We start from the raw sequence: 57671 nt of genomic DNA, 5'->3' as shown, positions 1-57671 counted from the left end.
CAGTAGGTCTCGGCCTCGGCGCGGTCGCCGTCGATGGCCACGAGCTGGTTGGCCACCACGTGCATGGTCGCGATGTAGCGGTCCAGGCCGGTCATCGCCTTGGCGATCTGCGCGGGGCCGGTGCGGACGATCGGCTCGGCGCCCGGGTCGCGTTCGACCACCAGGCGCCCTTCGGGGAGGAAGAGGGACGCGACCTGCTCGGGGCGGCGCCGGTCCGCGCCCTGCGCGTACGTCTCGACCAGGTCGCGCAGTGCGAGCCGGTCCGCGATGTACCCCGGTTCCGCGCCCGTCGCCGTGCCCATGTGCATCCGTCCCCTCGTACGTCGCCCTTTCATCGCATGCTGACATGAGTTAGAGGACTCACACAAGTTTTCCCTGACGGATAGTCAGCATATGAAATGCAGTCCTGACCTGCGCAAACGAGGGGAAACAAGATCGTCACCAGGTGGCAACAAGCAAGGTGTCGTTCGCCACCCCGGACAACAGGACGGGTGGCTGACGCGGGGTCAGGACGCCCGGGGTCAGGACGCCCGGGGTCAGGACGCCAGGTAGACGACGTCGGGCACGCCGCGCGGGACGCGTACCGGGATCTCCTCCACTTGCACGCGTGCGAACACCGTGCCGAGCCGCTTCTCGAACTCCGGGCTGGCCGCGGCACTCCAGACCGCGAGCACGCCGCCGGGCGCCAGGCGGCGGCGCAGGGCGCGCAGGCCGGCCTCGCCGTAGAGGGAGCGGTTGGAGTCGGTGACGGTCCAATCGGGGCCGTTGTCGATGTCCAGGCACAGCGCGTCGAACGTCTCCACGGCCTCATGGCCTCCGGACGCCCCGGAATCGTGCGCCCAGGCGACCAGATCCGCCTGCCGCACCTCGACCTTGGGGTCGTACAGCGCATGCCCGGAGAAGGGCGCCAGCGGCCCGCGCTGCCAGGCGATGACCGGGGCCTCGCGCTCCACCACCGTGACGTGCCCGACCGCGGGGTGCGCGGCCGCCTCGCCGAGCGAGAAACCCACGCCGAGCCCGCCGACGAGCACCCGCAGGCCGGTTCCCGGCAGCGCCGCGACGGCCGCCCGGACGAGCAGCCGCTCGGACGTCCCGTCCCGCGTGTCCATCAGGAAGGTGCCGTTGCTGATGATCTCGAAGTGCGCGCCGTCGCGGCGCAGGACCAGCTCGCCGTTCGCGGTCGCGACACGGTCGACGACGGTGCTCGTCAAATTGTCGCCTTCTCGCTTCACCGGCATGTCGTCGCCCTTCCGCCAAGCGTTATCCGACCGGCACTTTTTGCCGGTGGGACGGCTCTTGCACCCTCGTCAGCTCGCCGTTAGTGTCCCGGCCATCGCTCCATGGTCCATTGTCTGATGGCATCTCCGGACCCTATCGCCGCTCCCGACACCTCCTAGTCGTCGACACACGACTCGATCGTGTTCCGGGCGGTGCACAAGCACGTGCGCACTTGGGCAAGTCGAGCAACTTGAGCACCTCAGCACCAACAGCTGTCGAGCACAAAAGCACCGAGCACCAAAGCACTTCAGTACTTGAGCACCAAAGCACCGCAGCACGACGAATGCCGACCAGGACAACTTGCGTCCGGTCAGCGGACACAAGTGTCGGGAGGGCCGATGGCGTCAATTTTCGCTGGGCGTATGGCGCGGCGATGGGCAGTGGGCATGGTGGTGCCGTTGCTGTTCGTCGCGGCCTGCAGCCGATCCGGGGACATGCGGGTGGCCGAGGGCGGCGGTGGGGGCGGCGGCGTCCTGCCGGGGAACAACCCCAAGCCCACCAACACGCAGTTGGCCGCGGGCGACTTCGGTGACCTGAAGGGCCTGTGCAGCGCCAAGCCGGCCGACCAGAAGCCGGCCTCGCAGCAGGTGCGCGGCGTCTCCGAGACGGAGATCAAGGTCGCCACCATGGCCGACGCCAACAACCCGGCGCAGCCCGGCCTCGGCCAGGAGTTCTGGGACATGGGCGAGGCGTTCGCCGACTGGTGCAACGGCCAGGGCGGCATCAACGGCCGCAAGATCAAGGTCGACAAGCGCGACGGAAAGCTCTTCGAAGCTGCGGCGGCGACGGCAGCGGCGTGCCAGGAAGACTTCATGTCGGTCGGCGGCGGCAACCCGCTGGACGACGCCTCCGTCGAGCCGCGACTGGGCTGCAACCTCGGCCAGATCCCCGGCTACCTGGTCACCACCAAGGCGATCAACGCCCCGCTGCAGGTGCAACCCGGCGGCATCCCGGCGAACCGCGGCCCGGTCGGCCCGTACAAGGCGCTCTTCGAGAAGTACCCCGACCTCAAGGGCAAGGTCGGCATCCTCGGCCAGGAGTTGGACTCCCTCAAGCCGGTCGCGGACCGCTACGAGGACGCCATCCAGAAGGCCGGCGGGACCATCGTCTCCAAGCAGCTCTCCCCGCCCATCGGCGCCACCTGGCGCGCGTTCGTCGAGTCCATGAAGGCCGCGGACGTCCAGATCCTGGTCAGCGCCGGTGTGTTCGCGGTCAACGCGACCCCGCTGTTCCAGGAGATGCAGAACGCCGGCTGGGCGCCGAAGGTGATTCTCTCCGACCAGTCGGCCTACCACGCGGCGAACGTGCAGGCTGCCGCCGACGGGCTCGTGGACAGCGACTTCTTCGTCTACACCACCTTCTGGCCGCAGGAAGCCGCCAAGGACAAGCCGGTCGCCGACCTCGCGGTGCAGCTCTTCCACACCAAGAAGAAGGACGCCCGCCTCGTCTACTTCCACTACTCCGGGCTGAACGCCTGGCTGCTGTGGGCCCAGGCCGTGAAGGCCTGCGGTGCGGACGTCACGGTGGAGTGCGTGCTGGAGAAGTCCAAGGTCAAGGACTGGACGGCGGGCGGCCTCTTCGCGCCCAACACCGTCGGACCGCTGACCGAGATGGACGCCAACCCCTGCTTCTCGCTGCTGAAGCTCGGCAAGGACGGGTTCCAGGTGGACAAGGAAGTCACCAAGCCCAGTACCGACGCGATCTTCAACTGCTCGTCGGACAACACCGTCACGCTCGACCAGACCTACTCCTGACGCCACCCGATCCGCGGTGACATCCGCTCGGACGTCCACCTGATCCGCCCACGGAGGGGTGCGTGAAAGAGTTCCTGACGTTCACCATCAGCGGTCTGGCCACCGGCGGGATCTACGCGATCACCGCCGGCGGCCTGACCCTGACGTACACCACCACGGGCATCTTCAACATGGCGCACGGCGCCACCGGAATGTTCGCGGCCTTCACCTACTGGCAGCTGCACTACGGCTGGGGCTGGCCGGTCCTGCTGGCCCTGGCCGTGGTCCTGCTGCTGCTCGCCCCGCTGTTCGGGGCGCTGATGCACCTGGTGATCATGCGGCGCCTGGAAGGCACCTCGCAGGCCACCAAGCTGATGGTCACCGTGGCCATCCTCTTGTCCCTGGTCGCGGCGGTGCTGTGGATCTGGGACCCCAACAAGAACCGCACGATCACACCGTTCTTCCAAGGCCACGTCGTCGAAGTGCTCGGCGTACGCGTGCCGTACAGCGACGTCACCACACTCGCGGTGGCACTCCTGGTCGCCATCGGGCTGTGGATCCTGCTCACCCGCACCCGGTCCGGCGTCGCCATGCGCGCCACCGTGGACGACCGCTCGCTGGCCGTCCTCAACGGCTCGCGCCCCGAAGTGCCGGGCATGATGGCCTGGGCCATCGGCACCATGCTCGCCGCGGTGGCGGGCATCCTGGTGGCCCCCAAGCTGTCGCTCAGCCCGCTGCCGCTCACCCTGCTGATCATCAACGCGTACGCGGCGGCGGTCATCGGACGGCTGCGCAGCCTGCCGATGACCTTCGTCGGCGCGCTCGTCATCGGCCTCGCCAACGACTACGCCATCGGCTACGTGCCCAAGTGGGAGACGGCCCAGCCGTACCTGAGCGGCTTCGTCGCCGTGGTCCCGGTCGCGGTGCTGTTCGTGGCGCTGCTGCTCATGCCGCAGTCGCAACTGCGCGGCCACGCGGCCTCCCGCACCCGCGAGATCGCCAAGCGGCCGACCTGGTCCGGCAGTCTGATCTTCGCGGCCGCCGTCGTGTTCGGATCGGTCGTCGCAGCCCGCACGATGGACCCGATCGACCTGTTCAGCAGCACCAAGATGTGGGGCATGGGCATCATCGCGCTGTCGATGATCCCGCTGGTCGGCTACGCCGGCCAACTCTCCCTGGCGCAGCTGAGCTTCGCCGGCATCGGCGCCATCGCGGTGGCGCACTGGGGCGGCGACGGCAGCCTCATGGGCCTGGTCTACGCGGCCCTGCTGTGCGCCTTCATCGGGGCGATCGTCGCACTGCCCGCACTGCGCCTGTCCGGCATCTATCTCGCCTTGGCCACCGCCGCATTCGCGGTCGCCTTGGACAGATGGATCTACCTGCTGCCCAAGTGGACGTGGGGCGACACCACGTTCCACATCTTCAAGGGCGGCACCCTGAACGTCGAGCGCTACGACCTGCCCTGGGTGAGCATCGACAGCGACCGCGCGTACTTCATCTTCGGCGGCGTCGCTTTCGCCCTGTGCAGCCTGCTGGTGGTGGCCATCCGGCGCGGCGAGTTCGGCAAGCGCCTGCTCGCCCTCAAGGACAGCCCGGCCGCCTGCGCCACGCTCGGCATGAACCACAAGCTCACCACCCTCGCGGTGTTCGCCACGTCGGCGGCCATCGCAGGCGTCGGCGGCGGCATCCTGGCAGGGGCCACCAAGTCGGTCAGCGCCACCCAGTTCGAGTTCTTCGCGGGCCTTTCCATCCTCATGTCGATGGTCATCGCCGGCCTCAACTCGCCCGGCGGCGCCCTGTTCACCGCCATGCTGCTGGGCACCCCGCTGATGACGAACCTCTTCCCGGACTACGTGCAGCTGACCACGATCCTCATCGGCCTCAACGGAATCGCGCTCGGCCGCAACCCGAACGGCATGATCGCCGCGCAACTCCGGCCCAAGTGGGATCCGGCGCTCAAATACCCGGCGGTCATGGCGGCGGGCAGCGCGCTGGTGGTGCTTGCGTTCGTGGCCCGCGAAGCCGATCTGGTGGGCAACTACGCCATGGTCATCGCCATCGGCGTGGCCCTGGCCGCCATCTCGTCGGTGGCCCGCGGCCTGGAATCGGAGAAGGTCGGCAAGCAGACCGGCAGCGACGTCCTGCCCGAGGGCATGACCGCGCCGCCCGAGCAACTCGGCCTCAGCAAGCCGTTCACCCCTGCCGACATCGAGGCGCTGGACCGTACCCTCGGACTTCCGCCGCTCACCGCCGTCGCCGTGAACGGCGCAGGTGCAACCGCCGTCTCGGGAGGCCGCCATGGGGCTTGAGGTCAGGGACGTCACGGTCCGGTTCGGCGGCCACACCGCCCTCGACAACATCAGCCTCCGGGCCCTCAACGGGCAGATCACCGGACTGATCGGACCCAACGGCGCCGGCAAGACCACGATGTTCAACGTCATCACCGGCCTGCAGGCCCCGCACGCCGGCAAGGTCGAACTGGACGGCCGCGACATCAGCAAGCTGGCCCCGTACAAGCGGGCCAGGCGCGGCATGGCGCGCACCTTCCAGCGGCTGGAGCTCTTCGGATCGCTCACGGTCCGCGAGAACATCCACGTCGCGGCAGCCCAGTTCAAGCGCCGGCACCGCACCGCGGAGCGCGCCGCACCGACCACCGAGAAGCTCATCGAGCGCCTCAACCTCGGGGCCATCGCCGAAGTCCGCGCGGACTCGCTGCCCACCGGGCAGGGCCGCATGGTCGAACTGGCCCGCTCGCTGGCCTGCCGGCCGCGCGTCCTGCTGCTCGACGAACCGGCGTCCGGGCAGGACGAGTCCGAGACCGCCGACTTCTCCCGCGTGCTGCGCGAAGTCGCCGACGAGGGCGTCGCGGTGCTGCTCGTCGAGCACGACATGGACCTGGTCATGTCGGTGTGCGACGAACTCCACGTGCTCGACTTCGGCAAGAAGCTCGCGCAGGGCACCTGCGCGCAGATCCAGGCGGACCCGGCCGTGCGGGCGGCCTACCTGGGCGAAGTCGACGACGACCTCGACCCCGCCGTCCTGGCCGATCCCGACGACGCGCTGGGGGTGTCGCGATGACACTGACGCTCGAACTCCCCGTCCCCGGCCCGGCCGCCGCCCCGCCGCTGCTCGAACTGCGCGGCATCAAGGCAGCGTACGAGCAGGTCGAAGTGCTGCACGGCGTCGACCTCGCGGTGCCGGCCGGCTCGGTGCTGGCGGTCCTGGGGCCCAACGGGGCCGGCAAGACCACCATGCTCAAGGTCGCGTCCGGCCTGCACGCCCCCAGCGGCGGCGACATCTGGCTCGCCGGGCGCTGCGTCACCGGCGCCGCACCGGTCGACCTGGCCCGGCTGGGGCTGTGCAGCATTCCGGAAGGGCGCGGGGTCTTCCCCAATCTCACCGTCTCCGAGAACCTGTGGATGGCCAGCTACCGGGGGGTGTCGCGCTCCGAGATCGAGGAACGCGTCTTCCCGATCTTCCCCAGGCTCAAGGAACGGCGCCGCCAGGCGGCCGGCACGATGTCCGGCGGCGAGCAGCAGATGCTCGCCATGGCCCGGGCCATCGCCACCGATCCGGCGGTGCTGCTCATCGACGAACTGTCCATGGGCCTGGCACCGCTGGTCGTCGAGCAGCTCTTCGAGATCGTCGCCCGCATCGCCGGCACCGGGGTGACGGTGCTCCTCGTCGAGCAGTTCGCGCAGACCGCACTCGGGGTCGCCGACCTCGCGGCGGTCATGACCGGCGGGCGCATCACCGCGGTGGGGACGCCGCAGCAGATCGCGTCCGGGCTGCACAGCGCGTACCTGGGCGGCGGCGGTGGCGGCGGCGAGGACCCCGAGTCGGAGCCGCCTCCGCAGTCCGCGGGCACTGCGGCGACGCTGCTCCTGCCCGCGGTCCCGGCGCAGAGCAGCGGCGGCGCGGACGGCAGCAGCGACAGCACGGTCGTCCTGCCGGCGGTCGGTTCGGGATCCGGCTCCGGGTCCGACCGGGTCACCGCGTACCTGGGCGGCGAGCAGGCGGCCGCGTCCTCCGACGGGGAGTCGGCGGAAGGCGCGGCGGGCACGGCCGGCCAGATCAGCATGGCGAAAGAAGCAGGCACCGAAGGCACGTCAGGTACGGCAGGCACGTCAGGTACGTCACGAGGCGAGACACGAGGTGAACCCATGAGCACGAACACCGCCGGTGTTCCGCCCACCGTTCCGGCGGGCACCCCGGTCGCCCTTGAGGGCAGCACGCCCCCGCCGCCCGCACTGCCGCCGGCCGGCGGACCGCGGTCGGGCGAGCTGGCCCAGGAGGTCGCGGGCCTGCGCATCAAGGCGCCCAACACGGCGATCGACAAGCAGCTCATGTGGCTGGGCGTCGCGCTGCTGGTGGCGGGCATCGGTACCGCCCTCGGGGCGTACATCATGGCGCACACCACGCGCCTCGAACTGACCCAGAACGACGCCATCGTGGTCGGCTTGGTCGGCATCACGATCTCGATCGCGGGCATGGCGCTGTTCATCCGCTACTCGCTGTCGAACTTCCTGCGCTTCTGGCTGGCCCGGCTCATCGCCACGAGCCAGCAGCAGGGCGGCGGGCAGCCGCCGACGGTCTGACCGTCGCCGCAGCGGCACGCACAGCGCGACAACGGCCGGCCGCGACCCTGCTGACAGGGTCGCGGCCGGCCGCCGCTGCTCTCGGCCGCGACTGCGCGCACGGACGTGTGGGTGCGTGCGTACGCGCGTGCCACGGGCACGACACGGGCGGGCCGGGTGGGTGCCGGCCGCCGCAGGCCGGGTGGGCGCCGGCTGCGGATCCTCCGCTGATCTTCGGCCGATCTTCCGCTGGACCCGTCAACCGGTTCTGGACGGGAGGAGGCGGGGGAGCGCCGATGCGTTCCGGGTGGGACTCCGGGACAAGCACCGGTATTTCCCCGATTCCTCCGCAGGACCGATGCACGGCGGCCCGCCCGGGTGACAGGCTGGGTGGGCATTGCCGTTGTGGGGACCTATGCGGGGAGGACGTCCGTGTCACAAGACCCGGTGGCCGAGGGGCCCGAGTACGCGCAGGGCTCCGGCGGCACGGTGGAAGCGGCGGGACCGCGCCGCAATCCGATGCCGTGGCTGCTGGTGACCGTGCTGGCCGTACTCGCCGGTGTGCTGCTCTTCGCCGTGGTGATGGTCGTCGCCATGCTGGCCTGACCACCGGCCGCGGCGCGAAGGCCGGCAGCTACCGGAATACCGCTGACACGCCTCAGGGGATCTGTTCGCCCAGGGTGACTCCGTTCTCCTGCGGGTGCCGCGGCGGGTGCGGCAGACACCTGGACAAACCGCGCAAATCGTCGTGGGGTAGCGCCGATGGGGCCGCCCGGGTGAGGGGATTCGCTCGGGCGGCGGCAGGTTGTCACCGGCTTGGTCCAGGGGTCGGCGTCCTGGTACGGCTCGGGGTTCATGGGTACGCGGGTACGGCCCTGCCCCTGGGCTGCCGCTACGCGTGCACGGCCCCTGCCCCTGGGGTGCCGGTACGCGTGCGCGGCTCTGGGTGTCAGTGCGCGACGAACCGTCCGGAGCCGCTGCCTCCGGGCCTGTTCCGGCGTGCTTCCATCCGATGCCGGATCACGCCGAGGTCGACGGCCGCCACGATGGCCGTGGCCGCCGACATCACCGCCGCGAAGATCCACACCCCTTGATGCGCCTCGGACACCGCCGCCGCCCACGAGCAGCCGACCGCTGCCACCACACCCGCGACCAGGGCCAGCCGCGACAGGATCCGCCGCAACGGCAGGTCCGTCACGGCGTCGTCGGGTTCGGTCCCACGCCTCTGGTCCCGAGGTATCCGGGTCATACCAGGCCCCTACCCGATGATCGCCGCGGGACACGCCGCGCCGGCCGCGGAGGCCCTGGTCGCGGCACATTACGGATGCCGATTCCGGGGTACACGGTGCCGACCGTCCCTGTCCCAGAGGAGCCGTGCCGTGCCCAAGGCCACCTACAGCCGCGACAAGATGCGCAGCCTCGCAGCCCTGAGCCCTTTCGAGCTGAAGGCCGAGTTCATCAAGCTCGCCGAGGCGCATGCGGCCGCGGCAGGTGCCGAGGACAAGCAGAAGCACCAGGCGGCGCAGCAGATGCTCAACGCGGGCCGGGGCAATCCGAACTGGATCGCCACCGGGCCGCGCGAGGCGTTCCTCGCGCTCGGGCACTTCGCGCTGGGGGAGAGCCGGCGGGTGTGGACGGCCGACGACCTGGGCGGGATGCCCGCGGTGCCGGGGGCCGCGGCGCGGTTCGAGGCGTTCCGTACCGCGAACCCCGGGCTCGTCGGGGTCGAGATGCTGCACAAGTGCATCCGCTACGGCATCGACACGCTCGGCTTCGACCCGGACACGTGGGTGCACGAGCTGGTGGACGCGTACATCGGCGACAACTACCCGGTGCCGGACCGCATCCTGACCTGCACCGAGCAGGTCATCCGGACCTACCTCCACCAGGAGGTCTTCGACGGCAAGGCGGCGGCCGGCAACCACCTCAGCCTGTTCGCGACCGAGGGCGGCACGGCGGCGATGTGCTACGTCTTCGACTCGCTGATGAAGAACGGGATCCTGGCGCGCGGCGACCGGATCGCGCTGATGGTGCCGGTGTTCACCCCGTACATCGAGATCCCCGAACTCGACACGTACGCCTTCGACGTGGTGGAGATCAAGGCCGACCTCTTTGCCGAGGACGGCGTGCGCGAGTGGCGGTATCCGGAGTCGGAGGTCGCCAAGCTGGCCGACCCGTCGATCAAGATGGTGTGCCTGGTCAACCCGAGCAACCCGCCCTCGCTCGCGCTGTCCGAGCGGGTTGCGGCGCAGATGGCCGGGATCGTCCGGGACCAGAACCCGAACCTGATTGTGGTGACGGACGACGTGTACGGGACGTTCGTGGACGGCTTCCGGACCATCGCCGCGGACCTGCCGCGCAACACCATCCTGGTCTACTCGTACTCCAAGCACTTCGGTGCGACGGGCTGGCGGGTCGGCGTCATCGGCATCCACGACGACAACGTCATCGACGAGCTGATCGCGGCCCTGCCGGACGCTGAGAAGGCCCGCCTCGCGAAGCGCTACGGGACGCTGACGCTCGACCCGGGGGCCCTGAAGTTCATCGACCGCATGGTCGCCGACTCGCGGCAGGTCGCACTGAACCACACGGCCGGGCTGAGCCTGCCGCAGCAGGTGCAGATGGCGCTGTTCTCGCTGTTCGGGCTGCTGGAGGAGGGGCAGGCGTACAAGCAGCTCCTGCAGGAGACCGTGCGGCGGCGGCTCGGGCTGCTGCTCGAGGGCTCCGGGATGACGATCAACGACGACCCGAAGCGCGCCTGCTACTACATCGAACTGGACCTGATGGCCCAGGCGAAGCGCGAGTACGGCGCGGCCTTCGCCAAGTACCTGGAGGCCAACTACGAACCGGTCGACGCACTGTTCCGGCTCGCCGAGCAGACGTCGGTGGTGCTGCTCAACGGCGGCGGGTTCGACGGGCCGGAGTGGTCGATCCGCGCGTCGCTCGCGAACCTGGACGACCTCGACTACTTGAAGATCGGCCACCATGTGCGGCGGATCTTCGACGACTACCACCAGGAGTGGGTGGACGCGGGGAGGCCGGGCGGGAACGGGGGGTGAGCTTGCCCCCGCGCTCGTGACCGCGAAAGGCGCCCTGGATCCCAGGGCGCCTTTCGCCATTCCCGTACCCGGTCCGTCCTTCTTCTCCTACGTCTGCAGGCCGATGATCCCGACGAAGATCGGCCCCGTCAGCGGCAGCAGGAAGTTCGAGAGTGTGTACGTGATCGTGTAGCCCAGCATCGGCACGCTGCTGTTCGCGGTGTTGGTCACCGCGGTGATCGCCGGAGTCGAGCACTGCTGGCCGGCGATCGCGCCGATCAGGATCGGCTTGTCGATCTTGAGGAACTTCCGGCCGATCCACAGGCCGAGGAACGCCGGGATCACCACCATCGCGATGCCGGACAGCGGCAGAAGCAGCGGGTACTGCTTCAGCAGCGGACCGGCGTCCGGGCCCGCGGCCAGGCCGGTGACCGCGATGAACATCGCCAGCCCGAGATCCTTCATGGTCTGCGCGGCGACCGGCGGGTACGCGCCGAACGTCGGCTGCGTGGACCGGAACCACCCGAAGACCAGGCCCGAGATCAGGCAGCCGCCGCCCGTTCCCAACGTCAGATTCGCGTCGCCGATGTGCACGACGATCTGGCCGAGGAGTACGCCCAGGCAGATGCCGAAGCCGATGTACACCCAGTCGGCGCTCTCGGTGCGTACCTTCGCCCCGAACTTCTTCTGGAACCGGTCGACCTTGGATGCCGTACCGACCACCGTCAGAGTGTCGCCGTGGTGCAGCTCGGTCTCCCCGGAGGCGGGCAGATCCTGGCCCACCCGCTGCAGGCCGGTCAGGTAGACGCCCTCGGTCTCCACCGGGTACGCCTTGTTCACCGCGGCGACCGTCTGCCCGGCCAGCTTCTTCTCGGTGAGCACCAACTCCCTGACTGTCAGGGGGCTTTCGATGCCGGGGACGCCCGAGGTCTCCGGGCCCAGGCTCTCGCCGATGCCCATGACGCCCTCGCGCTTGCCCACCACCAGCACCCGGTCGCCGGTGCGCAGCTTCAGCTCGGGGGAGACGGTCAGCACCTTCGTGCCGCGCTTGACCCCTTCGATCGACGCGTGCAGCTGGACGGACTCTTCCAAGGTCTGGACCGTGGCCCCGTCACCGACGGCCACCTCGTACGTCCGGCCGACCAGGGCAGGCATGGACGCCTCCTGGCCTTCCTCCAGCGTTGCGTCTCCCCCGCGCATCTTGTGCCACAGCTCGCGGCTCGCGTCGGCCAGGTTGATCTTCATCAGCCGAGGGAAGAGCTGGCTGGTCAGCAGCACGATGGTGATGAGGCCGAACAGGTAACAGACCGAGTAGGCCGTGGCCACGTGCGCCTGCAACTGCGTCGCCTGCTGCTCGGTGATGCCGGACAGCTCGGTGATGGCCTCTTGCGCGGTGCCGACGACCGCGGATTCGGTGGCGGCGCCGGCCAGGATGCCGGCCCCCGTACCGACGTCCAGGCCGCCGACCTTCGTGATCACCACTGCGATGACCACCACCACGACGGCTTCCATGATGGACAGCACGCCGAAGCGCAGCCCCTTGGCATTCAGATTCGCCACGAAGCCGGGGCCGGCGATGTACCCCAGCGAGAAGATGAACAGCGCGAACGCCACGTTCTTGACGTCGGCGTTCACACTCACGTGCTGCGCGCCGATCAGCATCGACACGATCAGCGTGCCGCAGATGCCGCCGAGGGTGATCGGTCCGACGCGTAACTTGCCGACCAAATAGCCCAACGCGAGACAAGCGAACAACGCCAGGACGGCGTTCTCCCTCAGGAGATTGAGCAAGACAGGCCTCCGCAAAACGCAGCAAATCCACTGCGTCAGCATCACACTGCCCTGCGCCCGACCCCGCCCCGCGCCACCAGCCGAACGAGTGACGCCCGACTCCGATGCGGCGGCCCGGCAGCCCTGCCACGGACCACCGGACCGCCGTCCCTCCTGGGGCTTAGCTGCGGTCCTCCAGGAAGCGCAGCCGGAACGGCTCCGCCAGCGCGACGTCCAGGACCTTCTTCGCGATGAGGAAGTGCTCGGTCGTGAAGTGGTAGTCGAGGGCGGCCTGGTCGTCCCACTCCTCGATGATCGAGAAGCGGGTGGGATCGTACGGATCGACGTACTGCTGATAGCCGCGACACCCGGCTTCCGCACGACTGGGCCCGGTCAGAGCGTCCAGGGTCTCCCGAACCTGATCCGCGGCTTCCGGCAGCGCCCGCAGCTCGACGTTCAGGATCAGCGTCTTGGTGGTGGTCTTCTCCGACATGTGAGGCTCCCGTTCGAGTCCGAGTGGCTCCCGCTCTTCCGCGGTGCCCCCACCCTGACGCGAACCCCGCTCGTCACCCATCACCCGCCGGAGCCTGGGTCCACCAGACCTAGGCTCGTACCCCGACCACCAGCGTCACCCAGGCAGCCCGCGGTACCAGGACCACACCGCGCCCACGCTCTTTCGAGTCCCGGAACGCTGTCGTCCCCATCCCGAGAGCCACCTCGACGCACTGACCGCCGTGCGCGTTGCTGTAACTGCTCCCGTGCCAATTCCGTTCAGAGTCGGCTATGCGCATCAGAACTCCTTGATCGCCTTCAAAGCGATCCGGCGGGACGCGTCCGGATCGAGAGCGCGAGCGCGCAAGTAGTCGAACGCCCTTGCTTGCAGCGTGACATCATCGACGCTCCCAATGTAGGCAGCATCGGTCATGCTCGGCGATCTGAACTCCCGGGCGTCTGCCTGGGCCTCGTGAGCTGCCAGTTGTGCCCGTAACTTCGCGCATCCATAAGCCACTTCGTTTGAGATCTCCTTGCCTCCTTCGGGAGCGCCGAGACGGCTTGGACTGCGGAGCTCCTGACGTGCGAACTGCTCACCGGCGCGCCCTCGACACGCCTCCGGTCCGTGCACCGAACTGGGAATGATCCACGATCCCGACATGTCCACGGTCTGGAACGGCGTCCAGGACGAAGGCCCCACCGTCCCGGCCTCCGCTTACCCCGCCGACGCTCTCCCCGAGTCCAGCCGGGACATCGAAGCAATAGGCACCGCGTCCCCACTCGGGCACGCTGGTCCACATGGACGACGAAGTGGACGACCCCGCGGAGTTCGCGAAGCAACGGCTGTCCCTCTACGTCGAATCGCTCCGGATCCGCATGCCCGAGGCGCAGTACGAACTCCTCCGGGACGTGCTCAAACTCTGGGCGGAGAACGGCGGAGGCACCATCAAGATCCATATGGACGACGAGGAACGAGCGCTCTTCACGCCCGAAGTCCAACGGGAAGTCCTCGTCATCATGGGCCTGATGGGCGCCCTCGCCTCCGGCCACGAAGACCGCGCCGACCACGTGGTGGTCGACCTCGGCGACGGCGCCCATGTCAAGGGCGCCCAGACCCTCGTCCCGCCGGATACCGCCGCCGACCCCGAACGCCTCGCGGCGATGCGCGACAGCCTGGACCGCAAGGCCGCCGAACGCAGCCGCGACCAGGCCGAACTCGATGCCATAGCGCGAGCCAGCGGAATGCTCCCCGAGGAAGACCCCGAGTAGCCGAACGGCAGAATGGCCACACCCCACCGAACCCGCCCCACACGGGAGTACGGCATCCACGCCACCGCCACCGCCAGCAGCACGCAGCGCGATCGCCTTGCTGTCCTCTGCACCACAACCGCATGAGCGGACGCACTCATGCACCCTGACCTCGGCCGGCCCCGCGTACGCCGACGCTGGTGGCTCGCGATCGCTGCCGCAGCCCTGGTAATGCTGCCCCTCGGCCTGTACGCCTGCTCACTTGCCACACAGGGAGCAGCGAACCAAGCGGAAGAACGCCTGCCCGGCCAAAAGAAGATCGACGTACCCCTGCCGCAGGCCGCCGCACGCATCGACGTGACCATCCCTGCGAACGCCACGGACGCCACCTGGGCGTACATCGCGGGATTCCAGGACGACATCGTCCTGCTCAGCTTCCGCATGCCCGAAGCCGAGTTGGAGGCATACCTGACGGCGAACCACATCAGGCTCCCGCTCGAACCCGGCACCCAGAACTCCGGCCTCGCCGGCTTCGCCCAGTACGGCGTCGGCCCCGATCCGGAATCCGTCACCGGCGGCAAACACACCCAGCGCGAGCCGAACGGCTACATCATGATCGGCGTCAGCATCGGCCCACCCGAAAACGGCCTCGTACGAGTCTGGATCGACGGCTACAACTGACCGCCGTCCCCAACTTGGACCGCCCATCCGGCCTCGATCCGGACCGCCGGCCGGGCATCATCTGGGGTCGGTAGACGGCATGCAACTTTGCGTGTACGACTGCGGGATGGCCGAGTTCCTCTGCCGTACGGCCGACGGTGAGGTCTGGGTCGTGGCCTGTCCCTCGTCGACGCCGTCGTGTCCGCAACGGGAGGCCGCCCCGGCGTCGCTCCCGGGCGGCTCAGCGGATGTCACCGTCATCGCGTATCAAGGTGGCCGGCAAGGTCGAAGCCGGAATCCATCTCCGATGGGAGCAAGGCGAGTAGATGAACGACTGGCTGGGGCAGTTGGTTTCGCTCGTGGGAAGGGTCCCGGAGGCGCGCGGTCCGGCGGATTGGGCCGCAGTCGAAGCCGAGCTCGGCCTCGACCTCCCGCAGGACTACAAGGCCTTCGCGGACGTCTTCGGCGCCGGCGTGTTCAACAACTACTTGGCCGTCTTCGTGCCGGACACGGGAGCCGGACTCGTCCGACAAGTCGAGTCGTTCGGCAGTCTCATGGGCAACCCGATGTACCGGAGCATGTTTGCCCCGTATCCGACCTATCCGTCCGACGGTGGCATCCTGCCGATGGGCGCTTCCGAGGCCGGTGACTCGTTCTATTGGCTCCCGGGGGACCAGGGGAACTGGTCGATCCTGGGCCGCACGGAGGACGAACCGGATTGGCACCGCTTCGACATGAGCACCACCGAGTTCGTCTTCAAGATCGCTTCGGGGGCCGACATGGGGATGTTCAGTCTGAATGTCGGAGAGATGGCGCCATCCTTCATGCCGATCACCCGGTCCTGGGGTGAGGAAGTCCCGTGGGACGCGGACTGGGACGAGCAATTCCCGATGTCCGGCTGAGTCGGGCCAGTCCAGGCGGCGTACGGAGCTCTTCGGGCGAAAGAGAGTGGGCAATGCAGAGCTTGATCGGTGAACTCGAGTCGGTCGTTGCGGCGCTGCGAGCGGCGCGGAGGCCGCAGCGGGTTCAGATGGCGTGGCATGTCCTGGAATCCCAGTGGGGCACTCTCCCGGCTGACTACAAGGAGTTCGGCGAACTCTATCCGTCCGTCGAATTCGACGACCTGTTGCTCGTTCAGGTGCCTCGGCCTGGCGAGGAAGCGAAGCGCCTGGAGAGCTGCGGCCGCGATCTGGATATTCTTCGTGACTTTGTCGATGATGGCGATACGGAAGGATATGTAGCTTTTCCGGAATCGGGTGGTCTGCCGCCTTGGGGCAGCTCGAACCAAGGGGATTCCTTCTACTGGAAGACGGCGGAGTCTCCGGAAGCATGGACTGTAGTGGTCAATACCGCGAACAACGATTGGTGGGAATTCGACGGCGGACTGCTCAGCTTCCTGGTCGGCCTCTTCGACGGTTCGATCCCCGCAGTTGGCCTACCTCAGGGGTTCTCCTCAGACAGCCCTTGCGTTCTGGCGTATCCGTAGCAATGAGTCGATCAGGCGGCCTGGATTTTGATCCTGGATTCGTGGAAATCGTCGGAACCGACGAAGGGAATCGTTTCAGTGGTCGGCAAGTTGCATGAGATCGCAGCTTTGATGCCGCCGCCTTCGGCTCCGGACCTGGCGAAGGATGCTGAGTGGAGATCGGCGGAGGAGCATTTCGGATCGGTTCTTCCGCCTGATTACCGTGAATTCTTAGCGTGCTACGGTGAGGGCATTATCGACGAATACCTGATGATCCTCGGCCCTCGCTTCCGGAATGGTGTGAGCGGCATTGTGAGAAGCAATCGGGACGTGCTCTCCGCGCTGGCGTCGGTTGTCCCGGGGAGTCGGGCCGGGTTTCCGGTGGCGTTGGAGTCCAAGGTCGGAGGCGTTGTTCTTTGGGGGTGCACCGAGGATGGTGACTATTGCTTCTGGAGGTGTCTGGGGGACGATCCCCAGGGCTGGACCACTGTGGTCTACAGTCGTCATTTTGACGATTGGGAAGAGTATCCCTGCGGATTTTCCGAGTTTTTGCTGCTGTTGCTTTCGGGGAGCTTGGATCGGCCCTTCTATAGGAGCGTCTTTCCCGAGAGCACATCATACGTTTCCGCGACGCAGAACTTGGCGCGTCTCCTCGGGGAGTAGCCGTGGTGCGGTTCCCGATACTGGATCGGAGTGGGCGTATGGATGAATCGGTGGCAACTTTGCTGGCTCTGATGCCGCCGCTTGGTGGATCCCCCGAACCAATCGATTGGCATCCTGTCGACACTACGACAGGCCGCTATCTCCCCGGTGACTTTCGGGACTTCATGGACCATTTCGGCCCCGGGTCGATCGATCGATTTCTGGTGATACTTGTCCCCGATCAAATGGACCCGGGCCGGCCTTCTGGTCGGATGTCCGAAGAGACTCTGAATGCTCGCGGGAACTGGGACGAGGAAGGCGGTCCCGAGGGCCTCGGTGATGAGGACCGACAATCGCTGGTTGCCTGGGGGGTCGACGGGTTCGCCAACATCTATTGCTGGCTTACGTCGGATGACGACTTGAGTACTTGGCCTGTCGTCGTATGGCGCGAGAATGACGTCCAATGGTCTGTCTACGAAGTTGGCATGGCCGAATTTCTCCTGAAGGTTTTGAATGCGCAGCTTTCCGATGACTGCCTTGACGGTCTGCCGATTTGGGGGAAGACGACTGCGCGCTTCATCAGCCACAAGGAGCGTCTCCGTCTCCGTGGACTGGGGATAAATGCCTGGACGGGCGAAGTGCGGTCGTCGTGATTTCCGGATTCTGCGACGGGGTGTAAGCGCGTGGGCAGAGGCCGAGGAGTGAGCGGGGGCGGGGGTGCCACGGCGCCCCCCCCCGCCCCCCGCCCCCCCCGGCCCCCCCGCTCGGGGGCTTTCAGGCCGAAGGGAGGTTCACCAGACCACCGAGAGCTGCTCGGTGGTGGGTGGGGGTGCCCTGGAGGAGGCTCAGGGACATGGCTCGCTTCAGGTAGAGGTGGGCCGGGTGTTCCCAGGTGAAGCCGATGCCGCCGTGCATTTGGACGCATTCTTCGGCGGCGTGGACTGCAACGTCGCTGCAGTAGGCCTGGGCGAGGGATGCGGCGATGGGGGCGTCGTCCGAACCCTCCGCGAGGGCGGCTGCGGCGTAGCGGGCGGTGGCCCTGGCGGCGGCGATGTCGGCCCACAGGTCGGCTGCCCGGTGGCGGAGGGCCTGGTACGAGCCGATGGGGCGGCCGAATTGGTGGCGGGTCTTGAGGTAGGTGACGGTTTCTTCCAACGACCTTTCGGCTACGCCCAGTTGCTCGGAGGCGAGGAGGGCGGCGCCGGTGACGAGGGCGTGGGCGAGAGCCGCGGGGGCCTGGGTGGGGTCGGCGATTGCCGTGGCAGGGACGCCGTCCAGGGTGATGGTGCCTACCGGGCGTGTGGCGTCGAGGGTGGTGGCGCGGGTTCGGGTGAGGCCGGGGGCCGTTGCGTCGACCAGCGCGAGGTGGGGCTCGCCGTCGATGAGGACGGGGACGACGAGGAGGTCGGCCCGGTCGGCGGCCAGGACCGTGGTGGCTGCTCCGGTGAGGTGGAGTTGGCCGTTGGCGTCGAGAGACCCGGTGATCGAGGCCGGGAACTCGGCGCCGGGGGCCGTGGTTGCCGGGATGGTGAGGGTGGCGATGGCCGTGCCCGCGGCGAGGGCGGGGAGGGCGTTGTCGCGGGCCTCGGAGGCGGGGGAGGCCGTCAGGGCCGTCGTGGCCAGGATGGCGCTGGGGTAGTACGGGATGGGGGCTACCGCGCGGGCCAACTCTTCGAGGGTTACTGCCGCTTCGCGGGCGGTGGCGCCGGCGCCGCCGAGGGACTCGGGGATCAGGAGGCCGGCGAGGCCCAGGTCTTCGGCGACCGACTTCCAGAGGGACTCGTCGTAAGGCTCGTCGGTGTCGACGCGGGCCAGGACGTCGGACCACGGGCAGCGGTCGGCGAGGAGACCTCGGAGGGTGGCGCGCAGGTCGTCTTCGACGTCCGTGTAGAGCAGCGAGGGGATGTCGGTCACCGGGGGATCTCCTTCCAGGGCAGCTTCGTGTCGGTACGCGGCTCGCGCGGGAGTTCGAGTACGCGGTCGGCGATGACGCCGCGCAGGATCTCCGTTGTGCCGCCTTCGATCGAGTTGCCCTTCGCGCGCAGGTAGTAGTAGCCCGCCGAACGACCGCCGTCGGAGCCGCCCAGGTCGACGCGGCGCATCGTCCAGTCGTCGTACGTCAGGCCGTCCTCGCCGCTCAGTTCCAGCCAGAGGCGCGTGGTCTCCTGGTTGATGCGGGCGAACGAGATCTTGGCCGCGGAGCCCTCGGGGCCCGGCTTGCCCGCGGCGAGTTGCTGGCCGATGCGGGCGTTGGCGAGGCGGGCGACCTCGGCCTCGACCCAGGCCTTCATGACCTGGTCGTGGAGGGCGGGGGTGCGGACCTCGGGGCGGGAGCGCCAGAGCGCGGCGACCGGGGAGATGACCCCGCCTTCGCGAGGGGACGCTCCGCCGCCGATCGCGACGCGCTCGTTCATGAGCGTGGTGTTGGAGACCGTCCAGCCCTTGCCGACCTCGTCGGCGCGCATCGAGTCGGGGATGCGGACGTCGGTCAGGAAGACCTCGTTGAACTCGGCCTGGCCGGTCGCCTGGCGGAGCGGACGCACCTCGACGCCCGGGAGGGACATGTCGAGGAAGAAGTAGGTGAGGCCCTGGTGCTTGGGGAGGTCCGGGTCGGTACGGGCCAGCAGCATCGCCCAGCGAGCCTTGTGGGCGAAGGACGTCCACACTTTCTGGCCGTTGACGATCCAGTCGTCGCCGTCGCGTACGGCACGTGTCGCAAGGCCGGCGAGGTCGGAGCCCGCGCCCGGCTCGCTGAACAGCTGGCACCAGACCTCTTCGCCGGTCCACAGCGGACGAAGCAGACGGGAGCGCTGCTCCTCCGTTCCGTGCACGGCGACGGTCGGGGCGCCCATGCCCAGGCCGATCGGGTTGCGGTAGACGTTGGCCGGCTTCGCGCCCGCGGCGGCGAGTTCCTGCTCGGCGACCTGCTGCAGCGCGCGCGGGGCGCCGAGGCCGCCGCAGCCGACCGGGAAGTGCACCCAGGCCAAGCCGGCGTCGAAGCGGTGGCCGAGGAACTCCACGTGGTCGGTGGTCGCCGGATCGTGTGCCGCGGCCAGTTCGCGTACCCGGGTGCGAATCTCCTCGGCGGTGACGCCGGTGGCACCTGAATTCTGGGGCAAGGTGACATGCCTCCTTCGCCCGGACCGGGTCCGGACTTGGTCAAGAGTTACTGACTGCCCGTCAACAGCAATCCGCACGGCCGATGCTAGGTACACCGATCAACGAGCGGAAGGGGACGCCGTCAGCGCTGTGGGCATCCACCTTCGGGCTTGGGGACGGACGTGAAGCCGGCGTACGGGTGCGGGGTGCGGGTGGGCTCGGAGAGATGAGGCCGGGCAGGGCGGCGGCGTCCGCTCGGGTGCGAGGCCGAGCCAGCGCGCCGGTGCGGTCAGGGGCGCTCTTGTGTCGGCCCTCAAGTACGCGTCAAGTACGCGTCGTCGGTTGGTAACGGCACCAGCCCGGGTGTTTCCCGGGCGGTCCTCGGCCCATGGCACAGCGCTGCGCGGGATGCGTGCTGCGTCCCGCGAGAGCGCGAGGCCCAGGCGTACTCCCGGCCGCGCAGCCGCGCGACCCAGCACCGCAGCCCCGCCAGGCGCCACCGCCCCAAAAGAAGAACCGGTTCCTCCATGCCCTCCCCGCAAGCCCCCGCAGGGCAGCCGTCCGCGCACTTCGGCGGGCCCGCCACCACTCCCCGGCGCAACGCGATACGCTCCCCCTCCACTGCGCACGGCACCGGAACATCGATACATAGAGATCATCGATTCACGCGGCCTGGACCAACCGGGACCGCGCTCCGTGAGGACAGCAATCAGTGACGACTCCCAGCACGGGCGCCACCGGCGGAGCCGCCCTTCTCGACACGCTCGCCGCCGAACTCGCCGTCGACGGCGAGCCGGTCACCGAAGCGCTCGACGCATGGTCGGTTCGCACCCCTTTGCGGGTGTTCATCCACTACGGCGAGCACGGCCTCGACCTCAGCTACGCCGAGGCCCGCCGCGCCACCGACACCATCGCCGGAAACCTCGAGGCCCTCGGCATCGGCCGCGGCGACCGCGTCGCCGTGCACTGCCGCAGCCCGTACGCCGCCGCGCTGTGGATGTTCGGCATCTGGAAGGCCGGCGCCATCTTCTGCCCGGTCGACCCCGACCTCATCGGCCAGCCGCTGCTCGACCAGCTGACCACCATCGCCCCCGCGATCATCGTCACCGAGCGCATGGGCCTGTCGTCCCTCGAACTGGTACGCCGCCACCTCCCGTACGCCCCGCCCGTCACCGTCCACGACTCGGTCGGCGTCCTGCCCCCGCACGGCTTCCCCGAGGTGCCGTACGCGCACTTCCTCGCCCGCGCGCTGCCCCCGCAGTACGGCGCGGCCCCCGAGGACATCGCGGCGATCGTGCACACCCCCGGCAATACCGGCCGCCCCAAGGCCGTCGTGCTCTGCCACCGCTACATAGCCCAGTCGACGTTCTTGCTGCGTCGCCTCACCACGCCGGACGACGTCGTCTACAACGACCTCCCGATGCACACCATCCTCGGCGCCTTCGCGGGCGTCGCGCGCGCCGCGTGGACCGGGTCGATGGTGACGCTGTGGGACCGCTTCCACCCCGGCGAGTTCTGGTCCCGCATCACCGCCACCGGCGCCAGCACCGCCGTCCTGACCGACGCCGCCGTTCCGTGGCTCACCAGCGCCCCGGAGCGCCCCGGGGACGCCGAGAACGCCCTCGCCAAGGTGTGGCTCCACCCGCTGCCCGCCACCCACGCCGACTTCGCGCGCCGCTTCGGCATCGACTACGTGATCGCCTCGTACGGCCAGATCGAGACCGGCATGCCGGTCGCCGTCGTCATCGAGGAACTGGGCGAAGGCGCCGGCACCCCCGTCCCGCTCCAGCGCGGCCTGACGCACGAGCAGGTCACCCGGGTCTGCTCGCACTACCGCGTCCCGGTCGTCCCCGGGCAGGCCGTCCCGCGCAAGGGACTGCTCGGCGCACCGCTGCCGTTCCTCGAGGTCGCGGTGCTCGACGAGTACGACCGCCGCGTCGGCCCCGGCGTCGTCGGCGAGCTCGCGGTACGCCCGCACCTGCCCGGACTCGTCGTCCAGGAGTACCTGAACGACGCACTCAGCACCGCCGAGGCCACCCGCAACCTGTGGCTGCACACCGGCGATGCGGTCGTGCGCAGCACGGAGGACGGTCTGCTGCACTTCGTCGACCGCGTGCAGGACCGCATCCGCATGCGCGGCGAGAACATCTCGGCGTACCACATCGAAGACCTGGTCAATCAGCACCCGGACATCGCCATCTGCGCGGTCTTCGGCGTCTCGCTGGACGGCCGCCAGGACGACGACATCGTGCTGTACGTCGAACCCGACCCGGGACGCCTGCTCGACCGCGACGCCCTGCAAGCGTGGTGCGGCCAGTCCCTGCCTCCGTACATGCGCCCCGCTCACATCCGCGTCGTGGTCCGCATGCCGCGGACGCCGAACCACCGCGTGGAAAAGCACCGCCTGCGCCGCCACTTCCTGGGCCTTCCGGACCCGGTGGGCGCCATCGTGGAACAGACCCGCGCCCCGGTGGCCGTACCGCGTATGGCCCTACCGGCCGGCGGCGGCGGCTTCTTCGGCCGCGACCCGGGCAGCGGCCCGGCAGCCCTCCCCCCGGGGACGGGCAACGGGACGGGCTTCTGAGCAAAGCCGATGGGGACAGGCGACGAGACGGCCTTCTGAGCAAAGCCGATGGGGACGGGCAGCGAAACGGCCTTCTGAGCAGAGCCGACGGGGACGGACGAGCGGTGCCGTTCGTCGCGCTCGTCCGGCTTTTCAGTCGGGATGCCCCCTCCTGGGCCTGATGACGGCCGTACCCCGTCTCGGACGAGTCCGCCGCGCCGGGGGCTCGCCGTAGCGTTCGGCAGCGTGTTCGGAGTACCGGCATCGGAGCGAGAGAGGTACTGAGCGGCGGATCGGGCGGGTATCTCTTCGGCGATCGGGTACACGCAGAGCGCAGCGACCCGGGCGGGTGGAGTTGGCGCGCGCCGGGGTCACCTGACCGACGCGAGCGAGGGAGCGGCAGTCATGGCCAGCAGGAGCAGCAGCGGGCCGCGGCATCGCAGCACGGAGCCGACCGACGTACCGGTGAGCGGCAGCGGGTTCGGATTCGGCGTCCTGGTGTTCCTGGGTGTCATCCTGGTGCTCGCCGGCATCGTCGGCCTCATTTATGCCGCCACCGCGACGCTCACGACGATGATCCTGTACGCGTGGCTGCTGCTGATCGGCGGCGTCGTCGGGCTCTTCCAGGCGATCCAGTCGCGCAAGGAGGCCAGCGCCTTCTGGCTGACGGTGGCCGTGGCCGCGCTCAACATCGCGGCCGGTGTGGTGCTGATGCGGCGCCCCGAGGCGGCCGCCACGGCGCTGACGCTCTTCGTCGCATTCCTGCTGCTCACGGCCGGGCTCTTCCGGGTGGTCGGCGGTATCGCGAGCATGTCGGCGCGCATGACGTGGACGATCGTCGTCGGTGTCATCGACCTGGTCCTGGGTCTGCTGGTGCTTGCCGAATGGCCGAGCAGCAGCCGGTACGTGATCGGCACTTTCATCTCGCTCGCGCTGCTGTTCGACGGCCTGAGCATGGTCAGCCTCGGCATCACCGGACGCCGCATCGTCGACATGGTCCGTACGGCGGACGCGGGCGCGGCCGCGAGTGCGGGGGCGGCCGGCGCGGCAGCGACGGGGGCGGCTGCGGCGAAGGGGGCGGCCACGGGTGCCGCGGCGGTCAGGTCCGATTCCGGGGTACCGGTGGACCCGGCCGGCGGGCCGGTCGGTACGCGCCCGTCCGACGCGGACATCGAGGCCGAGTCCGAGGAGCTCGCGGGCGGTGCTGCATGGCGCGACGGTCCGGGCGAGACGAACGGCGGCGATCCGTCGACGGCCGAGTGGACCGCGGACAAGGGGCCGGACACGCTCCGGAAGTCCTTCGAGCGGGGGCGGCGCGGACGCGGGGACGAGGAAGGCGGGCAGGGGCGGTAGTCGGCTGGTAGTCGGCGGGAGTCGAGTGGAAGCCGATCCGTAGTCGGGCTGGAGTCGGGCTGGAGTCGGGCTGAAGTGGGGCTGAAGCCGGTCTGAAGTCGGCTCGGCACCAGGCGGGTGCAGCGGCCTGAATTCGGCTCGGGCTCGGCTCGGGGCCGATGCGTCGTCGGCTCGGAGCCGCTGCGCAAGCGGCGCGGAATCAGGCGAAATCCCTTGTCCGGCAATGCGGATGCAACAACTCGTACACATCGGTACCACCATCCGAGATGGGGTTGCCGCGCTGCGTGCCGCGTCGTCACGATGACGGCATGGCCCTTGTCCTTGTGTCGCGACTTCACGTGGATCTGATGCGTGTCGCGACGATGGCATGTCCGGCCGGAGCCGCGTCGGCCGCGTGACACCGACCGCCTCCCGGGCGAACGGTTGCCGCCGACCACACTTCTGACGAACGCCGCGAGTACGGCGTTCGCCTCTTGCTGATCCCACGCTCCTGCGTGTCCGAGTCCCTGCGCTTGTGTCCGCGTAGGCGCTACGGGATCCGCGGTCCGCCGCCGCGGCGGCAGCCTTCAGTCTTCGGCTTTGGGGTTCCTTCGCATGCCCGCTTCACCGCTCTTCCACTGGTTCCTGCCCACCGGCGGCGACGGCCGCGATCCCGGCGGCGTCACCGCCGTCCAGGGCCGCACCGGCGCCGCTGTACGCCGACCTGCCGACATCGGCTACCTCGGACAGGTCGCCCGCGCCGCCGAGCAGGCCGGCTTCGCGTCGCTGCTCACTCCGGTGGGCCTCGGCTGCGTCGACCCCTGGATCCTGTCCGCCGCGCTGACCCAGCACACCCGGTCCATCGGCTTCCTGGTGGCCTTCCGGGCCGGCTTCAGCAGCCCCACCCTGCTGGCCCAACAGGCGGACGCTTTCCGGCGCTTCGCGAACGGACGGCTGCGCCTCAACGTCGTCACCGGCGGAGACCCCGCCGAGCAGCGCGCGTACGGCGACCGGCTGCCCCACGACGCGCGGTACGCCCGGACCGACGAAGTGATGGCGGTGCTGCGCGACCTTCTCGACGGCAAGCGCGTCGACTTCGCGGGCGACCACGTCCAACTGGAGAACGCACAGCTCGTGGACCCCGCCACCGAGCACCCCGTACCGCTGTACTTCGGCGGCGCCTCCCCGGCCGCCGAGGCGGTGGCGGCCCGCCGTGCCGACGTGCAACTCCTCTGGGGCGAAACGCCGTCCGGCATCGCCGAACGCCTCGCCCGGCTGCGGGCCGGGGCCCGCGCCGAGGGGCGCACGCTGCGCTACGGGCTGCGCCTGCACATCATCGCGCGCGACACGTCCGAGCAGGCCTGGGAGGAGGCTGACCGCATCTTCGCGGGCTTCGACCCGGAGGCGGTACGCGCGAGCCAGGCGCGCTTCGCCGCGATGGACTCGACCGGCCAGGCTCGGATGGCGGCCCTGCACGGCGGTGAATTGACCGGAACGGCACGGGACTTCATCGTCGCACCGAACTTGTGGGCAGGAATCGGCCTGGTCCGTGAAGGCGCGGGCACGGCGCTGGTCGGTTCGCACGACGAGGTCGCGGCCCGGCTGGCGGAGTACCAGGCGCTGGGGATCGAGGAGTTCGTGCTGTCGGGGTACCCGCACCTGGAGGAGGCGTACCGGGTGGGGGAGGAGGTCGTCCCGCGGGTACGGGCACTGGTCGCGGCGGAGACGGCCGCGGCTCAGCCGGAATCTGGTCCGGAGCCGAAGCCGGGGTCTGGGCCGCTGCAGGCGGCATCGGAGTCGGCGCCGGAATCGGAGTCGGCGGCCCAGGCGGCGGCGCAGGAAGGCGGCCGAGCGTGAGCACGGCCGCGCCCGCGGATCCGGAACTTGCGCCAGTGGCATCGTCGACGGCCTCGGGCTCGTCCGAGGAAGTCCCGCCGCTGAAGGCCGACCCCGCGACGTCCAAGCCCCGAAACCGCAACCCCCTTCGTTTCGCGGCCCTGCGCTGGACGGCGCTCCGCCTCGTCGCCCTCGCCGTCCTGCTCGGCGCCTGGCAACTGGTCGTCGTTCTGGAGGTATGGCCGCGCGTGTTGGTGCCCTCGCCCGGCGAGGTGTGGCACCAGTTCATCCTCGCCTCGACCGTGCACGACGGCGTCCGCGGCTACGGCGACCACCTGCTCATCGAGCATCTCGCCGTGAGTCTGCGCCGGATCGGTATCGGGGTCGGGTACGCGGTCGTGTTCGGGGTCCCGCTCGGCGTCGCCATCGGTGCGGTCCGGCCCGTCGCGGTCGTCCTGGAACCCGCGGTGACGTTCCTGCGGACGCTCCCGCCGCTCGCGTACCTCAGCCTGCTCGTCATCTGGTTCGGCATCGACGAGTCGCCCAAGATCTGGCTGCTCGTGATCGCCGCGATGCCGCCCATCGCCGCGTCGACCGCAGCCGCGGTGCGTGGTGTCCCCGGTGACCTCGTCGAAGCCGCCAAGGCCTTGGGCGCCGGACGGCTGCCGCTGCTTGGCGGCGTGGTGCTCCCGTCCGCGCTCCCGGAGATCCTCACCGGCATCCGCATCGCCGTGGGCGTCGCGTACACCTCGGTCGTCGCCGCCGAGACCATCAACGGCGTACCGGGCATCGGCGGCATGATCCGCGACGCCCAGCGCTACAACCAGACCTCGGTGGTGATCGTCGGGATCATCGCCATCGGCCTTTCCGGCATCGTCCTCGACGCCCTGATGAAGGCGCTCGAACGCGTCCTGGTCCCGTGGCGCGGCCGCGCATGACGCGCACCTGTACCGCCGACGCGCCTCGCGACCGCTGCTGACCCGTCCCGCCATTCCCTTTCGCACATCTCCAGGAGTAGCCATGTCCCTTCGCCCTGCCCGTATCACCCGGCGCCGTGCCCTCGGAGTCGCCGCCGCGGCCGTCCTCGCCCTGACCGCGTCCGCGTGCGGCAGCGACGACAAGGACGGCAGTGCCGGCAACGCCGCCGGCGACGGTGGGAAGAGAACCACCGTGCGGATCGCGTACCAGGAGATACCCAACGCCGACCTCATCGTGAAGGACCAGCGCCTGCTGGAGAACGCGCTGCCGAACGCCGACGTGAAGTGGGTGAAGTTCGACTCCGGCGGCGACGTCAACACGGCCGTCATCGCGGGGGCCGTGGACTTCGGCCTGGCCGGATCCAGCCCTGTGACCAAGGGGCTCTCCGCACCGCTGAACATCCCGTACAAGGTGGTCTGGATCCACGATCTGATCGGCGACAACGAGGCGTTGGTCGCGCGCGGCGGCATCACCGACATCAAGCAGCTGGTCGGGAAGAAGGTCGCCACGCCGTTCGGGTCGACCGCGCACTACTCGCTTCTCGCGGCCTTCCAGTCCGCCGGGGTCGACGCGACCAAGGTGAACGTCATCGACCTGCAGCCGCAGGACGCCCTGGCGGCCTGGAAGCGCGGCGACATCGACGCGGCGTACACCTGGACCCCGACCCTCAGCGAACTGGAGAAGGACGGCAAGGTCCTGATCACCAGCCGGCAGCTCGCCGAGCAGGGCAAGCGCACCGCCGACCTCGGGATCGTCACCGACAAGTTCGCCAAGGCCTACCCGGACATCGTCACCGCGTGGATCAAGGTCCAAGACCAGGCCGTCAAGCTGGCCAAAAACAGCCCCGAGCAGGCCGCACAGGCGATCGGCCGGCAGCTGAACCTGACCCCGGAGCAAGCGCTCACCCAGCTCAAGCAGCTGGTACTGCTGACCGCCGCCGAGCAGACCGGGCCCGAGTACCTCGGCAAGCCCGGGGCGCCGGGCAAGCTCGCCGAGAACCTGCGCGACGCGGCCGTCTTCCTCAAGAGCCAGCAGAAGGTCGACGCGGTGCCGGACGCCTCGGTCTTCGCGCAGGCGCTCGCCGTCGAGGAACTCGCCCGTGCCGCCGGCTGACAGCAGCACGACCGCGGCCACCGAGGCCCGCGCCGCCCACGCCGTCGTCCTCGACCGGATCACCGTCCGGTACGGGGACGCCCGGCGCGGTCGGCGCGGGCGGGCACCCGTGACCGCGGTCTCCGACGTCTCCCTCACCCTCGACCGCGGCGAATTCGTCGTCCTGGTAGGCCCGTCCGGCTGCGGCAAGACGACCCTGCTGCGCATCGTGGCGGGTTTCGAGCGACCCGCCGAAGGCACCGCCACGACGCACGGCGAGGCACCGACCCCCGGGCGGGGGACCGGCGTCGTGTTCCAGCAGCCGCGGCTGTTCCCGTGGCGCACCGTCGGCGGCAACCTGGCCTTCGCCCTCGCCCGGCACGGCGTACCGCGCGACGCCCGGGCCGCCCGAACCGCCGAACTCCTCTCCCAGGTCGGCCTGTCCGGCATGGAGCACCGCCGCACCTGGGAACTCTCCGGCGGCCAGCAGCAGCGCGTCGCCATCGCCCGTGCGCTGGCGGGGGAGCCCGAACTCCTGCTCCTCGACGAGCCGTTCGCGGCCCTGGACGCACTCACCCGCGAACACCTGCAAGAAGAGGTCCGCACCCTCGCATCCCGTACCGGCACGACGGTCCTGTTCGTCACCCACTCGGCCGAGGAAGCCATCCTGCTCGGCTCCCGCGTCCTGGTCATGGCTGCCGGGCCGGGACGCATCGTGGAGGAGATCGCCGTACCCCTGCCCCGCGAACCGACCACGGACGTAGCCGCTCTCCGCGGCACAGCCGAATTCGCCCGCCTGCGCGGCGAACTCGCCGCATCCTTGCGCAACACGGCAACATCCTGAGGCGAAGGGAAGCAACTCAGGATCAATGAGGGAGACTTGGCCTTCCCCTCACATGTCGGAAATCTCCAATACCGCGCCTCGGGGTCATGGCAGGCTGCCGACAGGTCCTCCGGCCTGACGGACCGCGGAGTTCTGCCCGGCCCCGCGACGCCCGGGCTCCGCACCGAAAGTCCCCCGCCCGAGAACACGCCGGGCGGGGGACTTTCCATGTGCGGGAAGAATCCCGCACATCGAACGCCTCGGGCGGGCGTCGGACTGCGGGAATCGTCCCGCAACGCCGTTGTGGCCACGAGAAGTTCGCTCATGTTGCTCGACGAGCCGTCGCGGCGCACTGTGGAGTCGTCGCCGCGACTTGTCGATGTGCGCGCCGTTCAACCCAACTCGTTGTCCTGCTTTGGGATCCCTTGGCGAGAGTTGCGTGTGTGATTCAGTTAACTCGGCTCGCCCTGTCTCTTGTCATGTCGACAAGGTCACCGATACAACCCGACGTGATCTTCAAGAAGCTTTGATCCAACGGGGGTTGCGTCGTGCCTGTCGGCCGTCGTGGTTCGTGGTACGTGCGGTTCATGACGAGCCGCCAGGCGAAACGGCGGATCGCCGTCGCCAGCCTCGTCGCTTTCGCCTTCACCGTCACCACCGAGGGCGCCGCCCTGGCGACCTCCGCATCCGCGAACTCCGCAAGCGCACGGCCGTGGACCCCGGGCACCCCTGGTGCGCCGAAGACACCGCAGCAGCGCGCCGGTTCGGCGGACGGCCGCGGGCACGACGCCAAGTCCGACGCGACCTCCTCGGATACCGAAGGCGGCGGTCGGCCGGGTGTCGCCCCGGGCCAGCTGCCCGCGGACGAGGGCGTCAAGTCCGGGCCGCAGAACCCTGTGAAGGGTGCCGCGCCCAGGACCACCGTTCGGGCCCTGAGCGACGGCGAGGCGCCCAAGGTCGACGTCAGGGCGGGCCGGACCGGCTTCGACCCGGCGACCAGCAAGGAACTCCCGGAGCAGGCCACCGAGACCTCGGTGACGTTCGCCAACGCCGACGGCTCTTTCACCACCAAGCAGTACGAAGAGCCCGTCAACGTCAAGGTGGCGGACGGCACTTGGAAGCCGATCGACACCACCCTGGTGGCCGCGAACGCACCCGCGAACCCGTCCGGGAAAGCGAAGCCCGATGCGAAGGCCCCGGCCGCCCAGGCCCCCGCATCCGCATCCGCGCAGGCCGGCTGGCAGACCAAGCTCGGCGAGACCCCCGTCGCCTTCGGCGCCACTGCCGACGCTCCGTCCATCGCCGCACTCGGCCCCTTCGACGGCCTCGGCATCTCCTACGGCGTGGAAGGCGCCGCGGCAGCCCCCGGTCAGGTCGACGGCAACCGCATCACCTACAAGGACGTCCGCCCCGGCGCGGACATCGAGTTCCACGCCGGCAGCACCGCCATCAAGGAGACCCTGGTCCTCAACTCGGCGGCGGCGCCCACCGAATGGGTCTTCCCGCTGCACCTGGCCGGGCTCACCGCGAAGATCGCGGACGGCGACGTCGTCTTCTTCGACGCGGCCGGCACCGAGCGCGCCCGGACCCCGAAGGGCTGGATGGAGGACTCCTCCTTCGATCCCGGTTCGGGCGACGGCGCGTTCTCCGACGGCGTGCGGTTCGAAATCGTGGACCGCCCCGGCGGCGGCCAGTCCCTCAAGGTCGTCATCGACCAGGCCTGGCTGGCCGACCCCAAGCGCGTCTTCCCGGTCCGAGTCGACCCGACGGTGAACATCGACACGTCCGCTTCGACCTACGTGCGCCGGAACAGCTCGACCAACTTCTCCTCGGACACCGTCCTCAAGGTCGGCACGCACGACGGCGGTACGACACGTGCCATGTCGTACCTGGCCTTCCCGAACGTGTCCTCGCAGCTGTCCAAGCACTACATCCAGGGCGTGCAGCTCTCGCTGTTCAACACCTGGGCGTACTCGTGCAAGCCCAAGCCGGTCACCATCCACGCCGTCACCGCTCCGTGGAATGCGACCACCCTCAAGACGTACCCGGGGCCGGCGGTCGGCGGCGCGCTGGCGACGAAGAGCTTCGCGCACGGCTGGCGCCCGGAAGGCAGCACGAGCTACCCGTGCGGCGATGCGGCGTGGGAGGGCATCGACCTCGGCCTGGCCGGCCGCGACCTGGTGCAGGGCTGGGTCAACGGCGCACCGAACTACGGCCTGAGCGTGCGCGCTTCGGAGACCGACAGTTTCGGCTGGAAGCAGTTCGGGAGCAACAACTACCCGGGCGGCAAGCCGTACCTGACGATCACCCACACGCCGTACGGAGCGACGTACCAGACCGGCCAGATGGTCCGCGATGTGCTCGCGAACCAGGACGGCGCCATGCGCGTCACCGTCACGAACCGCAGCGCGTACACCTGGACGCCCACCAACAACTTCAGGCTGACGTACAGCATTTGGACCGCAGCGGGGCAGGACGTCACCAACACGTACAGCGCGTGGACGAACATGCCGCACGATGTGCCGCCCGGCGGCACGGTCACCCTGGACGCGACCATCAAGGCGCTGCCCGCGGGTTCGTATGTCATCCGGTTCGACATGGACCACTACGGCACGACCAGGTTCTCGTGGCAGGGCGTCGACCTCGGCCCGGCCGTCGGGATCGGCGCGCCGAACATCGCGCCGTGGCTGGACGCGCGCTGGCCGAACAGCGGCCAGGTGTTCACCACGCTCACCCCGGTCCTGCGGGCCGAAGGGCACGACCCGGACAACTGGCCCGGCATGGGGCTGGACTTCAAGTACGTGGTCTGCGATGTCGTCGGCGACGACACGAAGGTGAACTGCCGCGACTCGGGCTGGGGGCTCCCCACGTCCTGGCGCGTCCCGTCGTCGTGGAACCTCGAGTGGGGCGAGACGTACGCCTGGTACGCGTACGTCGGCGACCGCAACGCGGGAAGCGGCGAACCGCCGGCGCACCTGTTCTCCACCCAGCCGCCGCAGCCCGCCATTACCTCGCACCTGGCGACCGGCACCGACGGGCACGAGTTCAACGCCCAGGTCGGCAACTACACCACCGCTGCGACCGATGCCGCCGTCCAGGTGGCCGGCCCCGAGCTGGCGGTCAAGCGCACGTACAACAGCCGCGACCCGCGCGTCGACACGGCGTTCGGTGCGGGCTGGGCGTCCCGTTGGGATATGCGCATCCAGGTCCAATACCGCAATCTGTATGCCAAGTTGGGATCCAAGTCCCCGCGAGCCGACGATGTGCTGCTCACCTACGCGGATGGCCGCCAAGGCCGCTTCGGCGGGAACCCGGACGGCTCGTACACGCCGCCGCCGGGAGACCCGTCCGAGCTGAAGGTCGAGTTCAGCTACACCGAGATCGCCGGGCCGTTCGGCGCGATCTTCTACACCCGCGAGGTCGTGGCCTGGACGCTGCTCGACGCGACCGGGACGACATTCGTCTTCGACAAGGCCGGGCGCCTGGTCAAGGTCCGCGACATCGGCGGCCGCGAGCAACTCCTGACGTACACCGACGGGCGGCTCAGCAAGGCCACCGACTCGGCGTCCGGGCGCTCCCTGCACTTCACCTGGACGGGCGCGCACGTCACCCGGGCGGCGACCGACCCGGTCCAGCCGGGCAACGTGGTCTCGGCCTGGGACTACACGTACGAAGGCGACAAGCTGGTCAAGGTCTGCCCGCCGACCTCGGCCACCGCCTGCACGGTGTACGAGTACCAGTCCGGTTCGCTCTACCGGACCGCGGTCGTCGACCACAACCCGCTGTCGTACTGGCGGATGGGCGACGCGCCGACGGGCCAGGTCAAGAGCGAGGTCGTCGAGCGCGTCGGCACCGACACCGCGGTCGCCTGGAACACGGCCGGCACGGCCGCCGCGGGCCCCGGCGGCTCGACGGACGGCTCGGCGGTCTTCAACGGCACCGACTCGTACGTGAAGCTGCCGGACGACCCGCAGCGCAGCACCCCGTACTTCACCGCCGAACTGTGGTTCCGTACCACCAAGGGCGGCACCCTCTTCAGCCTCAGCACCAAGCCGCTCGAACAGCAGGAGCACACCACCAACGGCGTGCCGGTGCTCAACGTCGGCGCCGACGGCAAGCTCCGCGGCCAGTTCTGGCACGGCTCGATCGACCCGATGGTGTCCGCGCAGGCGGTCAACGACGGGCAGTGGCACCACGCGGTGATCACCGCGTCCGGCGATGCCCAGGCGCTGTTCCTGGACGGCGTCGAGGTCGGGTCGCGCAGCGGCACGATCGCGGCGTTCGACCCGGTCGCCACCATCGGGGCCGGCGGCAGCAACTCGTCGTGGCCGAGCCGCTGGGAGAACGACCCCAAGGGCTACTTCGAGGGCGAGATCGACGATGTCGCGCTGTACACCCGCGACTTCAGCACCCAGGTGGTCCAGGAGCACTGGGGTGCCGGCCGGTCCGTGTCCCAGCTGTCCAAGGTGACGCTGCCGACCGGCCGCACGTACTCGCAGATCTCGTACGACAACGCCACCGACCGCGTCTCGCAGGTCATCGACGGCAACGGCGGCGTCTGGAAGGTCGGGACGCCCGGCTACACCGGCGCGTCGACCGCGTACGAGCAGAATGTGTGGGCGGCGGCACCGCGCGGCTACTGGCGGCTCGGCGAGAAGACCTCCAACGGCACCCTGAAGAACGCCGTCGTCGGCAGCGAACTCGCCTGGCTGGGCTGGGTGGGACTGGGTGCGGAAGGCGCCTTCGCGCCCAACGACGACAAGGCCGCGAGCTTCGACGGCTTCCGGTCGCACATGTACCTGCCGGAGTACCTCTTCGCGAACCGCACGGAATTCTCCGTGGAGCTGTGGTTCCAGGCGAAGGGCGCGGGCGTCCTGGCCGGCACCTCGCCGGTCAAGGTGACCGACGGCAACTACAACAGCGCCGGCACGCCCATCCTGTACGTGGGCGGCGATGGGAAGCTGCGTGGCGAGTTCTGGCACGGCAGCATCAACCCGATCACCACCGACTTCTCGGTCCTCGACGGCAAGTGGCACCACGCCGCACTGAGCGGCGACGGCACCGGCCAGACCCTGTACGTGGACGGCCGCAAGATCGGCACCGGCGCGGCGCCGATCTCGATCCCGGACCGGTACGTCACCATCGGCGCGGGTGTCATCGCGGACTCCTGGCCGTCCCGCCTCGGCGGTCCGTACGCCTCGCTGTACGGCTCGATCGACGAGGTCGCGGTCTACCACCGGCCGCTGGACGAGGCCACGGTCGTCGAGCACTTCGCCTCCCGCAAGGCCACCGGGACGGGCGCGGGGGCAGGCTACCGGGCGCAGGTCGCGTCCTCGGGGCCGCTGTCGTACTGGCGCCTGGACGAGCCGGACGGCGGGCAGGTGCACTCGCAGCAGGCGGTGCGGGTGGGGAGCGGCGACGGCACCAGCAAGAACGTCTCCTGGGGCAGTTCGAAGGGCGCCCTCGCCAACGAGGCCGCCCCGTGGTTCACCGGGCAGAGCTACGTCGAGCTGCCCGAGGACCTCGTCCACGGCTCGTCGCAGGTATCGGTCGAAATGTGGTTCCAGACCGAGAACCCCGGTGTGCTCTTCGCCTACCAGTCGAATTCCATGGAGGATGCGGTCCAACAGGACTGGATACCCGCCCTCTACGTCGACCTGGACGGCAAACTCCGCGGGAGGTTCTACAGCTCCGTCGCGATGCCGCAGATCGTCACCGCGCAACCGGTGAACGACAATAAGTGGCACCACGTCGCCCTGACCACGGATGGCCAGACACACACGCTCTACCTGGATGGTGCCGTGGTCGGCACCGCCCAGGGCCCCGTCTTCCACGAGCGGGCGCTGCGCACGTACATCGGGGCCGGCACCACCGGGGATTGGCCCCGGGCGCAGCCCGGCAAGAGCTACTTCCTCGGCACCATCGACGAAGTCGCCGTCTACCGCAAGGCCCTCGACGCGCCGAGCATTCAGGCGCACGCCGCGGGCCTCGGCAAAGCCCCGGTCGAGTACCGCGCATTGGTCCAGAACGCCGGGCCGGTCGGGTACTGGCCGCTGGACGGGCGGGGCGGCCCGCTCGTGCACAGCCTCGTGGAACCGATCACCACCGACGAGGGCGGCGCTTGGTACACCAAGCGCAACGTCGCGGGGGCGTTCGGCCCGGGCGACAACTCGGCCATGGGCTTCGACGGCGCCAAGTCGTACATCCGCCTGCCCAAGGGACAACTGTCGGGCAAGTCGCAGTTCTCCACCGAACTGTGGTTCAAGGCCGACGGCCCTGGTGTGCTGCTCAGCTACTCGACCCAGGAATTCGAGTACACGCAGGCGAACACACCTGCCACACCCATGCTTTACGTGGGGACCGACCACAAGCTCTACGGACTCGTGTGGACCGGGCAGCCCACACCGCTCACGCGAGATCGGACTGTGGTCGACGGGCGCTGGCACCATGCCGTATTGACCTTCGACGCTCCCAACAACAAGCAGCGCCTGTACCTGGACGGCACGCTGGCCGGTGAACGCAACGCCCAGGGCTACACAGTCGACCCGTACGTGACCATCGGCGCGGGCGCGGTCAACGATGTGGCCTGGCCGGCCAAGCCGACCAACATCCGCGGCCACTTCAAGGGCGGCATCGACGAGGTCGCCTTCTACGAGCAGCCGCTGACGGCCGATACCGTCGCCGCGCACTACGCCGCGAACGTGGCACCCACGGCGTCCGCACTGGGCGCCACCGTCGAGGTCACCGACCCGGCAGGCCGCGTGGAGAGGCGCACTTACGACGTCCTCAATGGGATGCGCCTCGCGCAGCTCGACGACGTCGCGGGCGGCAGGACCAACTACGGGTACGACACGGCGGGCCTGCTGCACACCGTGACCGACCCCAACGGCCACTTCCTGATCACCGGGCACGACGAACTGGGCAATACCGTCTCGCGGACGTCGTGCCGCGACCAGGACTCGTGCTGGACCTCGTACACCGAGTACTACAACAACGACGCCAACCCGCTCGACCCGCGCAACGGCCAGCCGACCGCTGAGCGCGACGCGCGCTCGGCGACCGCCACGGACAACACGTACAAGACCGCGTACACCTACAACGACAAGGGTTTGCCGGTCACGGTCGTCGCGCCCGGCGGGCACACCACGACCCGGGCGTACACGGACGGGACCGAGGCCGCGGTCGGCGGGGGAACCGTGCCGCCCGCGCTGCTGAAGTCGATCACGGTGCCGGGTGGCGGCGTCACCTCGTACCAGTACTACGCGAACGGCGACTTGGCGGCGATGCAGGATGCCGCGGGTCTGCGGACCGAGTACCAGTACGACGCGCTGGGGCGCCGGACGACCGAGACCCAGGTCTCGACCGTTGTCGCCGGCACGCCCGGCGAGACACTGCCGGCCGGTTCCACGCGGCGCGTGACCACGACGGTCGAGTACGACCGGATGTCCCGGGTCGTGTCGGTGACCGGTCCGGGCGTCAAGAACGAGGTCACCGGAGTCACGCACACCGCGCGCGAGCGGCGTACGTACGACGAGGACGGCCGGCCGCTGACCGGGACGCAGGAAGACCTGACCGGTGGGGGAGTGCCGCGGACCTCGACCGTGGCGTACGACCCGGAAGGCCGGCCCTGGACGCTGACCGATCCCGAAGGAGCGGTCACCAAGATCCTGTACGACGCCTTCGGGCAGGTCGTCCAGCAGATCAACGCCAAGGGCACGACCACCCAACTGGCCTACACCCCGCGCGGCCAACTGGCCGAGACGAAGGTGCTCGGCTGGGACGGCGATGCGTCCGGCACCCCGCGCGACGTGGTGCTCGAATCGCGGGCGTACGACCCCGGCGGGCGCCTCGCCTCGGTGACCGATGCCATGGGCCGCACGACCGCGATGAAGTACTACGACGACGGTCTGCTGGCCGAGGCCAGGCAACTCGGGGTGCGCGACCATCTGGGCAACGCACAGGACATCGTGCTGCAGCAGAACAGCTACGACGGGGTGGGCAACCTCGTCCGGCAGGTCACCGGCGGCACCAACACCGTCGTGCGCACGTACGACGCCCGCAGCCTGCTGACGTCGGAACTGTTCGACCCCGGGAACCTCGGCCGACGCACCACGCTGACCTACGACGCCAACGGCTGGGTCACCAGCATGACGGCGGACAGCGTCGGCCGACCGAGCGAGGGCCGCGTCACCGAGTTCGCGTACGACGCAGTCGGCCGCGCGGTTCGCCAGACCGCCAAGGGCGACGCCTCCGTCGCCGACGCCGTCTCGACCATCCAGCGCGACCAGCGCGGCCTGGTGCTGCACACGACCACGCCCCGCGGCAACGCCAGCGGCGCCGACCCCTCCGCGTTCACCACCTCGTACCGGTACGACGAACTCGGCCGGGTGGTCGCCGTCGTGGCGCCGCCGGTCGCCATCTCGGCGAACTCCGAGCAGTCCGCCGCCGGCCGCCCGACCAGCGTGCTCGGCTACAACGCCTTTGGTGAGAACACCGAGTCGACCGACCCGAACGGGCGTACCAGCAAGGTGCGCATCGACAAGGCAGGCCGACCGGTCGAGGCCGAACTCCCCTCCTACACCCCGCCGGGCGGCACCACACCGATCGTGCCGATCGCCAAGACGGCGTACGACGAGCTGGGCCGCGTCTTCACCGAGACCGACCCGCTCGGCAAGGTGACCTCGTACCGCTACGACAACCTCGGCCAGGTCACCGAGCGGCACAGCCCGGCGCGGCCGAACCAGCCCGCCACCACCGAGCGCTTCTTCAGCTCTCCGGCGGGCGACCTGCTCGCCACGGTCGACGCGTCCGGTGCACGTTCGGAGATGACGTACGACGAGTTGGGCCGGCCGCTGACCTCGACGGTCATCGAGCGCTACCCGACCGTGCAGGCGCTCACGACCCGCTACACCTACGACTACGCGGGCAACTTGGTCGCGGTGACCGCCCCGGACGGCGGCACGTCGCGCGCGACGTACGACGCAGCGGGCGCCGTCCTTTCCGAGAAGGACCCGCTGGGCCGCGGCGTCGCCAGTGACTACAACGCGTTCGGCGAGGTCACACACGCCTACAACCTCGACGGAACGTGGAACGTCAACACGCGCGACCGGCTGGGCCGGACGACCCGGGTCAAGCAGTACGACAGCGACGGGATGCTGAACCGCAGCACCCTGCTGGCCTACGACGCGGACGGCAACGTCACCCAGGTCACCGACCCGCGCGGCAGCGTGAGCACCTATGCGTATGACGCGTTGGGGCAGCCGACCGAGCTGGTCGAGAAGGTCTCGGCGACCGAGCAGATCACCACCCGCTTCGGCTACGACGCCGCCGGTCAGCGCACCTTCATGCGCGACGGCCGAGGCAATCCCGTCAACTACACCTACAACCCGTGGGGGCTCCCGGAGTCCACGATCGAGCCGTCGACCACGGCCCATCCGGGCCTGGCGGACCGCACCTGGACGAACACCTACGATGCGGCGGGCCGTGTCGTACGGATGACCGCCCCTGACGGCGTCGTGCGCGACCGCACCTACACCGCGCTCGGCGAACTGCTCCAGGAGACCGGCACCGGAGGCGGGAACCCGACCGAAGCCAAGGCCTTCACCTATGACCTGGCCGGCCGGATCTCCACCGCATCCGCGCCGGGCGGGCAGTACAACTCGTACCAGTGGAACGACCGCGGCCTGATGACCGCGCAGTCCGGTGCCGGCGGGAATGCCACCTACGCCTACGACTATGCCGGGCAGCTGACCACACGGGTCGACGCCGCGGGCACGGCCACCTTCGCCTACAACCAGGCTTCCGACCTGACGCTGGCCGTCGACCCGGTGACAGGGACCGCCGCGGCGTACGAGTACAACGGCGCCGGACAGCTCAAGTCCGAGATCTACAACGGTGTTGCCGCCGACGGCCGCCGCTACACCTACGACACGTGGGGGCGCCTGGAGTCGGACCGGATCCTGTCCGGCGGGACCGAGATCGCGTCCGTCACCTACGGCTACTCCAACGACGACTTGCTCACCTCGAAGAAGACGACAGGTCTCGCGGGCGCCACGCAGAACACGTACGCCTACGACCTCGCCGACCGCATGACGTCGTGGAACGACGGCACCAACACGGTGGCTTACGGCTGGGACGCGTCCGGCAACCGCACCTCGAACGGCGGACGCGCCGCGGTCTACGATGCGCGCAACCGCCTGCTGTCGGACGGCCCGGACACGTACACCTACACGGCGCGCGGCACCCTGGCCGGGAGCACCATCGCAGGCAACACCCGCCAGCTCCGATTCGATGCGTTCGACCGCCTGGTCGGCGACGGCAGTGTCACCTACGCCTACGACGCGTTCGACCGGGTTTCCTCGCGCAGCAGCGTGGGCTTCTCGTACGCGGGCATGTCGAACAACCTGGCGTCCGACGGCACCGACACCTTCAGCCGCCTCCCGGACGGGTCGCTGCTGGGTATGACCCGCGGCGGTCAGAAGCGCTTGGCGTGGAACGACCAGCATGACGACCTGATCGCGATGCTGTCCGCGGACGGCAAGACGATCGCCGGCTCCACCGCGTACGACCCGTACGGCAACAAGCTCTCGCAGCAGGGTGATTCGTCGTCGATCGGCTACCAGGGCGCGTACACCGACCCGGCCACCGGCGAGGTGAACATGCACGCGCGCTGGTACACCCCGGGCACCGGCAACTTCGCCAGCCGTGACGACTGGCAGCTCAACCCCAACCCGTCCATCCAGTCCAACCGCTACGGCTACGCCAACGGCCAGCCGATGAACCTCACCGACCCGGACGGGCACTGCCCGCTCTGCGGGTTGGCGGTCGCGGCGCTGGTGAAGATCCTGATCAAGAAGTGCGGCAAGGACCCCAAGTGCCGGGCCCGCGTCCAGAAGGCGGCGAAAGAGGGGCTCAAGGCCCTCAAGCGCCTGAAGAAGCTGCTCGACGACGAAGAGTCGTCGTCGGGGCCGTGCTCCGGTGAATGCAGCGGCCCGCCCCCGCCGCCGTCTCCGAGGAGCCCAGGCAAGGCGTGCCTGACCAACCCCAACATTCCGGGCTGCCCGAAGCCGCAGAACCCGCCGACGCAAACCCAGGACCCGGCCCCGCCGACCGGCCCGACGGGCGGCGGCAACCCCGGCCCGAGCAACCCGGGTCCGAGCAAGCCGGGCCCCGGGAAGCCCGGCCCCGGCAAGCCCGGCCCCGGCAAGCCGAAGCCGACGGTCAAGCCGAAGCCGGTCGTCCCGCAGAACGTCTACGGCGGCAAGAACCCGCCCCGGGCGGACCCGAAGCCGCCGACCAAGCCTGTGGTCGCGCGTCCTGCCGACAACACGTGGGACCCGTCCAAGGGCACGACCGGCACCGCGCAGAACGCCAATACGGTCGCGGACAAGCACGCCCAGGACCTGTTCACGAAGGACGTGCCCACCACCAAGTCCCCCCAGAGCGACGGCTCCCCGAACCGCCGCCCCGACCAGCAAGAACCCGATCAGTGCCCGAGGCGGGGCAGTCTGCCTCCGGACAACAGCTTCACCGGTGACACCCCGGTCGTGATGGCCGACGGTTCCCGCAAGCCGATCCGTGACGTCAAGGTCGGCGACAAGGTCCTGGCCACCGACCCCGAGACCGGGATCACCCAGATCCGCGAGGTCACCGCCGCGATCGTCGGCGAAGGCCTCAAGGACCTCGTCGAGATCACCATCGACACCGACGGCGACAAGGGCTCGGCCACCGGCACCGTCACCGCCACCGCGGGACACCCCTTCTGGGTCCCGCAGCTGAACGAATGGCTCGACGCCGGCCAACTCCAGCCCGGCCAATGGCTGCGCACTTCGTCCGGCACGTGGATCCAGATCACCGCCGTCAAGGCGTGGACCGGCCAGGCCAAGGTCCACAACCTCACCGTCGACGGCATCCACACCTACTACGTCGACGTAGCCGGCACCGACACCCTCATCCACAACACGGGCGGCGCATCCGACCCGGATTGCGAAGACGACGACCCGACGAGTGCGTACCAACGTGTGGGTTTGGGGGAAGGCGATCTTGCCGAGATGGCTGTCGAGTATCGCCTGGAAAACGAACACCTCGGCGCAGGGCAGAACGTCGCCGTCTTCGAGTTCGAAACGCCTGATGGACTGTTCCACAACGTCAACGTGAACATTCCCAAGGGTAAGGACGCGGAGGTGGTCATTGCTGAAGAGCTTGCGCGTTGGGGAGTTGATCCGCTGGCTGTCACGCGGATCTACAGTGAACGGATACCATGTGGACCGATTCGCCAGAACTGCAGGGCGCTCCTCACGGTCTACAAGAATGCCAAGGTCTCGTACAGTTTGAATGGCGGCTATACCGCCGACAAGGACAGTATCTTCAAATTCATGAAGGGGCGCCGACGCTGAGGTGAGGCGGTCCCTCGTCAATGGCTCGGCGGGATCGAAGGGCGGCGAGTAGTGGGAAAATGTGAGCAAGTTCTTGACTTGCTGAAGCGACCTCTCGCCGACCTGGTTGTCCCTGCGGAGCAGACGTTGCCGGATCCGGAGGCCCTGGGTGGGTGGAAAATCCCCGAGATCGACCGCCTGTCACTCGCGCGCTGGGGGCTTCCGGTGATGGGCAGGGTGAATTTTGATGCCTGCATTTCTCGGGCTGTCGTGCCGAGGTGCAGCGATCAGGGGCGCGCATATTTCTCGCTCGGAACCTGGATCGGGCTTGAAATTGCGGTGGATGTCCCGTCCGGTGCAGTGTGGGGGCTGTCGTCCGACGGCTGGCACCGGGACAACTATTACATCAATTCATCGGTGAGCCTGCTCGTCGATTTTGCCTGGCGATGGTATTGGGTTTCGCAGATCGAGGACGACGAGCTCGGCGGCGACTACTACGAGAGTTGCCACCTGTTTCTCGATGCCGTGGCGTCCGAAGACCCGGATGTGAAAAGTCGGCGTCATTCGCTGTGGCGGGCGGTTGTACTGCCTGCCTGACTCGTCATGCTGCGGCGCCGTGCTACGTGTGCGCGACGGTTACGGCCGATCCGCTGAGGACGGGGTCCGAGCGTGACGGTCACCGTTTCAGGCAGCACTTCTGCGTGGACCTCGCGACCATTCCCGTCGGTTGGGGGAGGCAGTCCGGAATCAGGAACTCGAGCCGCGGGCCGCCGCAGCCTGCAATCGTCCTTCGCGAGGTCGGATGGGCACAGTTCGGTGCTGTGCTGGGAGTATCCGGGGGCTGCGCAGTTGGCAGTCGACTGGACACCAGAGGCGATCTACGGGAGTAGCTGCGGATGAGGGGTCCGGAATTGGTCGGCGGGGTTGTGGTTCGTCACCTGGTCGGAGCCGAGGAAGTGGCGCTCTTTTGTGGGTTGCCCTATGGGTTGAACCATGAGTTGGCGGACGACCTCGCTGCGGGGCGGCGGCGGGTTGAGTGGATGTGGGTGGCGCTCGGCGGGGATGGGCGGGTGCTGGCTCGGGTTGCCTGGTGGGCGCCTCGGGCGGGGGAAGCGCCTGTGCTGCTGGACATCTTGGATGTCGACGATGCGGCGGAGGGCGTCGACCGGGTGGGGGTTGCGGCGGCGTTGTATGACGTGGCGGCGAAGGCTGTGCTGGGGGATGGGGCGCCGGTCGGGTACGTGCGGTTCGTGGAGCCCGGGTGGCGGGCGGAGCCGGCGGTGCGGCGCGGGGTCGAGGAGCGCATGGCGGTGCTGGAGCGGGCCGGGGCTCGGTTGATGGTTGAGCGGCTGCGGCTGGATTGGACGCCGGAGGCGGGGACGCGGGAGCCCGATGGGCGGCTGGAGTTCCGTGCGGTGCGCGATGACGCCGAGTTGATCGGCATGATGACCGAGGTGCTGGACGGGACGCTGGATGCGCATAGTTTGGCGGATCTGGAGACGATGACCGCGCGGGAAGCGGCCGAGGCGCAGTTCCGGGACGAGTTCGCGGCGTACACGACTCCGCGGGAGTGGTGGCGGGTCGCGACCTTGCCGGGGAGCGGCGAGCCGGTCGGGTTCGTGGTCGCGGCGCGGAACAGCTACAACCCGATCCTGGCGTACATCGGCGTGCTGCCGGCGTTTCGGGGCCGCGGGTACGTGGACGAGGTGGTCGCGGAGGGCGTGCGCGTGCTCGCGGCGCAGGATGATGTGCCGCGGATCCGGGCGTCGACGGATTTGGGCAACGTCCCCATGGCGGCGGCCTTCGAGCGGGCCGGGTTCCGGGCGTTCGAGCATGCGCTGCACATGGCCTGGGAGTAGTGGTCAGCCGGGCCGGCGGATCAGGGTGCCGGTGCTCAGCAGCGGGGTGTGGCGGTCGGCCGACTGCGCGTCCGGGTAGCTGACGATGGTGATGGTGTCGCGGGCGGTGAGGGTCAGTACCGACCACATCCGCGCGCCGCAGGCCTGGGAGCGGGCGGGGACCACCTCGACGATGATGCGGTTGCGTTCGACCGGGTGTACGGCCGTTGCGGCGAGGATCAGGTTCGCCTCGCAGGTGCCGCGGGCCGGGGACGTGGACTGGACGTCGCCTACGGTTGCCCCGACGGGGCCGCCCTTCAGGAGCATGGCGACGGTGAAGTCGGCGCGGTTGGGGGAGCCGGCGGTACGGGTGGTGCCGTGCCAATCGCCAGTGAAGGCGGTGGGCAACTTGGCTGAGGGGAAAGCAGGTTCAGCCGATGGGGCGCGGCTTTGCGGCTTGCCGGACGCGGGCTCGATGGCGATCTCGGTGCCCGGCGTGGCCTCGATGAGGATGTAGTTCTCGGCGATCTCCTGCACGACTTTGCCGGCGACGGTGACGCGCAGCTTCTCGTCGGCCTTGATCTCGTACGCGGTGTCGGTGGGCACGCCCGAGAGGGTCTGCCGGACGACGACCACGAGACCCGGGTCCTTCTTCGACTTGCTGTAGCCGAGACCAGTGTCGAAGGAGATGGTCCCCAGCGGCGTCACGAAGTTGCGGCCGAGGGTGACGGAGACGCCGTTCGTGCCGACGGACAGCTTGATGGGGCCGATCGCGTATCCGACCTGGGCCGAGGGGGACGGAGCCGAGCCGAACGTGCAGGCGGAGAGGACGAGGGCCATGGCGAGGAGGAGTGCGGCGGCCCGGGTACGGGACGGGCGGTGGCGCGCGTGGTCGGGTGGGCGTCGCATCATGATCCTTGCTCCCCCGTTGCAGGACCGGCCCGGGCGAAACGCTCGGTGGTCGGACCCTATATCGGTAAATGCGGTTCATACCTGGGTACTTCCCTCGGATCGGATGGCGCGAGCGGACTGTTGCCCCGGGTCGCGGGGCCGTGTATTGCTTGCGTGATCAGGGTCAGGACCAGGGCCAGGAGCAGGAGCAGGATCAGGAGCAGGACCCGGGGCGGTCGGGAGGCGTAGTGGACATCGGGGCAGCGCCGACACCGGCGGACATAGAGGCGGCGCGGCGGCGCAGGCTTGCCGAGGCCTGGGGGTCGCTGGTCGGCAGCCTGGTCCTCATGGGGGCGATCAGCGCGGTCGGCGGCTCCGCGGCCTGGGTCAAGGCGGTGGGCATGGTGGTCGTGGTCGCCGGGGCGTACCGCTTCATCACGCGCTTCGGCGGGACGCGGCCGACCACGCGCGCGGTGCAGCGCATCGCGGACGAACTGGGCTGGCAGAAAGTGACGTTCGTCGAGCAGGCGGCGGACGCTGCGCGCGATGTCGACGGGGTCGGGCGGGCCCGGTTGGTGGCCGCGGACGGCTCCGTCATGCGGCTCGGCCGCAATCCCTGGTCAAGCCGGAAGCGCAGGTACTTGGCCGAGGCGCAGGGCGGGCAGGTGTGGTTCGCCGGGGACTTCCGCACTTCAGGGGTCGTCGCTTTGGCCGGCGGTGCGGAGCCGCGGCTGGTCGGGCCGCCGTCGAACGGCTACCTCGAGCTGGGCGACCGGGAGACCGACCGCGGCGCCGGGGCCGCGGGTTTGGTCGAGGCCGGGACGTGCTTCGTGGCTGTGCCGGACCACGCGGGTGCGGACTTCGTGTACGACCACGCCGGCGAGGTACCGAAGACGGGCATCGAGGCGCCGCGGCTCGACCGGGACGGCGTGGCCGGGACCTTCCACATGGATGCGGACGGTTTCCGGGTCACCGATGGCGATGATGAATTCTCGCTGGCCTGGGGCGAGTTGGCCGAGGTGGTGTTCCTCGGCAAGGGGCTCGTCGGCCTGCTCCGCGGTCCGTACGACGGGACCTGGGTGCATCCGCCGACCATGGGACGCAACGGCGCCTTCGTCGTCTCGCTGACCGCGGGAGCGGACCTGCAGGCCGGACTGGCCGGTGGTTCGGACGCAGCGGCCGCCGCACTCGTGCACTTCGCGGCGGAGTCGGGGGCGCGGGTCAAGGTGCTGCTGCCGGTGCACGCCCCGTACATCGAGACATCCGCCGGATAGTCCCAGGAAGGGGTATCCGAGAGCGGCGAAGGCGGAGAGCAGGGGACGCGGACGGCGTCCCCCTGCCCTCCGCGCTCTCGTCCCAGGCGGGGGGAGGCCGGGACGCGAGGGGGAGTCGGCGTTGTCAGGCCTTCCGCACCGGCTCCTGCAGTTCGGTGACCCATTCGTTCTCGTCCGGCGGGCACTCCAGGTACAGCTCGCGGGCGAAGCCGGTCGAGACGTACTCGCTTGCGTCCAGCCAGGACACCAGGCTGTGGATCGTGGGCATGAGGTCCTGCATCGCCCCGCGGTGCACGATCGTCGCCGCCTCGACCTCGGGGAGCGTCACCACGGTGAAGTCGGCCGTGGTCACGACCTCGGGGCCGACGGTCATCGCGGCGTGCACGATGATCTCGCTGTCACCCGGCCGGACCTCGGCACCGCCCTCGGACGCGGGTTCGTAGTATGCGATGCCGGGTCCGAAGCCCCGGATCCCGGCGGCCTCCAGGCGGCGGCACAGCTCCTGGAACAACGGCCCCACGGCCGGTCCGATGTGCTGCGGCTCGTAGCTCTCCGCGGTCGTGGTCAGTTCGGCGACGCGGACCGCGGGCAGGGTCTTCAGGACGACCTCGTCAGTGGCCATGAGGCCTTCTTCCTCGATGGTTCGGAGCCGCGCCTCGACCTGGGCGAGCCGCGCGGTCTCGGCAGCGACCGACGCGGCCAGCTCGGCACGGCGCAGCCGCAGCATGCCGCGCAGCTCCTCGGTGTCGACCTTGTCGTCGAGGATCGCCCCGACCTGCTGGAGGCTGAAGCCGAGTTCCTTGAGCGCGATGATGCGGTTGAGGCGGGCAAGTTGGGCGGCCGAGTAGTGCCGGTAGCCGGTCGACGGATCGACACGGGTCGGGCGCAGGAGGCCGAGGGCGTCGTAGTGCCGCAGCATGCGGACGGACACGCGGCCGTGCCGGGCGAAATCTCCGATGGTGAACATGACTCCTCCACTCCACTGCCTGACACCGTGTCATGGTCAAGCCGCCGGGCGATTCACCGGCACGGAGCAATGCGCCCGGCCGGGAATGTCGGGTGTGCGAACTACAGTGCGCGCATGAGCATGATCGGTCGGTACTTGCGCGTCAGCCCGGAGCAACTGGCCACAGCCATCGCCGACCCGACCGCGGCGCTCGACGAGGTGTACGCGGTCGTCGACGCCGAGGAGGAAGCCGAGCCGCCGACGCGCGAGGCCCGGCACTACTCCACGTACAAGGCGTGGGGTGCGCTGGAGTTCCTGTTCGACCGGTACGGGTTCCCGGTCAACGTCGTGCACGGCGAGATCGCGTTCGCCCCCGGCGAGGACTGGGGCTACGGCGAGCCGCACTACCTGCCCGTCGAACGGGTGCGCGAGGCGGCCGCCGAGCTGGGCGAACTGACGTACGACGCGCTCGTCCGCGGCGTGGACCCGGCCGAGCTGAAGCGCGCCGACGTCTACCCGGGCCATTGGGACCCGGACGATGGCGAGGACGATCCGCTCGCCTGGCCGCGGTCCTGGTACGACGACCTGGTGGTGTACTTCGGCGCGGCCGCGGAGTCGGGCGACGCGATGCTGCTCTGGCTCGACTGACCGGGCCGCTGCCTCAGTCGGCGACGAGGCCGCCCCAGAATTCGACCTCAGGGGCGCCTGCCGCCGCGGGAACCGGCAGTCCGGCCACATCCTGCGCCCCGAAAGCCCGTCCGAGGTAGTCGGCCAGCGAAGCGCCGCGGACCTCGACCTCGGTACGCCGCACCGCGAGCACCGGCAGCCCCCACGCGTCCGCGATGCCCGGCAGGTAGCAGTTGCCGTGCACCGGGACCAGGCGCGGGGCCTTCGCGAGATGCCAGCGGGCCGACTTCAGCGCGTGCTTGCGCTGCGCGGGCCTGGCACCCCACGCCGCGGGCCAGAAGCCGGCGTTCTCGACGTCGAACACCACCCCCTCGGCGGGCAGGCCCAGCTGCATGCGCAGCGCGGCCGGGCCGCCGTCGCGCCAATCCGGCCAACCGGGACCGAGGGGCAGCGCGGCTTCCAGCATCAACCGGTGCTCGGGGGCGAAGGCGATGCCGTACGCCTCCTCGACCGCCCGCAGTTCGTCCGGTTCGAGGCCGGGGGCGTACGCCACACCGCCCGCGTCGAGGAGCTGCCGCAGGTCGTCGGCGGAAGGACGGGCGGGGAGCGAGGAGCCCGTGGAATGCGAGGAGTGCGGGGGAGGAGCAGTGCCGGTCACAGTCGCAGACTGTAGCCCGGCGCCGCCCGCACCCCGCGGGCTCACGCGCCGTCGAACAGGATCCCGGTCAGCGGCGCATGCGTGGTCCAGCCCAGGTGCCCGTACAGCGCCTGCCCGTCGTCGGTGGCGCCGAGGACGGCGAGGCGGGAGCCGGACTCGCAGGCGGCGTTCTGCAGGCTGCGCATCACGACGCTGCCCAGGCCGCGGCGCTGGTGGCCGGGCACCGTCTCGATCTGGTCGGCGACGGCCGGCGCGCCGGGGGCGGGGACGCCGATCTGGCCGCGCGCCGCGAGTTCGCCGTCGCCGGTCGTGGTCACCACGACCTTGGTGAGACCGCCGTGCGTCCACGAGGCGACCCGGTAGCCGTCCGGCACCCGGACCTCGGCAGGGGTGAGCGGGATCGACATCAGGTACCCGGCGTCGTCGAAGCGCCAGCCGGGGGCGAGCAGCGCCCGCAGGTCGTCCTCGGCGGCGAAGACCTTCAGCCAGGTGTGCGGCGCGGCCGTCTCGACGAGCTTGCGCAGCACGGCTTCGTCGGCGAACGGCAGCACATGCCGCCGGACCTGTTTGGCGAGGCCGACCTCGACGGTGAAGCCCCAGGGTTCGACGACCGGCGGCGCGGCCGCGCGCGAGACCACCCAGCCCTCGACCCACGCGCGGACGAGCGCCGGAATGTCGTCGGTGGTCTCGGCGGATCCTGCTGCGCTGATCCGGTCGTTCATGGCACCTCCGCCTGTCGGAATGGGTTAGATCTCAGAGATCGCAATCCGCTCGCGGCCGCGAAGATTCCCGGCGGAGCAGTACGGGGGGATACAGAAGGGGTGAAACTGCCGTGACGCACCTGCCGTGGCCGGACCCGGAGAGCGGACTCCTGCCGCCCGGACGGCACACCGCATCCCTCGCCGAGATGCACGCGGTATTCGTCGCCGGGCCGTCCGACGCTGGAACCGGGGCAGGATCCGACGCCGCGTCCGGCGCGGAACGTCCGGTCCGCGAAGAGCTGTGGGACGAATGGCAGCGCCACATCCGCCTGGTGGCCGCGGAGATCGGCGGCATATCCCGAGTGTGGATCGGCGGCAGTTTCACCACGGGGGCACCCGAGCCGCACGACGTCGACGTCACGTACCTGATAGCCGCCGGCACCTTCGACCGGCTCGGCCCCGGGCAGGTCGCCGCGCTGTACGACCTGACCGACAAGGACTGGTGCGTGCACCACGGCATGCGGGTCGACGCGTACGCGATCCGCGAACCGGCACCCCGCGGCACCTGGCGCGGCCGCGACTTCCTGGCCGCACGGGCGACGCGCGAGTCGTTCATGGACCTCGGCATGTACGACGAGGTCTGGCAGGCCGCGCGCAGCAGCGGTCCGAGCGGGACGGCCCGGCCCAGGCGCGGATACGTCGAGATCCGCATCGATACCGGCTTCGATACCGTCATGGATACGGGCATCGACGCGGGCGTCGTGGCCGCTGCCGGGCCCGCGGCCGGGGGAACCGCAGAAGCCGCGGTCGGCCAGGCCGGCCCCGACAAGCACGCCGAGGAAGACCAGCACGCCATGGAAGCCGCGGAAGCCGTCCGGGCCTGGCTCCGCGAAGCCCGTGCGCGCCACGCCCCGAACACCGATCCTCCCGTCACCCCGCAGGACTTCACCGCCGCCCAGCGCCGCCGCATTCTGTCCGGTCTCGGCATCCGACGGGCCGAACCGCCGCGGAGCAGCCTGCCGCCCGCGGGCTCCTGACCATCGCTGCAGACGGTCCGCCGACGCGCGCCGGTCCGGAAGCTGCCGCGCGGTCAGGCGTCGAGGGCGGCGTACGCCGTGTTCCAGAAGTCCTCGTACAACGCTGCGCTGCCCGGGGTCTCGAACGTCGCCTGGCCCAGCAGGATCCCCGTCACGTCCTCGGCCGGGTCGCCGGCCCACGACGTGCCCATCCCGCCCTCCCAGCCGTACCGGCCCGGAGTCGCGTACAGCTGGTCCCGGGCGGTGACGACGGAGACGCCGAACCCCCAGCCGCGGGATTCCGGCGGCCCGGCCAGGTAGTGGTCGCCGGACTGCTGCGCGGGGGTGAGGTGGTTCCGGGTCATCAGCTCGACCGAGGCACGGGACAGGAGGCGCCCGCCCGGGCAGGTTCCCTTGTCCAGCAGCAGGCGGCCGAACCGGAGGAAGTCGTCGGCAGTGGAGACGAGATCGGCGCCTGCATCGGGGAACGCGGGCGGGTCGGCCCACTTGCTCGACGCGTCGGCGAGGTCGCTCGGGACGAGCACACCGCTCTCGCGGTCGAGGCGGTAGGCGGTGGCCAGCCGGTCGCGCTTGTGCGGCGGCACGTGGAACGCCGTGTCGGTCATCCCGAGCGGGCGGAACAGCCTTTCCTGGTACAGCTCTTCGAGCCCGGTCCCGGTGGCGCGGACGAGCAGGGCGCCGAGGACGGTGCTGCCCGTGTGGTACAGCCACGAAGCGCCCGGCTGGTGCAGCAGCGGCAGACCGCCCAACCGCGCGAGCCAGTCGTCGAGGCCGCTCGGCGGTGTGGTCTTCGGTGGTCCCGGGGCCAACCCCGCGTCGGCCAGCGCCTTCTGTACCGGATAGGTCCCGGGGGCCGCGAGCAGAGCGCCATAGCCGAGCCGGAACGTCAGCAAATCCCGGAGCGTGATGGGGCGTTCGGCGGCGATCAGATTGCCGGGGTCGGCGGGGTCCGCGTCGAGCGACCGGAGCACCCGCCGGTCGGCGAGCTCCGGCAGGAATGCGTCCACCGGGTCGTCAAGGCGCAGCACGGCCTCCTCGACCAGCATGAGCGCCACCACGGCGGTTACCGGCTTGGACATCGACGCGATCCGGAAGATCGTGTCGCGGGCCATCGGACGGCCGCCGTCGAAGGCCGTGCTGCCGACCGCCTCGACCCAGACGTCGTCGCCGCGCGCCACCACGCCCACCGCACCGGGCAGAGCACCCTGCTCGACGTGCTTGGCCATCGCGTCGCGCACGCGGCCCAGTCGGGACCGGGAGAGCCCGTCCGTGCTCATGCTGCCGCCTCCGGAGTGCAATGGGGGTCGTCCGAGTCGTCCGAGTCGTTCAGTCGTCCGAGTCGCGTCCTGCCGGGCTTGCGATCATTCGACCCTACTGTCCGGCGCCGACAATCGGCCGCAGCGGCAGGCGGCCACTGTCCCGGCGGTGGCCGTTGACCTCGTGCGCGCGGTCGTTCAGGCTCGGGGACCGGGAACGTCGAGAAAGGTGGCCGGGGTGGGGACCTGCGGGGCGTGCGGTGGCGGCGGATGGCTGCCGATGGACGGCATATGCAACGGCTGCGGCGGATCGGGACAGGGCGTCGGCGACCTGTCCTGCGGAGGCTGCGGGGGCGGCGGGCGCATGCAGCAGATGCAGCCGTGCCCCAGCTGCGGCGGGTCAGGCGGCTTCGCGGACCACGGCGGTTACGCGCAGCAGCAGTACTACGGGCCGCCTCAGGCTCCGATGTCACGTGGTCAGCGCATCCGCAGCAAGGTCACGAGCCTGCTCGTCTTCGCGGTGCTCGCCGGGTACGTCTACTACACGACGCGCTGAACCGGGTCGGCTGAAGCCGCCGACGCCGCCGACGCCGCCGACGGGTTGTACCAGCCGTACGGGCTCGGCAGCGCGCCGCCTCGCGTGGCCGGGGCGTAGTGACGGCCGAACAACTCGGCGACGAGATCCCGGCGCGAGGACACGTCCGCCTTGGCGAGGATCGACTTGAGATGGTCCTGCACCGTGTACGGGCTGATGTGCAGCCGCTCCGCGATGTCCTGGGTGGACCGGCCTTGCAGGACCTGTTCGGTGATCTCCCGCTCGCGCGCGGTCAGACCGTACGCCCGCACCATGACGTCGGCCAGATGCACCTGGCGGGCCGGTTCGATGACGACCGCCACACGGGACGGCGGCTCGGCGCCGGAGCCCGCTGAGTCCCCGACGCCTGGGGAGGCCGGGTCCAGCGCCGACCCGTGCAGCAGCAGCCAGCCTCCGTCCCGGCGCGGGAGCCGCGCCTGGGCAGGCTGGTCGCCCCGCCCGGCGGCCGCCGCACGGGCCGCCGCGGCGACCGAGCGGATGACCGACGGCACCACCGCCGACGCACCCGTGATCTGCGCGAGCCAGTACGCAGCCTGAGGGGTCGTCTCGGCCACGGCACCCGAGCCGTCGGCCACCAGGACGCCCGGGGCATCGGAGCCCGCCGGCAGCCCGGGAGGCTCGGCAGCCGCGTCGCGCAGCATGCCGCGGCGCAGCCCGTCGGCGATCACCGGCGACAGTGCGGCCAGCAGGTCGACGTCCGCAGGAGTGAACGGCGGACCGCCGAACCGGTATGCCGCCAACGCGCCCCAGCAGTCCTCGCGGTCCCGGAACACTGCCCGCAGCTCGTCGGTGACCCCGAGCGCGCCGAGCAGTTCGCGCCAGCGCACCGAGCGGGAGAGATCGCCGCCGGTGGCCGCATGCAGCGTCGCGGCGGGTACCCGGGCCGGGGCCAGATCGCGGATCCGGTTTACGTCGTCGGCACGGAACTCCAGCTCGAAGAGCCGCTGTTCGGCGTCGTGGTCCTCGTCCATGCCGATCAGCACGCAGCTCGTGAAGAGCAGCGTCGCCGGGTCGGTGGTCGACCACGCCGCCACGTCCCAGCCGACCAGCGGACGCAGCGCCGCATCGACGTCGGCGCGGAACTCGTCCAGTCCGGTGGCCCGGTGCGAACTGCGGAGGATCGCGCGGCGGGCGCGCTCGAGGGGCGATTCGGACATGCCCCCAAGCCTATGCGGGGCCGCGGCCGGCCAGGATCCCCGGTTTCTGGGATGGGCCGCCGCGCGTACCGCTCCTAGCGTCATCGGCATGGAAACCACGAGCACGACCGCACAGGCGGAACGCAACAAGGCGGCGATGCGCAGGGTCTATGCGGAGGCCTTCGACCAGGGCCGGACCGAGGTCCTGGACGAGCTGTTCGCCCCCGACGCCGTCAACCACACCGCACCGCCCGGGCACCGCGACGGCATCGCGCCGCTGCACGCACTCGTCGCGATGCTCCGCACGGCGTTCCCCGACGGGCGCACCGAGATCGAGGACATGGCCGCGGACGGCGACACGGTGGTCATGCGCAACTGGTACGCGGGCACCCACCTCGGACCGTTCCTCGGCCACGCGCCGACCGGCCGGGCGTTCCGCTTCCGGCAGATCCACTGGATGCGCTTCGGCGCCGACGGCCGTATCGCCGAACACTGGGGCGTCCGGGACGACGTGGCCCACCTCCAGCAGCTCGGCATCATCGCCTGAGCGACGGACCGCGGTGGAGGGGGGGACACGCCACCGCGCGGCGGGTCGGCCGGGAGGGGAGCCCGGCCGACCCGCACAGCCTCTGCCGCGCCGGATCGGCGCTCCGGATCAGCCGCCCACCTTCGCGGGCAGGTCCGAGGCCCGGATCTCGTCCGCCCACGGCTGCTGCAGGGCGTCGATCAGCCGGTAGGGCGCGTCGACGAGCACCTCGACGTCCGGCCCGTACGGCTCGGCCTCGCGCACCCGCGCGGCGACCGCCGCCTCGTCGCCCTCGACGAACACGACGTCCAGCGAAAGGCCTTCGCGTATCGCCGAGGTCAGACTCCACACCGCGTGGACGCCGTCGACGGCCACCAGCCGCTCCGCACGCCCGGCGGCTTCGGCGTCGCCGCCTCGGCGCTGCGCCACGAGCACACCGGTGTGCCCGACGAACGGCACCTCCTCGGCGGGCAGCCGGATCGCCGGGTCCCCGGCGGCCACCGCCGACACGAAGACGTCCCCGTCCCGAACGGCCTTCTTGTCGGCGGGGAACGCCATGCGGCCCGCCGCCTCGAGGCGGTCGCGCAATCCGGTCATGCCCTGGAACGCCGCAAGCGGGTCGCCGATCAACGTGTAGATGGTGAGGAAGGTCGACCGCCCGCCGGCGAACGGCGAGCCCTCGGCGGCCCGGCGCGCGGCGTGCAGGCCGGGCGGGGCGACGTAGCGGCGGCTGTGCAACACCCCGTCGAGCAGCAGGTTGGGCGGCGTGTGCTCGAGGTCGTACCAGCGGTTCCAGTCCTCGATCACGTCCGCGTCGCAGTCCAGCGCGGCGAAGATGACGCCTGTCGGTCGCATACCGGTGCCCTTCCGTCGTCCGCTCCCTCGGCCGTCGGCCGGAGCCCGAACTGTCTACCGCCGACCGGTCGCGGCCGGAAGGGGCATCCGGTCCGGCCTAGAAGGCGAAGCCGTCGCCGTCGTCCTTGAACTCGATCGGCCCGACGTCCATGGCGAAGCTTCCGTCCGGGAAGAGGACGGGCCGTGCTTCCATCCAGCCGCCGCCGTACTCCTCGATGTGCCGGATGGCCACACCCTCGGGGGCGGTGAAGTCCACCAGCGCGATGGCGACCCAGTAGGAGTCTTCGCTGTCGGAGTACAGCGGTGCGTTCACCGCATTGCCGCGTCCGTCGGACACCACCGCCCGGACGCCGAAACTGCGGAAGCTGCCGGACCCGTTGTCGAGCGCGCTGTAGGCGCAGATGAGCACGAAGCCCTGGCGGGCCGGCTGCGCGATGCGGATCGTCTCGATGCCGGGTACCGCGTGGTCCTTGTCGAGCGCGGCGTACGGCGGCTGCTGAAGGCTGCCGAGGTTGTTCCAGTAGACCGTGCCGTTGCCGGGACCGATCTCGGCCATGAGGACGCAGGCCTGTTGCGGCTCGGACAGTTCGAGGTCGTCGACGCGCCGGCCGATGGTGGCCGGGGAGGCACCGGCGACCCGGTCGGCCGGGATGAACAGCGCGTAGAGGTCGAGATCCGCGCCGAGTTCGCGCCGCCGGTCGCTGCCGCCGTCCCACTCGAGGGTGGCGGTGACGACGCATTGCGGGTCGCCCTTGTCCAGGGAGATCGAGGCGGACGCAGCCTTGTTCAGGTCGATTTTGCTCAGGACGGGCGCGGCCCCCGCCGGAGGAGCGGCCGGGGGCGCCGGGACTCGTACGGGCGCGGCAGCGGCCGCGGGCGGGGCAGTAGAGGTCGGCGACGGAAAAGCCGGGGAAGGAAAAGCCGGGGAAGAAAAGGCCGGGGCCGGAAAAGCCGGTGCCACGACCGGGGCCGGCTCCGGAGCCGCGACCGCGGCCGGCGCACTCGGCTCCTCCTCCGCCACGTCCACCCCGAAGTCCGCCGCCACCCCCGCGAGCCCGGATGCGTACCCCTGGCCCACCGCCCGCACCTTCCAGCCCGTGCCGTGCCGGTACACCTCGGCGAGCACGGCCGCGGTTTCGCCGCGGTCCAGTGGCGGCGGTGCGAACGTGAAGGAGGCCGAGCCGCCCGTGGCCGTGGTCGCGGCGCGGATGCCGCGGATCGCAGCGAGGGTCGTGCCGGCCGGTGCCGCGACGTCGACCGCGGCCACGATCGCGATGCGCTGCACGCCGTCCGGGACCGCCGCGGGGTCTATCTCGATACGCGCACCACGGGCGGCCGGCACGAACCGCACCGCGCCCGCCTCCGCCGCCGGGTTGTTGAAGAACACCATGTCCGCATCACCGCGGACCTTCCCGGCCGACCCGAGCAGCAGCGCCGAGACGTCGAGCCCCACGCCCTCGCCCCAGCTCACGTCCACCGCGACAGGGCCGTGCGGCAAGGCCGCATTGGCTCCGGGAAGAAGATCCATCTGTACTCCAGGCTCCAGGCTTCGGACGGGCACGGGGCAGCGGCACGACGCAGACCAGACGGAACCGTATCGGCCCGGATGCGCGGCCGCCGGGGAATCCGCCGAAGATCCCCGGCATGCCGAAGCGCACATCTGTTCGGTGCAGACGCCCTGGTCGGAGCGTGTTCGCTGTGAGCGATCAGATCCGCGGGGCGGGCGGGAATGTTGCGGGGCTCTTCTTACTTGAGTCAGGTCAGCGCAACGTACGGAAGAGAACCGACGACTCAAGGGGAACCCACCATGAGCGACACCACCTCCGGCATCCTGACCCTCCCGGTCCTGCCCCTCGACGACATCGTGGTGCTGCCGGGCATGGCGGTGCCGCTCGAGTTGGACGACACCGAGACCCGTGCCGCCGTGGACGCCGCCCGGGCGCTCCCCGGGATACCGGCCGGGAAGGGCAAGGCGCAGGTACTCCTCGTCCCCCGCGACGAGGGCCACTACCCGGCGATCGGCACGGTCGGCGTGATCGAGCAGATCGGCCGGCTGCCCAGCGGCGAATCGGCCGTGGTCGTGCGCGGCACCGCCCGCGCCCGCATCGGATCGGGGACCACCGGCCCCGGCGCGGCCCTGTGGGTCGAGGCCACCGTCGTCGAGGACGGCGCGGCCGACGAGCGGGCCGAGGAGCTGGCCCGCGAGTACCGCGCGCTGGTCACCACCATCCTCGGCAAGCGCGGCGCCTGGCAGGTCGTCGACTTCGTGCAGCAGATCGAGGACGCGAGCGAGCTGTCCGACAACGCCGGGTACGCGCCGTACCTGTCGCAGTCCCAGAAGATCGAGCTGCTGCAGACCACCGACCTGACCGAGCGCCTGGAGAAGGTCGTCGGCTGGACCCGCGACCACCTCGCCGAACTCGACGTCGCCGAGACGATCCGCAAGGACGTCCAGGAGGGCATGGAGAAGACGCAGCGCGAGTTCCTGCTCAAGCAGCAGCTGGCCGCGATCCGCAAGGAACTCGGCGAGCTGAACGGCACGCCGGGCAGCGAGGAGGAGGACTACCGCGCCCGCGTCGAGGCCGCCGACCTGCCGGAGAAGGTCCTGCAGGCCGCGCTCAAGGAGGTCGACAAGCTCGAACACGCCTCCGACGCCTCGCCGGAGACCGGCTGGATCCGCACCTGGCTGGACACCGTCCTGGAGATCCCCTGGAACGAGCGCACCGAGGACTCCTACGACATCGCCGCGGCACGCGCCGTCCTGGACGCCGACCACGCGGGCCTCGACGACGTGAAGGAGCGCATCGTCGAGTACCTGGCGGTCCGCAAGCGCCGCGAGGAGCGCGGCCTGGGCGTCATCGGCGGCCGCCGGTCCGGTGCCGTGCTGGCCCTGGTCGGCCCGCCCGGGGTCGGCAAGACCTCGCTGGGCGAGTCGGTCGCGAAGGCGATGGGACGCGAGTTCGTGCGCGTCGCCCTCGGCGGCGTACGCGACGAGGCGGAGATCCGCGGCCACCGGCGTACCTACGTCGGCGCGCTGCCGGGCCGCATCGTCCGCGCCATCAAGGAGGCGGGCAGCATGAACCCCGTCGTCCTGCTCGACGAGATCGACAAGGTCGGCTCCGACTACCGCGGCGACCCGACCGCGGCCCTCCTGGAGGTCCTGGACCCGGCCCAGAACCACACCTTCCGCGACCACTACCTGGAGGTCGAACTCGACCTGTCCGACGTGGTGTTCCTGGCCACCGCCAACGTCCTGGAGGCCATCCCGGAGCCGCTCCTGGACCGCATGGAGCTGGTCCGCCTGGACGGCTACACCGAGGACGAGAAGGTCACCATCGCCCGCGACCACCTGCTGCCCCGGCAGCTGGACAAGGCCGGCCTGGACGCCACCGAGGTGTCGTTCACCGAGGACGCGCTGCGGCTGCTGGCCGGCGAGTACACCCGCGAGGCGGGCGTGCGCACGCTCGAACGGGCGATCGCCCGCGTGCTCCGCAAGATCGCCGCGAAGCAGGCCCTGGACGACGTCGAATTCCCGGTCGAGGTCGGCGTCCTCGACCTGGTCGACTACCTCGGACGGCCGCGCCACACCCCCGAGGCCTCGCTGGCCAAGGAGGAGCAGCGCACCGCCGTCCCGGGCGTGGCGACCGGCCTCGCGGTGACCGGCGCGGGCGGCGACGTGCTCTACATCGAGGCGTCGCTCGCCGACCCGGAGACCGGCGCGACCGGCGTCACGCTCACCGGCCAGCTGGGCGACGTCATGAAGGAGTCCGCGCAGATCGCGCTCTCCTACCTGCGCTCGCGCGGGGTGGAGCTCGAACTCCCGGTCGGCGACCTGAAGGACCGCGGCGTGCACATCCACGTGCCGGCCGGCGCGGTGCCGAAGGACGGGCCGAGCGCGGGCGTCACCATGACGACGGCACTCGTGTCGCTCCTGACCGGGCGTCCGGTCCGGTCCGACGTGGCCATGACCGGCGAGGTGTCGCTGACCGGGCGCGTGCTGCCCATCGGCGGCGTCAAGCAGAAGGCGCTCGCCGCGCACCGGGCCGGGATCACCACGATCCTGGTGCCCAAGCGCAACGAGCCCGACCTGGACGACATCCCGGCTGCGGTGCGCGAGGAGCTCACCATCCACGCCGTGTCGGACGTCCGCGAGGTGCTGGAACTGGCCCTGGAGCCGGCGGTGACGCGGCAGCGCGTCGCGGCGGCGTGACGGCGTGACATCCGAGCCCGACTCCACCTGAAGGAAGGACCCCCGGCGGGGGGGGGGGGGGGGGGGGCCCGCCCCCCGGGGGGGGGGGGGGGGGGGGGGGGGGGGGGGGGGGGGGGGGGGG

43 protein-coding genes and 1 pseudogene (1 of these 44 only partly in view) are annotated in these 57671 nt (G+C 70.1%); 27 read left to right on the top strand and 17 right to left on the bottom strand.

Annotated features, from left to right (window positions below; all coding sequences use genetic code 11):
- Both LZ495_RS00785 and LZ495_RS00780 read right to left on the bottom strand, forming a co-directional pair.
- Positions 1-302, bottom strand: the 5' portion of a protein-coding gene (locus LZ495_RS00785) for a nuclear transport factor 2 family protein (RefSeq protein WP_235049789.1). Its footprint begins 166 nt before the window's first position; the window shows 302 of its 468 coding nt (coding positions 1-302); its start codon is at positions 300-302; its stop codon lies off the left edge, out of view.
- Positions 303-536: 234 nt separating this feature from the next.
- The gene (locus LZ495_RS00780; protein ID WP_372498500.1) at positions 537-1238 is read right to left on the bottom strand and encodes a spermidine synthase family protein; all 702 of its coding nucleotides are present in this window, start codon (positions 1236-1238) and stop codon (positions 537-539) included.
- Positions 1239-1640: 402 nt separating this feature from the next.
- Here LZ495_RS00780 and LZ495_RS00775 point away from each other — a divergent pair, with 402 nt between their 5' ends.
- From LZ495_RS00775 to LZ495_RS00755, 5 genes are all read left to right on the top strand, one after another.
- Positions 1641-3032: an ABC transporter substrate-binding protein gene (locus tag LZ495_RS00775; protein WP_235049787.1), complete on the top strand. Its 1392-nt coding sequence runs from the start codon at positions 1641-1643 to the stop codon at positions 3030-3032.
- A gap of 62 nt (positions 3033-3094) precedes the next feature.
- The gene (locus LZ495_RS00770) at positions 3095-5320 is read left to right on the top strand and encodes a branched-chain amino acid ABC transporter permease (RefSeq protein WP_235049786.1); all 2226 of its coding nucleotides are present in this window, start codon (positions 3095-3097) and stop codon (positions 5318-5320) included.
- The gene (locus tag LZ495_RS00765; RefSeq protein WP_235049785.1) at positions 5310-6089 is read left to right on the top strand and encodes an ABC transporter ATP-binding protein; all 780 of its coding nucleotides are present in this window, start codon (positions 5310-5312) and stop codon (positions 6087-6089) included. Before LZ495_RS00770 ends, LZ495_RS00765 begins: the two co-directional genes overlap by 11 nt.
- Positions 6086-7609, top strand: a complete 1524-nt coding sequence (locus LZ495_RS00760) for a branched-chain amino acid ABC transporter ATP-binding protein (protein ID WP_235049784.1) — start codon at positions 6086-6088, stop codon at positions 7607-7609. Before LZ495_RS00765 ends, LZ495_RS00760 begins: the two co-directional genes overlap by 4 nt.
- Positions 7610-8020: 411 nt before the next feature.
- Positions 8021-8194, top strand: a complete 174-nt coding sequence (locus LZ495_RS00755) for a hypothetical protein (protein WP_235049783.1) — start codon at positions 8021-8023, stop codon at positions 8192-8194.
- A gap of 343 nt (positions 8195-8537) precedes the next feature.
- Here the strand turns inward: LZ495_RS00755 and LZ495_RS00750 are convergent, their stop codons facing one another.
- Positions 8538-8837, bottom strand: coding sequence for a hypothetical protein (locus LZ495_RS00750; protein WP_235049782.1), 300 nt, complete (start codon positions 8835-8837; stop codon positions 8538-8540).
- Positions 8838-8967: 130 nt separating this feature from the next.
- Here LZ495_RS00750 and LZ495_RS00745 point away from each other — a divergent pair, with 130 nt between their 5' ends.
- Positions 8968-10647 carry a bifunctional aspartate transaminase/aspartate 4-decarboxylase gene (locus LZ495_RS00745; protein ID WP_235049781.1) on the top strand — a complete coding sequence of 560 codons (1680 nt, stop codon included), beginning with the start codon at positions 8968-8970 and terminating at the stop codon, positions 10645-10647.
- A gap of 87 nt (positions 10648-10734) precedes the next feature.
- Here the strand turns inward: LZ495_RS00745 and aspT are convergent, their stop codons facing one another.
- From aspT to LZ495_RS43705, 4 genes are all read right to left on the bottom strand, one after another.
- On the bottom strand, positions 10735-12417 hold the full coding sequence (aspT, locus tag LZ495_RS00740) for an aspartate-alanine antiporter (RefSeq protein WP_235049780.1): 1683 nt from the start codon (positions 12415-12417) through the stop codon (positions 10735-10737).
- Between the two features lie 160 nt (positions 12418-12577).
- Positions 12578-12889 (bottom strand): putative quinol monooxygenase, encoded by a 312-nt coding sequence (locus LZ495_RS00735; RefSeq protein WP_235049779.1) that lies wholly within the window; start codon positions 12887-12889, stop codon positions 12578-12580.
- 109 nt (positions 12890-12998) lie between these two features.
- Entirely contained in the window at positions 12999-13187 is a 189-nt protein-coding gene (locus tag LZ495_RS00730; protein ID WP_235049778.1) for a DUF397 domain-containing protein, read from the bottom strand.
- Positions 13187-13321: a hypothetical protein gene (locus LZ495_RS43705; protein ID WP_268822169.1), complete on the bottom strand. Its 135-nt coding sequence runs from the start codon at positions 13319-13321 to the stop codon at positions 13187-13189. The genes LZ495_RS00730 and LZ495_RS43705 overlap by 1 nt, the downstream gene beginning before the upstream one ends.
- A 365-nt stretch (positions 13322-13686) precedes the next feature.
- Here LZ495_RS43705 and LZ495_RS00725 point away from each other — a divergent pair, with 365 nt between their 5' ends.
- The 6 genes from LZ495_RS00725 to LZ495_RS00700 all read left to right on the top strand — a co-directional run bounded on the left by LZ495_RS00725 (position 13687) and on the right by LZ495_RS00700 (position 17556).
- Entirely contained in the window at positions 13687-14157 is a 471-nt protein-coding gene (locus LZ495_RS00725) for a hypothetical protein (RefSeq protein ID WP_235049777.1), read from the top strand.
- A 138-nt stretch (positions 14158-14295) separates the two neighbouring features.
- Positions 14296-14817, top strand: a complete 522-nt coding sequence (locus tag LZ495_RS00720) for a hypothetical protein (RefSeq protein ID WP_235049776.1) — start codon at positions 14296-14298, stop codon at positions 14815-14817.
- A 305-nt stretch (positions 14818-15122) separates the two neighbouring features.
- A complete protein-coding gene (locus LZ495_RS00715) occupies positions 15123-15698 on the top strand; it encodes an SMI1/KNR4 family protein (protein WP_235049775.1) in 576 nt (191 codons plus the stop codon).
- Positions 15699-15751: 53 nt separating this feature from the next.
- Positions 15752-16282, top strand: a complete 531-nt coding sequence (locus LZ495_RS00710; RefSeq protein ID WP_235049774.1) for an SMI1/KNR4 family protein — start codon at positions 15752-15754, stop codon at positions 16280-16282.
- Positions 16283-16360: 78 nt separating this feature from the next.
- Positions 16361-16924 carry an SMI1/KNR4 family protein gene (locus LZ495_RS00705; protein WP_235049773.1) on the top strand — a complete coding sequence of 188 codons (564 nt, stop codon included), beginning with the start codon at positions 16361-16363 and terminating at the stop codon, positions 16922-16924.
- A 38-nt stretch (positions 16925-16962) separates the two neighbouring features.
- A complete protein-coding gene (locus LZ495_RS00700; protein ID WP_235049772.1) occupies positions 16963-17556 on the top strand; it encodes an SMI1/KNR4 family protein in 594 nt (197 codons plus the stop codon).
- A gap of 121 nt (positions 17557-17677) precedes the next feature.
- On the opposite strand, the gene LZ495_RS00695 is transcribed toward LZ495_RS00700, so the two are convergent.
- A complete protein-coding gene (locus LZ495_RS00695) occupies positions 17678-18817 on the bottom strand; it encodes an acyl-CoA dehydrogenase family protein (protein WP_235049771.1) in 1140 nt (379 codons plus the stop codon).
- On the bottom strand, positions 18814-20022 hold the full coding sequence (locus LZ495_RS00690) for an acyl-CoA dehydrogenase family protein (protein WP_235049770.1): 1209 nt from the start codon (positions 20020-20022) through the stop codon (positions 18814-18816). The genes LZ495_RS00695 and LZ495_RS00690 overlap by 4 nt, the downstream gene beginning before the upstream one ends.
- Positions 20023-20714: 692 nt before the next feature.
- On the opposite strand from LZ495_RS00690, the gene LZ495_RS00685 reads away from it, so the two are divergent.
- The 9 genes and pseudogenes from LZ495_RS00685 to LZ495_RS00635 all read left to right on the top strand — a co-directional run bounded on the left by LZ495_RS00685 (position 20715) and on the right by LZ495_RS00635 (position 42859).
- On the top strand, positions 20715-22586 hold the full coding sequence (locus LZ495_RS00685; RefSeq protein ID WP_235049769.1) for a class I adenylate-forming enzyme family protein: 1872 nt from the start codon (positions 20715-20717) through the stop codon (positions 22584-22586).
- A gap of 384 nt (positions 22587-22970) precedes the next feature.
- Positions 22971-23594: pseudogene (locus tag LZ495_RS00680) on the top strand (HdeD family acid-resistance protein); the annotation flags it as partial.
- Between the two features lie 918 nt (positions 23595-24512).
- Positions 24513-25754: an LLM class flavin-dependent oxidoreductase gene (locus tag LZ495_RS00675; protein ID WP_235049768.1), complete on the top strand. Its 1242-nt coding sequence runs from the start codon at positions 24513-24515 to the stop codon at positions 25752-25754.
- A 35-nt stretch (positions 25755-25789) separates the two neighbouring features.
- Positions 25790-26671 (top strand): ABC transporter permease, encoded by an 882-nt coding sequence (locus LZ495_RS00670; protein ID WP_235049767.1) that lies wholly within the window; start codon positions 25790-25792, stop codon positions 26669-26671.
- Between the two features lie 82 nt (positions 26672-26753).
- Positions 26754-27824: a taurine ABC transporter substrate-binding protein gene (locus LZ495_RS00665; protein ID WP_235049766.1), complete on the top strand. Its 1071-nt coding sequence runs from the start codon at positions 26754-26756 to the stop codon at positions 27822-27824.
- Complete coding sequence (locus LZ495_RS00660; protein WP_235049765.1) at positions 27811-28647, top strand: ABC transporter ATP-binding protein; 837 nt, start codon at positions 27811-27813, stop codon at positions 28645-28647. Before LZ495_RS00665 ends, LZ495_RS00660 begins: the two co-directional genes overlap by 14 nt.
- 566 nt (positions 28648-29213) lie before the next feature.
- The gene (locus LZ495_RS00655) at positions 29214-41021 is read left to right on the top strand and encodes a LamG-like jellyroll fold domain-containing protein (protein WP_308267432.1); all 11808 of its coding nucleotides are present in this window, start codon (positions 29214-29216) and stop codon (positions 41019-41021) included.
- Positions 41022-41099: 78 nt separating this feature from the next.
- Positions 41100-41597: an SUKH-4 family immunity protein gene (locus LZ495_RS00640; RefSeq protein WP_235049764.1), complete on the top strand. Its 498-nt coding sequence runs from the start codon at positions 41100-41102 to the stop codon at positions 41595-41597.
- Positions 41598-42118: 521 nt separating this feature from the next.
- Positions 42119-42859: a GNAT family N-acetyltransferase gene (locus LZ495_RS00635; RefSeq protein ID WP_308267430.1), complete on the top strand. Its 741-nt coding sequence runs from the start codon at positions 42119-42121 to the stop codon at positions 42857-42859.
- A 3-nt stretch (positions 42860-42862) separates the two neighbouring features.
- Here LZ495_RS00635 and LZ495_RS00630 read toward each other — a convergent pair whose 3' ends face one another.
- Entirely contained in the window at positions 42863-43750 is an 888-nt protein-coding gene (locus LZ495_RS00630) for a hypothetical protein (RefSeq protein WP_235049762.1), read from the bottom strand.
- 149 nt (positions 43751-43899) lie between these two features.
- On the opposite strand from LZ495_RS00630, the gene LZ495_RS00625 reads away from it, so the two are divergent.
- A complete protein-coding gene (locus LZ495_RS00625; RefSeq protein WP_235049761.1) occupies positions 43900-45003 on the top strand; it encodes a hypothetical protein in 1104 nt (367 codons plus the stop codon).
- 124 nt (positions 45004-45127) lie between these two features.
- On the opposite strand, the gene LZ495_RS00620 is transcribed toward LZ495_RS00625, so the two are convergent.
- On the bottom strand, positions 45128-45970 hold the full coding sequence (locus LZ495_RS00620; protein ID WP_235049760.1) for a MerR family transcriptional regulator: 843 nt from the start codon (positions 45968-45970) through the stop codon (positions 45128-45130).
- A 114-nt stretch (positions 45971-46084) separates the two neighbouring features.
- Here LZ495_RS00620 and LZ495_RS00615 point away from each other — a divergent pair, with 114 nt between their 5' ends.
- On the top strand, positions 46085-46597 hold the full coding sequence (locus LZ495_RS00615; protein WP_235049759.1) for a YfbM family protein: 513 nt from the start codon (positions 46085-46087) through the stop codon (positions 46595-46597).
- 13 nt (positions 46598-46610) lie between these two features.
- Here the strand turns inward: LZ495_RS00615 and LZ495_RS00610 are convergent, their stop codons facing one another.
- A complete protein-coding gene (locus LZ495_RS00610; RefSeq protein WP_235049758.1) occupies positions 46611-47234 on the bottom strand; it encodes a hypothetical protein in 624 nt (207 codons plus the stop codon).
- A gap of 41 nt (positions 47235-47275) precedes the next feature.
- Complete coding sequence (locus LZ495_RS00605) at positions 47276-47956, bottom strand: GNAT family N-acetyltransferase (RefSeq protein ID WP_235049757.1); 681 nt, start codon at positions 47954-47956, stop codon at positions 47276-47278.
- Between the two features lie 110 nt (positions 47957-48066).
- On the opposite strand from LZ495_RS00605, the gene LZ495_RS00600 reads away from it, so the two are divergent.
- Positions 48067-48972 (top strand): DUF6932 family protein, encoded by a 906-nt coding sequence (locus tag LZ495_RS00600; protein WP_235049756.1) that lies wholly within the window; start codon positions 48067-48069, stop codon positions 48970-48972.
- Between the two features lie 53 nt (positions 48973-49025).
- On the opposite strand, the gene LZ495_RS00595 is transcribed toward LZ495_RS00600, so the two are convergent.
- Entirely contained in the window at positions 49026-50249 is a 1224-nt protein-coding gene (locus LZ495_RS00595) for a serine hydrolase domain-containing protein (protein WP_235049755.1), read from the bottom strand.
- Positions 50250-50508: 259 nt separating this feature from the next.
- Here LZ495_RS00595 and LZ495_RS00590 point away from each other — a divergent pair, with 259 nt between their 5' ends.
- Positions 50509-50784: a hypothetical protein gene (locus LZ495_RS00590; RefSeq protein WP_235049754.1), complete on the top strand. Its 276-nt coding sequence runs from the start codon at positions 50509-50511 to the stop codon at positions 50782-50784.
- Here the strand turns inward: LZ495_RS00590 and LZ495_RS00585 are convergent.
- On the bottom strand, positions 50769-51980 hold the full coding sequence (locus LZ495_RS00585; protein WP_235049753.1) for a helix-turn-helix domain-containing protein: 1212 nt from the start codon (positions 51978-51980) through the stop codon (positions 50769-50771). The genes LZ495_RS00590 and LZ495_RS00585 overlap by 16 nt on opposite strands.
- Before the next feature lie 88 nt (positions 51981-52068).
- Between LZ495_RS00585 and LZ495_RS00580 the strand changes: the two genes are divergently transcribed.
- On the top strand, positions 52069-52506 hold the full coding sequence (locus LZ495_RS00580) for an ester cyclase (protein ID WP_235049752.1): 438 nt from the start codon (positions 52069-52071) through the stop codon (positions 52504-52506).
- Positions 52507-52614: 108 nt separating this feature from the next.
- Here LZ495_RS00580 and LZ495_RS00575 read toward each other — a convergent pair whose 3' ends face one another.
- Together LZ495_RS00575 and LZ495_RS00570 are read right to left on the bottom strand one after the other, a co-directional pair.
- On the bottom strand, positions 52615-53340 hold the full coding sequence (locus LZ495_RS00575; RefSeq protein ID WP_235049751.1) for a hypothetical protein: 726 nt from the start codon (positions 53338-53340) through the stop codon (positions 52615-52617).
- A gap of 97 nt (positions 53341-53437) precedes the next feature.
- Positions 53438-54868 (bottom strand): TerD family protein, encoded by a 1431-nt coding sequence (locus LZ495_RS00570; protein ID WP_235049750.1) that lies wholly within the window; start codon positions 54866-54868, stop codon positions 53438-53440.
- A gap of 279 nt (positions 54869-55147) precedes the next feature.
- Between LZ495_RS00570 and lon the strand changes: the two genes are divergently transcribed.
- A complete protein-coding gene (gene lon / locus LZ495_RS00565) occupies positions 55148-57550 on the top strand; it encodes an endopeptidase La (protein WP_235049749.1) in 2403 nt (800 codons plus the stop codon).
- Positions 57551-57671 lie beyond the last annotated feature (121 nt).

The sequence above is a fragment of the Yinghuangia soli genome (assembly GCF_021502675.1).
Classification (GTDB): domain Bacteria; phylum Actinomycetota; class Actinomycetes; order Streptomycetales; family Streptomycetaceae; genus Yinghuangia; species Yinghuangia soli.
This window is presented reverse-complemented; position numbering and strand designations above follow the sequence as displayed.

What these genes read in the sequence shown, in the direction of transcription:
- LZ495_RS00780 (WP_372498500.1), bottom strand. Translation starts at nt 1,238, where the DNA reads ATGCCGGTGAAGCGAGAAGGCGACAATTTGACGAGCACCGTCGTCGAC.
- LZ495_RS00775 (WP_235049787.1), top strand. Translation starts at nt 1,641, where the DNA reads ATGGCGCGGCGATGGGCAGTGGGCATGGTGGTGCCGTTGCTGTTCGTC.
- LZ495_RS00765 (WP_235049785.1), top strand. Translation starts at nt 5,310, where the DNA reads ATGGGGCTTGAGGTCAGGGACGTCACGGTCCGGTTCGGCGGCCACACC.
- LZ495_RS00760 (WP_235049784.1), top strand. Translation starts at nt 6,086, where the DNA reads ATGACACTGACGCTCGAACTCCCCGTCCCCGGCCCGGCCGCCGCCCCG.
- LZ495_RS00750 (WP_235049782.1), bottom strand. Translation starts at nt 8,837, where the DNA reads ATGACCCGGATACCTCGGGACCAGAGGCGTGGGACCGAACCCGACGAC.
- LZ495_RS00735 (WP_235049779.1), bottom strand. Translation starts at nt 12,889, where the DNA reads ATGTCGGAGAAGACCACCACCAAGACGCTGATCCTGAACGTCGAGCTG.
- LZ495_RS00730 (WP_235049778.1), bottom strand. Translation starts at nt 13,187, where the DNA reads ATGCGCATAGCCGACTCTGAACGGAATTGGCACGGGAGCAGTTACAGC.
- LZ495_RS43705 (WP_268822169.1), bottom strand. Translation starts at nt 13,321, where the DNA reads ATGACCGATGCTGCCTACATTGGGAGCGTCGATGATGTCACGCTGCAA.
- LZ495_RS00725 (WP_235049777.1), top strand. Translation starts at nt 13,687, where the DNA reads ATGGACGACGAAGTGGACGACCCCGCGGAGTTCGCGAAGCAACGGCTG.
- LZ495_RS00720 (WP_235049776.1), top strand. Translation starts at nt 14,296, where the DNA reads ATGCACCCTGACCTCGGCCGGCCCCGCGTACGCCGACGCTGGTGGCTC.
- LZ495_RS00715 (WP_235049775.1), top strand. Translation starts at nt 15,123, where the DNA reads ATGAACGACTGGCTGGGGCAGTTGGTTTCGCTCGTGGGAAGGGTCCCG.
- LZ495_RS00710 (WP_235049774.1), top strand. Translation starts at nt 15,752, where the DNA reads ATGCAGAGCTTGATCGGTGAACTCGAGTCGGTCGTTGCGGCGCTGCGA.
- LZ495_RS00700 (WP_235049772.1), top strand. Translation starts at nt 16,963, where the DNA reads ATGGATGAATCGGTGGCAACTTTGCTGGCTCTGATGCCGCCGCTTGGT.
- LZ495_RS00675 (WP_235049768.1), top strand. Translation starts at nt 24,513, where the DNA reads ATGCCCGCTTCACCGCTCTTCCACTGGTTCCTGCCCACCGGCGGCGAC.
- LZ495_RS00665 (WP_235049766.1), top strand. Translation starts at nt 26,754, where the DNA reads ATGTCCCTTCGCCCTGCCCGTATCACCCGGCGCCGTGCCCTCGGAGTC.
- LZ495_RS00655 (WP_308267432.1), top strand. Translation starts at nt 29,214, where the DNA reads ATGACGAGCCGCCAGGCGAAACGGCGGATCGCCGTCGCCAGCCTCGTC.
- LZ495_RS00630 (WP_235049762.1), bottom strand. Translation starts at nt 43,750, where the DNA reads ATGATGCGACGCCCACCCGACCACGCGCGCCACCGCCCGTCCCGTACC.
- LZ495_RS00620 (WP_235049760.1), bottom strand. Translation starts at nt 45,970, where the DNA reads ATGTTCACCATCGGAGATTTCGCCCGGCACGGCCGCGTGTCCGTCCGC.
- LZ495_RS00615 (WP_235049759.1), top strand. Translation starts at nt 46,085, where the DNA reads ATGAGCATGATCGGTCGGTACTTGCGCGTCAGCCCGGAGCAACTGGCC.
- LZ495_RS00605 (WP_235049757.1), bottom strand. Translation starts at nt 47,956, where the DNA reads ATGAACGACCGGATCAGCGCAGCAGGATCCGCCGAGACCACCGACGAC.
- LZ495_RS00595 (WP_235049755.1), bottom strand. Translation starts at nt 50,249, where the DNA reads ATGAGCACGGACGGGCTCTCCCGGTCCCGACTGGGCCGCGTGCGCGAC.
- LZ495_RS00590 (WP_235049754.1), top strand. Translation starts at nt 50,509, where the DNA reads ATGGACGGCATATGCAACGGCTGCGGCGGATCGGGACAGGGCGTCGGC.
- LZ495_RS00585 (WP_235049753.1), bottom strand. Translation starts at nt 51,980, where the DNA reads ATGTCCGAATCGCCCCTCGAGCGCGCCCGCCGCGCGATCCTCCGCAGT.
- LZ495_RS00580 (WP_235049752.1), top strand. Translation starts at nt 52,069, where the DNA reads ATGGAAACCACGAGCACGACCGCACAGGCGGAACGCAACAAGGCGGCG.
- LZ495_RS00575 (WP_235049751.1), bottom strand. Translation starts at nt 53,340, where the DNA reads ATGCGACCGACAGGCGTCATCTTCGCCGCGCTGGACTGCGACGCGGAC.
- LZ495_RS00570 (WP_235049750.1), bottom strand. Translation starts at nt 54,868, where the DNA reads ATGGATCTTCTTCCCGGAGCCAATGCGGCCTTGCCGCACGGCCCTGTC.
- lon (WP_235049749.1), top strand. Translation starts at nt 55,148, where the DNA reads ATGAGCGACACCACCTCCGGCATCCTGACCCTCCCGGTCCTGCCCCTC.